Below are 56,876 nucleotides of genomic sequence, written 5' to 3'. Positions count from 1 at the left end.
GGCTGCACCGCCTGCTTCGTCACCCCGAGGCTGCGAGCGAGCTCCGTGATGCGCACGCCCTCCGGATTCTCCAGATACGGCAGGAGCCGCGCGTGGACCTCCCGCATCATGGGCCAGCCGGCCTCGCTGTTGACCGCCCGCATCCCCAGCTCGTTGAACAACTGCCCACACCGGATGAGCACGTAACCCAGGCTGCTGGCCTGAAGCCTCTTCACGTCCTCGAGCGCGTCCTTCTTCTTCATCAGTCAAGTCTACTTGACTTTATTGGTCAAGAACCATTGACTATCTCCCCATGCAAGTTCCCGCCTGGGTCGACCGAGAGGCATTTCCCTTCAACGTGCGTGAGGTGGCGGGGCTGTCGGTGGTGGACGAGGGCCAGGGTCCACCCATCGTCTTCGTGCATGGGACGCCCACCTGGTCCTTCGAGTGGCGCGCGCTCATCCGCGCCTTCTCGGCCACCCATCGCTGCATCGCGGTGGACCACCTGGGCTTCGGCCTGTCGCCCCGGCCGCTGGACGCGGACTACTCGCCCGAGGACCACGCGCGCCGCTTCGCCGCGGTCATCGAGGCGTTGAATCTGCCCCGCTTCACCCTGGTGGCCCACGACTTCGGCGGCCCCATCTCGCTCGACTTCGCGCTCGCCCATCCGGAGCGCGTCGAGCGCGTGGTGCTCATCAACACCATCGCCTGGCCCTTCGTCGACGAGCCCTCACTCGCCAGGGCCGCGCGCATGGCGGGGGGTTGGCTCTTCCGCTGGCTGTACCGGAACCTGAACCTCTCGTTCATCATCGCGAAGTCGGCCTGGGGCAAGGGCCCCCGTCCCGAGAAGACGTGGAAGCAGTACACCCTCATGTTCCCCGACCCCGACTCTCGCGAGCGCGTGCTCTGGGCCCTCGCGAAGAGCCTCAGCGCGTCCACGCCCTTCTTCCAGTCGCTCTGGGAGCGCCGCGAGCGACTCGCGAAGACGCCCATCCACTTCATCTGGGGTCTGCGCGACGCTGCCTTCCCACCCGTGGTCCTGGAGCGGTTCCGGAAGGCCTGGCCTCACGCCACCGTGGACACCCTCCCCGATGCGGGCCACTGGCCCCACGAGGAGGCCCCCGAGGCCTGCATCGACTTCCTGCAGCGCGCCCTGAAGAGTCCCTCCGACTCGGCCTGAGCGCTCAGCCTGGCGCCAGCACGAGCTCGTCGCCGTCCCGAGGCGCGAAGCACGCCTCCACGTCCGCCTCCGAGACATCGCCCAGCGTGCCCGGGTGCCAGCGCGGCTTGTTGTCCTTGTCCACCAGCACCGCGCGGATGCCCTCGCGGAAGTCCGCGCGCGCCGTCATCGACTGGCTCAGCCGGTACTCCACCGCCACCATCTCGTCGTAGTCCCGCTTGCGCCCCATCCGGAGCTGCCGCAGCGACACCTTGAGGCTGGTCGGGCACCTGTGCACCAGCGTCGCCCACGTCTGCTGGGCCCACGCCGAGCCCTCCGCCTCCAGTGCCTGCTGGATGTCCTCCACCCGCTCCGCCGCGAAGCAGCGGTCCATCGCCGCGTGCTGCGTGGCCAGCACGGACGTCCCCGCGTCCGCATGGAAGCTCGAGAGAATCCGCTCCACCACCGCGCTGGCGGGCCCCGCCCCCCACTCCGCCCTCACCAGCGCCTCCAGCACGGAGTCCAGCCGCGCCGACTCCACGTGGTGCGTCCCGTAGCCGAGCCACATCGCGTCCGCGGCCCCACACCGCGCCCCCGTCAGGCCCAGGTAGGTCCCCGACTCGCCCGGGAAGCGAGGCAGGAACCAGCCGCCCCCCACGTCCGGGAACAGGCCAATCCCCGTCTCCGGCATCGCCAGCACCAGCTTCTCGGTGACGACGCGGTGGGAGCCATGGATGGACAAGCCCAGTCCGCCCCCCATGCAGATGCCGTCCACCAGGGAGATGTACGGCTTGCCGAAGTGGTGGATGCGATGGTTCAGCGCGTACTCAGCGCGGAAGAACTCTCGCGACAAGCGCTCCGGGCCCGCCCCCCGCGGCTCCACCGTCGAGGCCGCCACGGCGCGCACGTCTCCGCCCGCGCAGAAGGCTCGCCCGCCCGCTCCCCGGACGACCACGGCCTTCACCGCCGGATCCGCCGCCCACGCCTCCAACTGGGGCAGCAGCCGCCGGCACATCTCCAGATTCAGCGCGTTCAGTGCCTTCGGGCGGTCCAACGTCACCACCCCCACCGCGCCCCGCATCTCTGTCTGCACGCCGTCGCTCATGTGAGGCCCGAATATCAGTCCTCCCAAGCAGGCGCGCACGATTCAGGGTCCTCCGACGCCCCAGGGCGCGCTATGGGTGGGAAACCATGACACCTTCCGACACGCCCCTGCGCGCCGCCGTGTTCGACATGGACGGCACCCTCGTCGACAACATGGTGTTCCACAACCAGGCCTGGGTGGCGCTCGCGCGCAAGCTCGGCCTGTCCCTCACCGCCGACGACTTCCAGACCCGCTTCGCCGGCAAGAAGAACGAAGAAATCCTCCCGGAGCTGCTCGGGCGCGCGCTCGCCCCCGACGAAATGGAGCGGCTCGCGGACGAAAAGGAGAACCACTACCGCACCCTCTACCGGCCCCACCTGCGGCTGCACCGTGGCGCAGAGGCCCTCATCTCCCGCCTGCGCGCCGCCGGCATCCCCATGGCCATCGCCACCGCGGCGCCCCAGGGCAACCGGGAGCTGGTGATTGACGGCCTGGGCCTGCGCCCCGTCTTCCACCGCATCGTCGGCGCCGAGGAGGTCTCCCGGGGCAAGCCCTTCCCGGACATCTTCCTCGCGGCCGCCCAGGGCCTGGGCGTGGACCCCTCCCAGTGCCTGGCCTTCGAGGACGCCATCCTCGGCGTCATGTCCGCGCGGGACGCCGGAATGCCCGTGGTGGGCCTCACCACCACGACGTCCGCGAGGCAGCTGCGTCAGGCCGGCGCCCTCTGGACGCTCCCGGACTTCACCACCCTTCCGCCAGAGCTGGAGTCCCGCCTCTTCGGCGTGGGGAGCTGAAGCCCGGGGCCAGGGACACCCCGCCCCCCTCGGCCGTCACGGCGCGCCAAAAGGGAGCCAGCGGCGCGGGACGTTGTGTAGTGTTGCCCGCCTCATGACGTCCGCAGCCAAACTCAAGCTTCCCTCGGGTCCATCCCGGCACGTGTATGACGTCATCGTGCTGGGCAGTCAGCTCGGCGGTGCGCTCGCGGCCGCGTTGCTCGCCAAGCGCGGCCACCGCGTCCTGCTGGTGGAGCACGACGGCATGGGCCCGGGTTACGAGCACGGCGGCTACGTGCTCCCCTATGCGCCCTTCGTCGCGCCGCCCCTCAAGGCCATGCCCGCCGTGGAGGAGTCCCTCACCGAACTGGGCCTCACCACCACCGTGCAGCGCGCGCTGCGCCCCCACTCCCCCGAACTGCAGCTCGTCCTGCCGCGCAACCGCCTGGACCTGCACTCCGACGCCGCCCGCCGCAAGGCCGAGGTGACGCGCGAGCTGGGCGAAGAGGGCGAGGCGCTCCTGGGCGCGCTGGCCGGCACCACCGCGCAGCACGAGGCGAGCGACGCCTTCTTCAAGGCCCACCCCGCCCTGCCTCCCGACGGCTTCTTCGAGGGCTGGGGCCTGAAGAAGCTCATCAAGGCCCACCCCGGGCTGGACACCCCGCCCCGGCTGGCCTCGGACGCCCCCGCCGCCGCCCTGGTGCGCGGCCTGCGCCCCTTCATCAGCCACCTGGAGAAGCCGGAGTCGCCGCTCGCCCTCACCCGGACCCTGTCCCAGGTGCTGGCGGCGCCCTCCTACTTCGCCGGCGGCCACGACGGCCTGCGCGAGATGCTCACCCGGCGGCTGGCGGAGCTGGGCGGCGACGTGCTCGGGCGCGACAGCCCCACCGGCTTCATCGTCGAGGAGCTGTCCTTCGACGGCAGCAAGTTCGCGGGCGTGAAGCTGGTGCGCTCGGACACGCTCTACCGCGCGGCCTGCATGGTGGCCGCCACCGACTCCGGCGCGCTGCGACGGCTGGTGACGGACAAGAAGCACCACCGGGGCCTGCTGGAGCACCTGGACCAGTCCAACACCAAATCCATCCTCTTCACCGTCAACTGGGTGGTGCCGGAGACGGCGCTCCCTCGGGGCCTGGGCGAGCTGACGCTCGTGGACACGCAGGACGCGGAGCTGGGCGCCATGCTGCTCCAGCTCCACCCCGCGCGCCCCTCGGCCACCGGTGGCAAGGAGAGCAAGGACGCGGAGGGCCTGCGCGTCGTGTGCGCCGGCGTCTTCATCCCCGCGTCCGCCCGGGAGCTGGGCGAGGAGCACCTGCAGGCCCTGGCCACGCGCATCGACGCGCAGCTGGACGCCGTCATGCCCTTCACCGCGCAGCACCGGCTCCTGCGCTCGGTGCCCTACCTCGACGCCAGCGGTTCGCGCGGCACGCGGCTGATGCCGCACCCGCTCTACAGCTTCGAGTCGGAAGCCGTGCTGGGCGTCACCGGTTTGAGTCAGCGAACCCCGGTGAAGAACCTGCTGCTCGCCGGCCGTGAGGTGCTTCCCGGCCTCGGATTGGAGGGCGAGCTGCTCGCCGGAGTGCGCGCCGCGCGCCTGGTTCAAGACATGTTGAAGAAGAAGGATCCGCTGAAGGGCTGATCCAAACGGCTGAAAGGCTGGATTTCCAAGCGGCTTTCTGGCAGGTTCCGCCGCTCTTTATCGGCAGGCGTCCAACGCCCCAGTTTTCAAGGAGTTAGAGGTCATGGCGTGGAAGTGTGACATCTGTGGCAAGCGTCCGCTCGTCGGCAACAACGTCAGCCACGCGAACAACAAGACCAAGAAGCGAACCCTCCCGAACCTGCAGAAGGTCCGGGCCAGCGTCGAGGGCCGCAGGGAGCGCGTTCTCGCCTGCACCCGCTGCATCAAAGCGGGCAAGGTGACAAAGGCGGCTTGAAGTAATGCGCTCGGGGGCGGGGTCCTCACGCGCTTCATCAACGAAACTCCCTCCCACCGAGCGGCTTCACCCCCGCGCGGACGACCTTGATCTACGCTCCATCGGATCGGTCGTCCGCCAGTTACATGATGAGGACGTCGTCGCCGTCCGTGCGGTTCGCTCCGCGTTGCCCGCTGTCACCCAGGCAGCGACGGCCGTAGCGAACGCGTTGCGGGCGGGCGGCAGGTTTCTCTACATCGGTGCCGGCACCAGTGGACGCCTGGGCGTGCTCGACGCCAGCGAGTGTCCTCCTACGTTCGGCAGCGCCCCTTCCCAGGTTCAAGCTCGCATCGCCGGTGGACGCCGGGCGCTGACCCGCGCCGTGGAGGGCGCCGAGGACGACGCCGACGCGGGTGCCACCGACGTGCGCGCGTTCGACGCGGGGCCGCGCGACGTCGTGTGCGGCATCTCCGCCAGCGCCTCCACGCCCTACGTCCGGGGCGCGCTGCGCGAGGCGAAGCGACGGGGCGCTCACACGGTGCTGGTGTGCTGCAACCGGCCCGGGACTCGCGCGGACGTGGACACGCTGGTGCTGGCGCGCACGGGGCCGGAGCTGGTGGCGGGCTCCACGCGGCTGAAGGCCGGCACGGCGACGAAGCTGATCCTCAACGCCATCACCACCGCGGCCTTCGTCGCGCTGGGCAAGGTGTACCGGGGCCGCATGGTGGACATGCGCCCCGTCAACGCGAAGCTGCGGGCCCGCGCCGCGCGCATGGTGGCGGAGCTGACGGAGCTGCCCGCCTCGGAGGCCTCTCGCCTCCTGGATGAGGCCGGCGGCGAGGTGAAGGTGGCGGTGGCCATGCACTTCACGGGGCTTTCGGCCCGGGGCGCCCGGAAGCGTCTTCAGGAGAACGGCTTGCGCGCGCTTGGCACCCCGGGACGTAAGGGCGCGCACGCAAGGAGCCCTCGCTCGCCCGGCCGCTGACGGCGGAGCGTGGGGGGCGAGCCTTAGACTTGGAGGCATGCGCCTCCAACCTCCTCTCTCCGACTCCCAGCGCCCACGACTGTGCGTCGGGCTGTTGTCCGGCACCAGCGCGGACGCGGTGGAGGCCGCCCTGGGCGAAGTGACGGGCACCGGCGGTGGCGCCCGGCTGCGCCTCCTGTCCCATGTCTCCACGCCCTTCCCACCGGAGCTGGTGGCGCGGATGCTGGGGCCCCAGGACGCCCGCTCGCTGAGCCAGCTCGACTTCGAACTGGCGGAGCACTTCGCCCGCGCCGCGCTCCAGGCGATTGAGCGGGCGGGACTCACGCCCGCGGACGTGAGCGCCATCGGCTCGCATGGGCAGACGATGGCGCACCTGCCTCCCGGCACCACGGACTTCCCCTCCACCCTCCAGATTGGAGAGCCCTCCGTCATCGCCGAGCGCACGGGCCTGCCTGTCGTCAGCGACTTCCGCACCCGGGACATGGCCGCCGGAGGCCACGGCGCGCCGCTGGTGCCCTACTTCGACTGGGTGGCCTTCCGGAGCGCCGACGCGCCTCGCGCCCTGCAGAACATCGGCGGCATCGCCAACGTGTCGGTCGTCAGCGCTCGCCTCGATGACACCCTCGCCTTCGACACCGGGCCCGGCAACATGGTGATGGATGGGCTGGCGCGTCGCGTCACCCAGGGCCGCCTCGCGTGTGACTGGGATGGGAGCTTGTCGCGACAGGGCCAGGTGATTCCGGAGCTGCTGACGGAGCTGCTCGCTGACACGTTCCTCGCGCAGCCTCCGCCGAAGAGCACCGGGCGCGAGCGCTATGGCGACGTCCTGGTGGACCGGCTGTGGGCCGGCTACGCGGCGCGCCCCCACGACTTGATGGCCACCGCGCTGGAGTTCACCGTGGAGAGCACCGCGCGAGCGTACGAGACGTGGGTCCTCCCACGCACTCCAGGTCTGGAGGCGATGTACGCCTCGGGGGGCGGCACCCGGAATCCCCGGCTGATGGAGCGACTGGAGACCAGGCTGGCCCCCCTTCCCGTCCGCCGGCTTGATACCCTGGGTTTCCCGGAAGGGGCGAAGGAAGCGGCCCTGTTCGCGTTGCTGGCGGCCGAATACCTCGTGGGAACCCCAGCGAATGTCCCTTCCGCAACTGGCGCGAAGCGTCGAGTCGTTCTAGGAAAGCTGACACCGTGAGCAGCGTGAACCTGATGGCCCGCGAGGTGGCCGCCAAAATCGTCTTTTACGGACCTGGCTTGTCCGGCAAGACGACCTCGCTGCGGAAAATCTACGAAACCGTCCGGCCCGCGCACCGGGGCGAGATGATGTCCATCGCCACCGAAGGCGACCGGACGCTCTTCTTCGACTTCCTCCCCGTGAAGGTGGAGCGCGTCGGCGACTGCTCGGTGCGGCTGGCGCTGTACACCGTGCCGGGCCAGGTCTTCTACAACGCGACGCGGAAGCTGGTGCTCCAGGGCGCCGACGGCGTCGTCTTCGTGGCGGACTCGCAGCCGGACGCCATGGACGCCAACCGCGAGTCGCTGGCGAACCTGGAGGAGAACCTCTACGAGCACGGCATCCGGCTGGACCGCTTCCCGCTGGTGATGCAGTGGAACAAGCGCGACTTGGAGAACGTGCTGTCCGTGGAGCAGCTCCGCCAGGAGCTCAACCCGCGCCTCGTTCCGGACTTCGAGACGGCCGCCACCAATGGACGCGGGGTGCTCGACACGCTCAAGGCCATCACCCGGCTGGTCATCAAGGACCTGCGCGCCAAGCGCATCGTCCCGCCGCCGCGTCCGGTGGCCCCCGTCGGTGGCACGCAGCCCGCGGGCCTGGAGGCGCAGCTCGCCCAGCACCTCCAGCACCGTCAGCCGCCTGCGCAGCACGCGGCCGCGCCCTCGGGCCATGGCCCCGCGGTGGCGATGATGCCGACGCCGGTGCCTCATCGTCCTTCGGGCTCGTTCCCCGCGATTGCGCCGCCGCCTCGGGTGGAGCCCGTGGTGGCCGCCCCGCCTCCGCCCATCGCCCCTGTGTCGCAGGCCGCGTCCACCAAGCTGCTGGGCGCGGTGAGCGCGCTGGCGCCGGGAGACCTGTTCGACCACGCGCGCGCGGCCGAGGCCGCGTTCATGGCGGGCAACTACTCCACCTGCGTCACCGCCTGCACGGACGCCATCCGGCGCTCGCTGGCCTTCGCGGGCGAGGGCACGCTGGCGCAGCAGGCGTTCCTGCTCCGCGTGGACGGGGCCGACCTCTTGCGCATCCAGGGCCTGGCCACCCAGCAGCACCTGCGCGTGGACGACGCGGCCTTCGCCCTCTACGTGCTGATGCAGACCTTCGTCCGCCTCAACGCGGTGGGCCTGCCCGCTTCGGAGTAGCACTGACGGCGACGCGCCCCGGAACTTCGCATGGGGCGCGAACCGGCTCGGACGCCGCCTTCAGCGCGGCGCGGTGAGCTGCAACAACCCCATGCGGTGCAGCTTCGCGAGCGTCTTGAGCGTCTCCAGCTCGCGCGCGGGGCTCGCCAGGACGATGGTGGACACGTCCCACGTGCCGCTCACGAGGCCGGCGATCTGGCGCTCCTCCGGCTTGAGCAGCGACATGCCCTGCGGGTCGTGAATCACGAGGGGAATCAGCAAGGGCGGCATGTCCGAGTAGAGCGCCGCCACGTGCTCACGCTGCACCAGCCGCGCGAACTCGCGCACGCGCCGGTCCGCGGGGTCGCTCGCCAGCAGGGACGCGCAGACGATGCCCGCCGCGTCGAACTGGCCCTCGCGCATCAGCACCGCGCCCTTCTCCAGCATCTCCGCCACCGGGTCCGCCTCCACCTGCGGCGCGCCCTCCACCTCCACCAGCTTTGCCCGGAGCAGCTCGTACACCCGCCGCGTCACCGACGAGCGGGACACGCCCATGGACAGCCGCAGACGCCCCAGGTTCTGCGGCGTCGCGCACAGCCCCAGGATGATTCGATGCATCAGCGGCTGGCTCGGGCTGGGCGGCGACAACGCGCGGACGCTGAGCGCGTCGATGGGCAGCGCCTTCTCCACGTCCGGCTGCTCATCCACCCAGCGCAGCGACTCGAACAGCAGCTCGCGGATGCTCATGTCGGACGGCACCCAGTCCTCGCCCGAGCGGTCCGCGTCCTCCGTCCAGTGGAACGTCCCGCGCTCGGCAATCGTCAGGTCCGTCATCGCCGCGAACAGCTCCTCGCGGCCCAAATCTCGAATCCACCGCGACTGGAGCCCGTGCACGTCGAACGCGGCGTCGACATCCGGCGTGCGAGACAGCTCGTCGAAGGCGGCGAGCACCTTGGCGCCCGAGGCGAGCTTCGCCAGCGCCAGGAGCCGGGCCACCCTCCCGCGCAGGCCCTCGGAGGCGGTGGCCCCGACCTGGCCGGAGAGGAGGAAGAGCTTCCGCTCCCCGGCCTCCCAGGAGAGCTGGAGCGTCCCCGTCTTGCGGGAGCTGTCCAGCCATTGAAGAAACTCGGGAAGCGGATAGCTGAAGAGGTCGCCGTGGAGGGCCATGCGTTCTGTTTCGAGGATACAGTCGCGAGCCGTGCGCGTCGCGCTCCTGTTCATCGATGGTGTGGGGATTGGCCGGAAGGACCCGGCCATCAACCCGCTCGCCCACCGTGAACACCTGCTTTCCTTCTTCCAGGACGCCCCGGGCCCCACCCTGCCGGACGGAGGACGCTGCACCCCCGTGGACACGACGTTCGGCGTGTCCGGAAGGCCCCAGTCCGCCTCGAACCAGACGGCCATCCTCACCGGAGACCCGGCCCCCGCCCTCATCGGCCAGCACGTGCTGGGCTACCCCAACGCCCCCCTGCGCGAGCTGCTCGCGAACCGCTCCATCGTCAAGCGCCTGCTCGCGGCCGGCCGCACCGCCACCTTCGCCAACGCCTACCCCGCGCCCTACCTGGATGCGCTCGGCGTCCCCCGGCGCCCCACCACCCTGCCCCCGGAGTTCGTCCCCACGCCCGAGGCCCGGCGCCGCATGAAGCCCTCCGCGTCCAAGCTGGCCTTCGCCGCCGGCCCCGTGCCCCTGCGCACGCTGGAGGACGCCCGGGCCGAAGACGGCCTCACGCCCGACATCACCGGCGCCAACGCGCGCGCCTACGGCCTGCCCGCCCCCGAGCGCACGCCCGAGGAAGCCGCCGATATCTTCTGGCGCGTGGCCTCCGGCGCGGACTTCACCTTCTTCGAGCACTACCTGGCAGACGAGGCCGGACACGCGCAGGACTTCGTCGCGGCCCACGCCGCGCTGGACACCTTCGACGCCTTCCTGCGCGCCGTGGTGGCCCACCGCCCCGCAGACGCCCGCGTCCTGGTGTGCAGCGACCACGGCAACGTCGAGGACCTGTCCACGCGAGGACACACCCTGCACCCCGTCCCCGTGCTCTACTTCGGACCGCCCGCGCCGGACGTCGACGGCTTCACCACCGTCGCGGACGTGGGGCGCGCGGTGGTGCGTTGGCTCGGGGTGGAGTGAGGCTCGTGACGAGGGGATGGATGCGAAGACAGGGGAGCCTCGGCCACGCCCTGGTCCTGCTGGTGCTCGGCTTCCTCGCAGGCTGCTCCGCGCCGCGACGGACCACCCTGGACGTCCCCACCGAGGGCATGCGGAAGCCCGGCACGCCCACCGCCAGCGGAGCGCGAATCACCCTGGAGTTCCAGGCCCGGGACTCCGACTCCGCCACCCAGGTTCGTCTCGCCGTCGAGCGCGCCCTGCCGCGCATGGCCCGCTGGGGCACCTTCGACGACTCCGTCTCCATCATCATCCACCCCAACCACGCCGCCCTGGAGCGCGCCGCCAACCGCCCGGACCATGACTTCCTGCGCGCCTGGGCCCGCTACGAACAGATTGAGCTCCAGAGCCCCCGCACGTGGACGCTCCTGGGCGCAAGCCAGGCCCAGGTGGACGAGCTGCTGCTGCACGAACTCACCCACAGCCTGATGTACCAGGTGGCCTCGGACCGACTGGGCTGGACGCGCAAGGGCATCCCCCTCTGGTTCCGCGAGGGCATGGCCTCGTACACCGCCGAGCAGGGCTACCGCGTCTCCTCGCTCGAGGACCTGGCCCGCTACTGGAGCACCCATCCCCGCGCGGATCCGCTGGCGCAGGCCGACTCGCTCTACCGACGCGAGAGCGACATCGTCTACGGCGCCGCCCACCACGCCTTCACCTTCCTGGCCCGGCGCTACGGCGAGCCCGTGGTGCGGGGCATCCTCCACGCCATGAGCCAGGGGCCCGACTTCACCGAGTCCTTCACCCAGGCCGTGGGCCTCTCCCCCGACGTCTTCCTCCAGGACTTCCGCCGCTACATCCAGTGGCGCGGCTTCAAGGGCGGCCGGCAACTTCGCCTCGAGCCCCCTCCTGAGTCCCTGGACACTCCTCCCACCTCACCCTGAGTCATCGCCACCACCTGTCGCCCGGTTGCATTATTCAAAAATGCACACTGGATGCAGGGAACAAACCGGTGGCAGAATTTCGGCCAAGCTGAAATCCACGCCACGGGTTGGGGAAAGCCGTGCGGGGACGGGAGGGGGTATTCGATGGCCGAGCAGCAGCGGAACAGCCCGGGGCTGTCCGCCGAGGCAACGGACTCGCTGACACTGCTGGAGCGACTCCAGCAGTCCGCCGAGGTCCTGGATCAACTCAGCACGACACCTGCTCCGGGGCTCCCCGAGGGCACGGTGGCGCTCTTGCGCCAGGAAGCCTCCGCGCTGCGGGCGATGCGCGGAGAGCTGGGGCTGTTGCTGAAGAGCTGGTCGCTGCTCACGGACACCTCCCAGAAGCTGCTCAACCTTCCCCCGGATGAGCTGGGCTCTGGCGTGCGGGCCGCGCTGGAAGTCCTGGGCCGGCAGATCGACGCACAGCGTGGCTACGTCAACCTGCTCTCCGACGACGGTGAGCACCTGTCGGACTCCTACGAGTGGTGCGCGCAGGGCATGCGGCCCCACGGGCTGGCGAGCCACAGTGGACGCTCCGTGGTCGGCTTCCGCTGGTCGCTGGACGAGCTGCGCGCGGGCCGCATGGTGACGGTGACGGACGCGGCCCAGCTCCCCTTGGAGGCGACCGAGGAGCGCCGCATCTGCACGCTGCTGAGCATTCGTTCGTTCATCAACGCGCCGCTGCTGCTGGCCGGAAGGTTGATCGGCTGGATGGGCTTCGACACCGTGGACCAGCCGCGCGAGTGGAAGCCGGAGGAACGGCATCTGATGCGTTTGACGGGCCACGTGCTGGTCAACGCGGTGGAGCGCAAGCGCCGGGACGCGCAGTTCCTCCAGGAGAAGGAGCGGGAGCAGCGCGCGCAATCCCTGGGCATCCTGGCGGCGGGCCTGGCGCACGAAATCAACAACCCGCTCGCGTACACGACGGGCAACCTCGAGTACCTGCGCGAGCGGCTGCCGGACCCCAGCGAGGCCGCGGACGTGGAGTGTCGTCAGGTCCTCGACGAGGCCCTGGAGGGCACGCTGCGAATCCAGCGCATCGTCGCGGACCTGAAGTCCCTCTCCGCCCCCAGCGCCGAGGCCACCGAGCCGGTGGACCTCAAGGCCGTCACGGAGAGCACGCTGCGGATGGCGGCGAATCAGCTTCGCCACCGGGCACAAGTCGTGCGGGACTACGAGACGGAGGTGCCTCGGGTCCACGGCACGGTGACGAAGCTGGGCCAGGTGCTGCTCAACCTGGTGCTCAACGCGGCCCACGCGATTCCGGAGGGCCACGCGTCCCAGCACCGCATCACCGTCGCCTTGCGCGCCGAGGCCGATGACGTGCTGCTCTCCGTCACCGACACCGGCTGCGGAATCCCTCCAGAGGTCATGCCGCGCATCTTCGACCCGCTCTTCACCACGCGGCGCGCGGGCGAGGGCATGGGCATGGGACTGGCCATCTGCCGCGACATCATCACCGCGCTGGGCGGGCGCATTGGCGTGAGCAGCAAGGTGGGCCGTGGCACCACCGTGGAGGTCATCCTGCCCCGCGCGGCGAACGACACCTTCGTCCCACCGCTGCCTCGCGTGGGTCCCCCTTCCCTGGGCCGCCGCGTGCTGGTGGTGGACGATGAGCCGCGCGTGCTGGACTTGATGCGCAGGCTCCTGCGAGGCCACGAGCTGGTCACCCTCGCCAATGGCCGTGAGGCGCTGGCGCACCTGGACCAGGACAGGGCCTTCGATGTCATCCTCTGTGACTTGATGATGCCGGAGCTGACGGGCATGGACGTGTACCACTCCGTGCGCGACACCTGGCCAGGGCTGCATGACCGCATCGTCTTCATCAGCGGCGGCGCGTTCACGCCGGAGACCAAGCGCTTCCTCCAGGAGGTCCGCAACCCGGTGCTCGCCAAGCCCTTCGAGGCGCAGCACCTGCGCGACATGGTGATGACCGTGGGCTCCGCGCGGCTCGAGTGAAGCTCGCGACTCAGGGAGGCAGCCGCGCCGCGCGGCTTGAGTGAAGGTCGCGACTCAGGGAGGAGACGGCTCGGCGAACAGCTCGACTCGACGGCTGCGCGCGAGGCACCCCGGAGTCCCATCGTCACACGGGGGCTGGTCCGCACCCTGGGTCTCCAGAATCAACCGGGTGCCCTCGACACCGAGCGCCTCGAGCCTCGCCGCCACGGACTGGGCGCGCCCCAGGCCCAGGGAGGCGTTGATGGACTCGGGCCCCAGGACATCCGCGTGGCCGCGCAGCCGGACGCGCAGGCTGGGACGCTCACGGAGACAGGCGGCCGCGAGCATCAGCGCGGTGTCGCCCTCCACGGAGAGCCGGGTGTCGAAGAAGGCGAAGAAGACGGGCTCCAGTTCGCAGGTGCCAGGAGGCTCGGCGGCAGCAGGCACGGAGGCCGTGGCCTCGCGCCGAATCGGGGAGAGGCGATGCGCCTCCGCGAGCACTTCGTCGACGACCCGCGCCGCCACGTCCTCTGGGAGCGGCCTGTTCGCCGCCGTCCCGTACTCGATTCCCACCACCGCTTCCTGGGGCTGGCCCAGCAAAAGGAAGACGGGGCGTTGCTGCCACTGCACGGTGACACCGTCGCGTTCATACGCCGTGGAGGTGATGCGCACGGTATCGCCGGGCCGCGCGTCGAGCGTGACGCGCCCTCGCATCACGAAGCGATAGCCCTCCACGTACGAGAAGACGTCCGAGCGCCCCTCGTACACCGTCGTGACGTCGAGCCAATGCAGGCCGAGCGGCAGCACATGACGAGGAGCACCCTCCTCTCCTGCGTCCGAGGTCGACGGCAGAGGACGGCCATCCAGCGTCGCCTCCACGGAGATGAGCTCCCAGTTGCCTCCAGGGCCGAGCCGGTCGTCGTGCACCCAATCCAGCCATGCCTCACCCGAGGGCACAGGCTCCGCGCTCGCGACACCGGCGACGAGGAGCACGCCGCACACGGACAGCATGCTCCGCGCGATACGGGCGCTGGCGACGCGGAGCACGCCGCACACGGACAGCACGCTCCGCGCGACGCAGGCTCTCGCAATGAGGAGCACGCCACTCAAGGCCAGCACGCTCCGCGCAATGCGGGCGCTGGCGATGAGTAGCACGCAGCACATGGCCAGCACGCTCCGCGCGACGCGGGCGCCGCACTGGAGCACCGCGCCGCTCGACGCCCTGCCACCCGGCGCCGCCGGACGGTCCATGTGCCATGCTCCCCGCATCGTTGAAGGACTACGGCTTCTCGCGAGCCGGAGACGCCTGGAGCGTCGTGGGACTGGGGAGGATGGGCGGACGGTCCTTGCCCTCCACCGCGCGCTGGAGCTCGATTTCCTGGAGCAGCGCCGCGGGCGCCACCGTGGACACGGGTACGTTGCCGCTCTCCGCGCCGCAGAAGCCGTTGAAGATGCCCCGCTTCTCACCCGTGGCCATGATGCGGTTCACCGCCGACAGCGGCGTGCCGACAATCTCCACACCGCGCACCAGCGACTCCTTCCCCGTCTTCACATCCACCCGGTACACCATGCGCGGAACCCCCTTGAAGGCCTGGTAGCCGTAGCTGGACGTGTTCGTGTTGCCACCGGTGATGTCGCGGATGATGAGCCCATAGGGCTTGTCCTGTCGCTTCGCCTCGTCGATGAGCATCTGCTTCAGCTTCGCATCGCTCACCTGCCGCGTGCTCTCCACCATGAGGTTCGCCATGCGCGCCACCGGCTTCAGGGTGCCCTGGCTGCGCCCGTGCCCGTTGGAGTTCAGGAACCCATCCACGGGACGCCGGCCCAGCAGGTAGTTTCGCAGCACGCCCTTCTCCACCAGCGTCACCTTCTGCCCCTTCACGCCCTCTTCGTCATAGAGGTAGTACCCGTTCAGCGGCTCCCCAGCCAGTGCACGTTGGGACGGGTCATCGTGGATGGACAGGAACGCCGGCAGCACCAGCTTCCCAATCTGCCCCTTGAACGTCTTCCCCTCGTTGTCCCCGTCCTGCCTGTCACCCTCCAGCCGGTGCCCCACCGTCTCGTGGAAGAGCACGCCAGACGCCTCCGGCGCGAGGATGGCCGGCCCGGAGTAAGGGTCGATGGCCGGCGCCTGCCGCAGCGCGAGCAGCTCCTCGATGACCTTCTCCGCCGCGGCGCGCACGCGCGCATCGTCCGGCAGCCCCGCCTCCGTGGGCGCGTAGAAGTCCCGCGAGTCATCCAGGAGCTGGCCATCCGGCGCCCGAGTCACCGCCGTGACATGGAGCCCGTACAGCGTCTCCTCCGTCACCAGCTTCGTGCCCTCGGTGGACACGAACAGCCGCGTCACCTTGTCCGCCGTGACGCGGACCTCGGAGTCGAAGATTTCGGGATGCGCGTTGAACCGCGCGGAGACCTCGCGCGACAGCTTCACCCAGCGCTCGCGGTTGAACGGGTTCGCCACCGGCGGCTGGACGTAGCTGCTCGCCTTCTCCTTCGTGAAGGAGGCCGGGCGCTTCGGGTCCTCCACCGAATAGACGTCCTCGCCCTTCTTCTTCAGGAACTGGAAGAGCGCGGACTTGTACTTCTCGTCGGTGATGAGCCACAGCGCGGTGCGCAGCGCCAGCGGCGAGTCATCCAGCGGGCCTTCCTTGCGCGACGTATAGCTGGTGCCCTTGGTGGAGAAGGAGAACTCCAGCCCCTCCTCGACCGAGCTGTCGAAGGCATAGTCGCCCACCCGCACGTCGACGTAGAGCCGACGCTCGCGGTAGCCGTCGTCCATGAAGACGGCGCCATAGCGCGCGGCCACGACCTCCTGCGCGTAGTCCTTGAGCTGGTAGCTCATGAAGTACGGCGGCTCGTGGCTCTGCAGCTTGAGCTGTTGTTGATTGCGCGTCAGCTCGCTCGACATGGCGTCGAGCAGCGTCAGTCGCGAGTCCTGCACGGGCGTCGCCGCCAGCAACACGGCCGAGGCCGCCAGCAGGGGGAGAACAGGTCGGGTGAGGGAATTCACGCCCCCCACTGTACCCAAACCACCCCACAAGACGAGCAGGTCCGCCGACTCCAGGTGCCCCTCCCGACACCTGGAGTCGTGAACCCCTGCCCGGAGGGTCGGCTTCCGGGCCCCTGCTCGTCGCTGACTACGCCTTCGTCACCTTCTCGCGGCCCAGCGTCACGCCCTTGGTCGCGTTGCGCGTGTCAATCACGCACGACGCATTCGCCACCACCGCCGCGTAGTCGATGTTGGTGTGGTCCGTGAGGATGATGACGACGTCGTAGTCGCCCAGCTTCTCCGGCTCCAGCGGGACGGACTTCATCTCCATGTTGAAGCCGTGGCCCTTGTGCAGCTCGGGCACGTACGGGTCGTGGTAGCTGAGCTCCGCGCCCTTCTCCGCCAGCAACGTCATGATGCGAAGAGAAGGACTCTCGCGCATGTCGTCGATGTCCTTCTTGTACGCGGCGCCCAGGCAGAGCACGCGCGCGCCCTTGAGCGTCTTGCGGACGTTGTTGAGCGCTTCCATGGTGCGCTGCACCACGTAGTACGGCATCTGCCAGTTCACCTCGCCGGCCAGCTCGATGAACTTGGTGTGGAACTCGAACTCGCGCGCCTTCCACGTCAGGTAGAACGGGTCGATGGGGATGCAGTGCCCACCGAGGCCCGGGCCCGGGTAGAACGGCTGGAAGCCGAAGGGCTTGGTGCTGGCGGCCTGGATGACCTCCCACACGTCCACGTTCATCCGGTCGCAGAGCATCTTCATCTCATTGACCATGGCGATGTTCACGCAGCGGTAGATGTTCTCCAGCAGCTTGGAGAGCTCCGCCACGCGCGTGGAGGACACCGGCACCACTTCCTGCAGCGCGCTGCCGTACAGCGCGGCCGCCACCTCGGAGCACGCCGGGGTGTAGCCGCCGACAATCTTCGGAATCGTCTTGGTGTTGAAGTTCTTGTTGCCCGGGTCCTCGCGCTCGGGGCTGAAGGCCAGGTGGAAGTCCACGCCCGCCTTGAGGCCGTTCTTCTCGAGCAGCGGCTTGAGCACCTCCTCGGTGGTACCGGGGTAGGTGGTGGACTCCAGGATGAAGAGCTGACCGCGGCGCACGTGCGGCGCGAGCGACTCACCCGTCTGGATGATGTAGCTCATGTCCGGCTCACGCGACGCCGTCAGCGGCGTGGGCACGCAGATGATGACGCAGTCCAGGTCCTTCGCCTTCGCGAAGTCGTTAGACCCCTTCAGCTTGCCGGACTTCGTGAGCTCCGCCAGCGGCGCGCTGGGGATGTGCTTGATGTAGCTCTCGCCCTTCTCAATCTTGTCGAGTTTGCGCTGGTCGACGTCGAGCCCCAGCACCGGGAAGCCCGCCTCCGCGAACGCCATACCCAAAGGAAGACCGACGTACCCCAACCCCACCACACCGACCTTCGCTTCCCGCCGACGAATACGCTCCAACAGCGGGCTGCCGACCATCACCCTCATCGTCCTCACCTCTCCTGATGCGACGTGCCGCCAAGACGGTCACGCCCCGACCAAAAACTCACCTGAAGACAACCACCCACCGCAAACTCGTCGGAGGCTTCACCTGCCCCCGAAACTCCACCGTCATCGCCGGCACCACCCGCCCGTAGCCAGGTGAGTACCGAGAGGCCACCAGTCCCAACTCCAGACCTCGCTCCAGCAGAATCCATGCGAGCGGCGCGCCAGCGGGGCCCAGCTCCACCGCGACGGGCTCGAACTCCAGCGGCTCCTCCGCCGCGCGCTGCGCCCTCGCGAGCACCTGCGCTTCCGGCGTCACACGCCGCGCCTGCTCGTCGGGAAGATGAAAGCGTCCAATGACTTCGTGCCGCCCGGTGCCGATGAAGCTGTCGCGCCCCGCCAGCGCGCGCTCGTGCCTGTCCAACCGGAACGTGCGCTCGATGCCCACCGGCGCGGGGAGCATGCGGTAACCATCGTGACGGACACGCAATCTGTCCACGCTCCCGCCAGGAAGGAAGGCCACCACGCGCGCCTTCGCACCCTCGGGCAGCGCGAACAGCCGAGCGGGGTCCAACGGCACCTGCTCCACGCCATCCACCTGCACGGTGTTGTGCGCGGCCGTGCCACGGAACGCGTTGCGCATCGCCGCGTCGCGCGTGTACGAGCCCGTGCCCGGGTCGACGATGAGCGGACGCCCCCCCAGGTGCAGCTCGAAGGAGAGCTTGTCGTTGTGGCTGTGTCCGCCCACCCCTCGCTGGCCCTGCTTGCCCGCGCTCACAGTGACGACGGCGCCCGCGCCGCGCAATACGTGGAAGCCGCCCTCTGGAAAGCTCACCGACAGCGGCGCCGGCGCGGGAGCCAGCTTCCGGTGGCGCTCCAGACCCTGACGGCCCAAGAGCCACGCCGCCTCGTCCGGCAGCTCGCCTCCGCCCAGACCCGCGTCCCCGAAGAGGGCCGCGCCCAGGCCCACCAGGTAGCCCTGCTCCAGGTCATCCCGCTCGCGCAGAGGGAACACGCGGCCGGAGTCGTTGTCGCCCACCTGCGGCGCCAGGCCCGTCTCCGAGGTCCACGCGCGCACGGCGTGGAACATGCGACGCAGCCGCGTCTCGTAGGCCGTGCCCAGCGGCACGCCCGCGCCCCGCGCCACCAGCAGCGCCAGGGTGAACAGCTCCACCGACAGGCGGTGGTAGGGAATGGAGCCCTCGAAGGACGTGCCCTCGACGTGCACCTGCGCGGCCATCTGCGCGCACAGGCCCGACACCGACAGCGCCACTTGGTGCGCGGCGCGCGGCAGCTCCGGGAAGAGCAACCCCACCACGAGCAGGCCGACGTAATTGGAGACGAGGTGGTTGTTGGGCACCGCGCCCCGGTCCTCGAGGTGGGCCTCCACCCAGGACTGGTGGTCCGCCAGCGCGCCCAGCACCGGGACGAGGAACTCCGGCCGACGCACCTCGGCCGCGTCGGAGAACATGACGAGCGCCTGCGCGAGATTGGCCGCGCGCAGCGCCACCTCCATGGCGCACGTCCAGTGGACGCCCTGCCCCAGGGGATTCGCCTGGAGGAAGTCCAGCACCTGATTGACGAAGGCGGAGACCATCCGGGCGCGCTCGCCCTGGGACTCCTCCACCCAATAGCCCTGCGCGAGCGCGATGACGCTGTCGAGCCGGCCCATCACCCAGGGGTACTTCGGATCATTCCCCTTCGAGTGGAGCGGCATCTGCTCCACGGGCGCCAGCGGATAGCGGTGGCCACTGAGCGCATCCAGCGACCAGTCCACCGGGCGTCCCTCGCCAAAGACGACGCGCGTTCCAAAGACATCCCACTCCTGACGGAGCGCGGCCTGCGCGCGGGCCCGGGCGCGCTCCCGCGCTCCAGGAATGGCCGCGAGCGCGTCCAGCACGGAGGCTCGCTGCGACATCTCACACCAGACTCGCGACACGCGATTGCCGAGGGCTCGCTCCGCCAGCTCCTCTGCGCGGGCCGCGCCGAAGGCCTGGAGCAGCAGCACCTCATCGGTGCGCTCGCGCCTTCGATATCGTGCCTGCCGCGCCACGCCCTGCACCCGCCGCATCGCACTGAGGGCCAGGGCCCCGGGAGCGAGTCTTGCGATTGCCGCGTAGTAGTCGAGAGTCCCCATTCGTCCCTTCCGCCGCCCGTCGCAGAGGCCGTTAGCAAGGGTCCGGCCAAGGGGTCCTCGCGAGGAGTTGAGCGGGTTTGGGCGATCATCCTGCCCTGCAGGACAGTAAAAAGTCGGGGGCTCGGCGGTGGCCGTGGGTAAAGGATTGCCGATACGCGGCCCTTTCTTTGCCCTCCCTGGGCAGTGTTGCGCCCTGACCGCGCCGTGCCCATACCTCAGCGCGTGCAAGCGGGTGCTTGGAGTGGGCGGAGCGTCGACCTCACCGTCGACGCAGGGGTGGAGCAGACGCTCGCGGCGGTGGCCGAGCGCGCGCTGCGTTGTGGCGCTCTCGCGGGGATGGAGTTGCTGCTCCGGGAGACGCTCCGGCTGACGGAGGCGTCCGGCGCGGCCCTCTTCGATGGGCGCACCTGCGTGGCCAGGGCGGGCACGGGCGTCGCCGGCCCCACCTCAAGAGGAGGACGACCCCTGAAGGTCTGGCCCGAGCGGACCGGACGCACGGACGGGCAGGTGCTCGCACGGCTGTCCGCCTTCGGGAGCGCGCTGCTCGCCGCCCATGCCCGCGAGTCCGCCGCCGAGGCCCGGCACGCGCGACTGTTGGCCGCACGACGCGAGCAGGAGCGCGAGGCGGTCCGCTGGGAGCAGCGCCGTTCGCTCGCGGCGCATGACTTGCGAACGCCCCTGATGGTCATCAAGGGCTACCTGGACATGATGTTGAAGGGCACCGCGGGCCCGTTGAATGCGACGGTGCAGCGCTACCTGGACCGGATGATGCGCGCCGCCCAGGACCAGCGGGCCCTCATCGACTTCCGCCTGGGACGGGGCAGCGCCACTGACTTGCGGCCCCTGCTCCACGAGGCCTTCGGTCCCGACACGCGGCTGGCCTCTCGCTGGCGTGTGGAGATGACGGTGCCGGACCGGCCGTTGCTCGTGAAGGCGAGCCCCGAACAATTGAAGGTCTGGGTGCGCGCCCTGGTGCGCGGGCTCGCGTCCATGCGCGCGACCTCCGTGACGCTTCAAGTGGAGCTGCTCGAGGCGACGGGTTGCTGGCGACTCGTCGCCTCGACGCAAGGTGGAGGTGCGCCCGGAGACCGCGCGCTCGCGCTGGTGGGAGAGCTCACGCGGCGGCTCGGAGGCACGCTGCGCTCCCCTGCTCCGGGCGAGCCACGGTGGGTCCTCCAGCTCCCCGCGGAGCTGGGGTTGCCAGGCGCGTCCAATCCCTGAGAGGCGTCAGCGCGTCGGCAGCAGCTGACTCACCCGCTAACAGGTGAGTCCTCGAACTCCCCATGGAACTTGAGCTGCCAGGAGCGACCAGCCCCTGGGCGGCGTCAGCGCGTCGGAAGGAGCTGTCGCACCAACTCCAGCAGCTTGCCGCGCTCCACCTCGCGCTTGACGAGGTAGCCATCCGCGCCCGCCTCGAGTCCCGCCGCCCGGTCCTCCGGGCTGTCGAGCGAGGTGACGAGGATGATGGGCGTGGAGTGCAGCGTCGGGTGGGATTTGATGCGCCGCGCGAGCCCCACGCCATCCAACCGAGGCATCTGCCAGTCGCTCACGACGAGCTGGCACGACGTGCGCTCCAGCACGCCCCAGGCCTCCTCGCCATCCGCCGCCGTCACCACCGGGAAACCGGCGATTTCGAGCAGCGACTTCATGGCGAAGCGCGTGGTGAGCGCGTCGTCGCACACGAGGATGCGCGGACGCCGCGCCTCTGTCCCCGTGGAGCGGGTCTCCGGCCGGGCTGTGCGCACCAGCTCCGGCGCGTTGAGCACCGGCACCACGCGCCCGTCATCCAGCACGGCCGCGCCGGCCAGGTGCCGCACGCTCTGCAGATGCTTGCCCAGCGAGCGCACGACAATCTCCTGCTGCCCCACCACCTCGTCGATGGCGAACAGCACCTTGTCGCCGCCGACCACGACGAGCGCCGCCGTCTGCACCTGCCCGGACTCAATCGCCAGGGGCAGCCGAGGCAGGCCGATGGCCTCCGCCAGGGGCAGGAAGGTGAGCTGCCCGCCGTCCACCCGAGCCACCACGCGGCCCGCCACCGTGCCCACGTCCTCGGGCGTCAGGCGCAGCACGCGCTCCACGCTGTCGGAGGGAATCGCGGACACCGTCGTGCCGGTGCGCACCAGCAGGCCCAGCGCGGACGCCAGCGTCAGCGGCAGGTCCACGGTGAAGCGCGTGCCGCGTCCTGCCCAGAACTCCACGTCGACGGAGCCCTGGAGCCGGGCCGCCATGGCCTGCACCACGTCCAGGCCCACGCCGCGTCCCGACGTCGCCGTCACCTGCTCGCGCGTGGAGAAGCCCGGCTGGAACACCAGTCGCGCGGCCTGCGCATCGGTGAGCTTGCCGGCCTCCTCTTCGGACAACAGCCCCCGGCGCACCGCCGTGGCGCGCACGCGCTCCGGTGACAGGCCGTAGCCATCGTCTTCGACAATGACGCCGATGCGCGCGCCCCGAGGCTCCACGCGCACCGTCAGGCGTCCCGTCTCCGACTTGCCCGCCGCGCGTCGCTCCTCCGGAGACTCCAGCCCGTGGTCGATGGCGTTGCGCACCAGGTGCAGCAACGGGTCTTTCAGCGCGTCGAGGATGCGCCGGTCCAACCGCACGTCCCCACCGGTCAGCTCCAGCGCCACGTCCTTGCCCAGCCGCGTGGACACCTCGCGCACGGTGCGGCGCAGCGGCTCCAGGAGCTGGGACGCGGGCACCATGCGCAAGTCGCGCAGGTCATCGCGCGCCACCTGGGCCACCAGCGCCAGCTGCTCCCCGTCGCGGTGCGCCTCGCGCGACACCTCCAGCAGGCGCTTCTGCATCGTCCGCATCAGCGCCACGCCAGAACGCAGCGACTCCAGCGCCGGCCCGCCGCCCGCCAGCGTGAGCTGCGACGACGCGCGCTCCAGGTGCCGCAGCACCTCGTGCGTCCCGTCCGACAGCGCGCGGTAGCCCTCGGAGCGCCGCGCCTGCTGCGCCCGCCCCGCCACGAGCAGCTCCACCTGGAGCGCCAGCGACTCGAGCGTCTTCACCGCCACGCGCACCGTGTGGTCCGCCGTGGTGCCGCGCGTCTCCTGCTGCGGCGCTTGCGCCTGCGCGCTCGGAGCGGCCGAGTCCGCGGGCGTGGGCGCCGGCACGGCCCTCAGCGCATCCACCGTGCGCGCCATGTTCCGCGCGCCACCTTCCTCCAGCTGGGCCCGCAGCTCCACCAGCGTGCCCGCCACGTCGGAAGCGGCCAGGCTGGCCTCGTCGCCACCCGGCTCCATGCGCGCGAAGCCCAGCGCGGCGGACTCGGACAGCGTCGCCAGCCGCGTGGCCCCGGACTCCTGCGCGGAGGCCCGCAGCGCGCGCGCCCGCTCCATCGCCTTGCGCACGACGGCGGCCCGGTCGGGGACGTCCGGCGAGCACAGCGCGCCGAGCGACGCCTCCAGGAAATCCAGCGCCTCCAGTCCCTTCGAGGACAGGCCGGAGGCCGCCGCCGTGGGCTCGGGCACGGAGACCTCGCGCCCCAGGAGCTTCAGGAGCGCGCTCAGGCCATCCACCTGCGGCGCCTCGCCCGCGTCGCCCCGGGCCATGGCGGCTTCGATGCCGGACAGGCCACGCAGCATGGACTCCACCGCCGCGCGGGGCAGGCCGGTGTCAGGCTCGATGTGGGCCAGCCCATCCTCGATGGCGTGCACCACCTGTTCAATGTCATCCAGCCCCAGGCTCGCCGCGGAGCCCTTCAGGCTGTGCACCAGTCGCTTCAGCGAAGGCAGGAGGTCCGCCTCACGCTCGCGCGAAGGGCCCTCCAATCCGAGCACCTTCGCTCCAATGGCTTGGATCTGCTCACGCGTCTCCGCGGAGAACACCGGCCAGATGCTGCGCAAGAGCTGCGGATCCATGTCGCGCCTCTATTCCCGCGCCTGGCCGGCCGGGCCTCCGAGCTGCTCCAGCTCCAGCACCGTCAGCCGGTCCGGAGTCAGGTACAGGAAGGGTCCGGGCGGGGGCTGTGACAGCTCCGACTTCGGCAACTCCTTGCGGCCTTCCACCGTCTCCGCCGCCAGGCCGAAGCTCTCCTCCCCCACCTCCACCACCACGATTTTCCCCAGGTCCGACATGCCGCCGCCCTCCAGCCCGAGCAGCTGCCGGAGGTCCAACACCGGCACCACGCGGGAGCGGCTGGCCAGCGCGCCCAGCACATGCGGCGGCGCGCCGGGCAGCGAGGAGATGCCGCGCGCCTCCAGCACATGGTCCACGTGCTCGATGCGCACCGCGTAGCGCTCGCCTCCTACCTGGAAGGCGAGCACCGACAGCACCTCGTGGTGTTCCTCGTGACGAGACTCGGCCAGGGCGCGCGCGCGGGCACCGAGCACCTCCCGGCGCTTCTCCGCGCTCACTCCAGGCGCATGGGCGACGTCGAGCTGGGGCTTGGAGCCCGAGGAAGCGTTGTTCACCTTGACCTCGTCACTCGGCATTCGGGCATCACCGGGTCTTCGCGGGCAGCTTCAACATGTCGCTCACCTTCGAGCGCAGGTCATCCACCGACACCGGCTTGTTGAGGAAGGCGTTGGCCCCCACCAGCTTGCCCTTCTGGCGACTCGCGTCGTCCTTCAGGGAGGTGAGCATCATGAAGGGGATGTTGTGCAGGTTGCTGTCCGCGCGCACCGCCGCGCACAGGGCGAACCCGTCCATCAGCGGCATCTGCACGTCGGAGATGATGAGGTCTGGCTTGAGCTCTCGCGCCTTGCTCAAACCCTCCACGCCATTGGGCGCGTCGATGAACTCCAATCCCCATCCCATCAGGTAGACCTGGAGCAAGTTGGTGATGGTCTTCGTGTCCTCGACGATGAGGACCTTCAAGGCCTGTCGTGTCGTCGCCACGTTTGCGTTCATAGCTGGTACCTACCCACCAGGTCCGAGAAGCGCTTCGAGAGATTGGTCAGGTTTCCAGCCACCTGTTCGATGCGTCGCGTCCCTACGACGGAGTCTCCCATGGCGGACGTCAGCTCGCCCATCGCCGCGGCGATTTGCTCCACGCCAATCGTCTGCTGCCGGGTGTTGCCGGCGATCTGCCGGGCCGCGCCGGAGGACTCGCGAATGACTTCGGACAGTCCGAGGATGGCCGAGCCCGCGCCACGCGCCAGCTCCATCGCCGCCTGCGCGCGCCGGCTGCCTTCCTCCGTCGCGCTGACCGCCGCCCGCGTTCCCTTCTGCACTTCGTTGAGCAGGCCGCGCACCTGCTCCGCCGCCAGCCGCGACTGCTCGGCCAGGGTGCGCATCTCCGTGGCCACCACCGCGAAGCCGCGCCCGTGCTCACCCGCCTTGGCCGCTTCGATGGAGGCGTTGAGCGCCAGTAGATTCGACTGCTCGGCCACGTCCTTCACCGTGCTGATGATGTCGCCAATCTGAAGGGTCCGCTCGTTCAGGTCGGTGATGGACAATGCAATCGCCTTCACCTGCTCACCCAGCTTCTCCATGCCGGCCACGCTCTCCGAGACGACCTTCTGGCCCTCGGAGCTGAGCGTCTCCGACTTCTGCGTCTGGGAGATGACGGCGTCCGCGTAGGCGGTCGCCTGCTTGGACGTCTGGGCAATCTCGGCCACGGTGGTGCTCGTCTCGCTGATGGCGGACGCCTGCTGGTGCGCCATGGCGGACTGCTGCGTGGACGTGGTCAACACGCCCACCGCTTCCTTCTCCATCTCCGCCGCCGCGCCGCGCAGGTCCTCCAGCAGGTGCGCCAGGCCCTCCGACATGGCCGCGAAGCTGCGGGACACCTCGCCAATCTCGTCCGAGGCCACGGTGTCGAACTGCTGACGCAGGTTGCCGCCGGCGATTCCCGACGCCGCGCGCGCCAGCCGCTCCAGCGGGACGACGAGCAGCCCCGACATGAACCAGGAGGCCAACAGGCACGCGGCCAGGATGAAGATGCCGAGCACCACGGTGAAGCGGGTGGTGCCCTTCAGCGCGTTGGTGAGCGCCTCCTCATGGAGCGCCACCTGCACGGTGCCCACGCGGCGATTGGCCCCCGGCGACAGCACCGGCACCGTGGACTCCAGCACCGACTCGTCGTTGATGACCAGCCGGCGCTCCACCGCGTCGTCGCCGTCGGCGGACGGCTGGTCCGCGCCCGCGAAGCGCTCCGCGGCCACCTCCGCCAGCAGCTCGCCCTTCGCGTCGCGCACCAGCACGTAGGCCACGTCTGGCACGTGCCTCAGCACGCCGTGCGCCGTGGACTGGATGCGGCTTGCGTCCTGACTGGCCACCAGCATGGGCGCCAGCGTGCGTGACAGCTCCGAGCTGACCGAGCGCGAGCGCCGCGACAGGTCCTCCCGCTGCGCGCCGCTCATCTGCACCCAGAAGGCGAGGATGAGGATGCTGGCCACCAGCACGCCCGTCACACCCGTGACGGCGACAATCTTGAAGCGCAGACTGAGGCGTCCCACCGCGAGTCGTGCCGGCAGTGTCAGCTTCGTCTCTTTGACGTCCACTTTGCCTCCCACCGGTGAGGATTGCGCGTCATCAGCGCGCACCCTGCCATCCGGCCTGCGTTCTTGGAGCCAGGGCCTGCCTCAGGCCTCCGGCGGTCATCGTCTCCACTCCGCGCAACGGCTGCTCGTCGTCCAGCCCGTCCAGTGCGCGCAGCGCATTCTGCCGTGCGCGCTCCGCGTCCTCGGGCCGGTCCATGCGCCCGTAGAGGGCCACCAGCGTCGCGTGTCCCAGCGCCAGCCTCGGCTCCAGGTACAGCGCCTTGCGCACCGCCTCCACCGCCCCGTTCAGCTCTCCGCGCTCCTCCGCCACCATGGCCAGCAGCAGATACGCCTCCGGCACCAGCGCCTTCGCGGCCTCGCGCGCCAGCGTCTCCGCCTCCGCGTACTGCCCGGCCCGCACCGCGTCCAGCGCCCGCGCCATCGGGTCCTTGAGGGTGGGAACCGGAGGCGTCACCGTCCGCTCCGCGACGACGGGCTTCGGCGGAGGCTCCGGCGAGGGAGGCGGCCGGGGCGGCAGCGCCTTGGCGGCGGCACGCAGCGCCGTGGCCGCGTCGCGAACGGCGCGCGGAGTCGGCGGCGCGGGGCGCGTCCAGCCCGGGGGCGGAACCCGCAGGGCCACGCTGCCCTCGGCGTCCACCGCCTCCAGGCCCAGCCCGTTGGTGAGCGGCACCTCCGCGGGCGAGACGAAGAGCAGGCCACCCGGCGCGAGCACGGAGACGAAGCTCTCCAGCACCTGCCGCACCAGGTCCTGCGGGAAGTAGATGAGGACGTTGCGGCAGAAGATGGCGCTCGGAGCGCTCACGGGCGGCGGCTCCATGGCCAGGTTGTGCCGGCGGAACTCCACCATGCGCCGCACCTGGGGCACCACGGACAAGTGCTCGCCCCGGGGCTCCAGGAAGCGCTTCTCCAGCTCCGGCTCGATGTGCCGCAGGGACCAGGGCCCGTAGACTCCGTCCCGCGCGCGCTCCAGCGCCCGGCCCGACACGTCCGTGGCCAGCACGCGGAAGTGGCCCTCGGGCACGCCCGCCGCGAGCAGCGCCATGGCGATGCTGTAGGGCTCCTCACCGCTGGCGCAGCCCGCGCTCCACACCTGGAAGAAGGGCCCGGCCTGGGGCGGCGCCAGCCTGGCGAGCGAGCGGAGGTGCTCGGGGTGGCGGAAGAAGTACGTCTCGCCGATGACGGCGTGCTCGATGAAGGTCTCCACCACCTGCGCGTCCCGCCGCAACAGCGCGCTCAGGAACGCGGCGGGCGACAGGTTCCGCGTCTCGGCGGAGCGCGCCAGCGCCGTCTCCAGCGAGCGTCGCAGGCTGTGCGCGAGCGTCAGGCCGCAGGCGGCCCGGAGGACCTCCTCGACCTTCACGAGCGTCGCGTCATCGAGGACGGCGTCGCTCACGTCCCCTCCGACCCCACCAGCACCGCGGAGATGCGCAGCAGCGGGCGAATCCCCTCCGGCGTCCGGCACAGGCCCGCCATCAGCCCGGTGCCATCCCACGGCAAGGCCACGTCGCCGTCCGGAGTGCCCTCCACCAGCACCGGCGCCTCGACGAGGTCGCGCACGCGGTCCACCAGCACGGCCACGGGCCGGGCGCCCTTGCAGATGACCAGGTGCGCATCCAGCGCCGGCTCGCGCTTGACGCCAAGGAGCGCGGCCAGGTCCACGGCGACGGCGGGGTTTCCCCTGTAGATGAAGGTCCCCGCGACATGCGGCGGGGCTCCGGGCAGCGGCTCCAGCTCCACCAGTCGCACCACCTCCTGGACGGCGTCCGCCACCAGCAGCGCGCTGGTGCCCGCGGCATCCAGGGTGAGATAGAGGCCCGGCAGTCGCAGCTCTCCCGACAGGGAGACCAGCTCCTGGCGCAGCCGCGCCTGCTCGACCTCCAGCGCGCCGAGCCGCTCCTGAACGGAGGTTCGACGAAGCTGGGCTTCAATGACGGGGGAGTTGGGGGTGTCTGCCATGGGGGGCGGCCCCGCCCGCTTCTGCCCTGGCGCGCGGGTGGACTCACGCTAATCCGGGCAGTGAAGGAGCGTCAATGCGGGGTGAAATGGACCGTCCCACATCCGACGGCCCCGGTGTGTGCTGTCAGCCACCCTGGTGAGTCATGGATCATCCAGGCCGGGAGTGCGTCCGGAAGTGGAGATATGGTTTGATGCGTACCCGGCACACTCCTGGAGAATCCATGTTGCTTGTTGTCAGGGGGTACGAATGATCAAGGGCGACTCGTCGAACCCCGAGACGCCTGCCGCGACGGGCGCGGATCCACTCATCGGCCGCACCCTGAACGGTCGCTTCAGCATCCTGGATCCCCTGGGTGTTGGCGGCATGGGCAAGGTCTACCGAGCGGTGCAGGCCCCCCTGGAGCGAGTCGTCGCGCTCAAGGTCCTCAACCCCAGCTACTCCAGCACCCGGGACCCCGGCTTCCAGAAGCGCTTCCTGCGCGAGGCCTCCCTCACCTCCAAGCTGCGCCATCCCAACACCGTCACCGTCATCGACTACGGGCAGACGGACGATGGCATCTTCTACATCGCCATGGAGTACCTGGACGGCCGCACGCTGGCCCAGGTGCTCGGGCAGGTGGGACCACTGTCCTGGTCCCGCGCCATCGCCATCACCCAGCAGATCTGCCGCTCGCTGCGCGAGGCGCACAGCCTGGGCATCATCCACCGGGACCTCAAGCCCGCGAACATCATGCTGCTCAACGAGCAGGACCAGGACCTGGTGAAGGTCCTGGACTTCGGGCTCGTGAAGTCGGTGGCCGCGCCGCAGGAGGGGCAGATCTCCCCGGAGATCACCCAGAACGGAACATTCCTCGGTTCGCCGCAGTACATGGCGCCGGAGCAGGCGCGCAACGCGACGGACGCGCGCAGCGACGTGTACTCGCTGGGCATCGTCCTCTTCCAGATGCTGATGGGACGCCCGCCGTTCATCGCGCGGGACCACATCGAGCTCATCTTCGCCCATTACAAGGAAGCCCCGCCCACCTTCCAGCAGCTCCGCCCGGACATCGCGGTGCCGCCGGAAATCGAGGCGGTGGTGCGCCGCTGCCTGGAGAAGGACCCGGCGCGGCGCTTCCAGACGATGGACGAGCTGTTGGAGGGCCTGCGCGAGGCGAGCATGTCCGCGGGCGGCAACAGCGGCATCTTCAAGCGCCCGGGTGGCGCGACGACGACGGGCCCCTACCCGTCCCCGCTGTTCTCCAGCGCCGGCAGTTCGGGCACGGACTCCGGTGACACGCTCGCGGTGGACATCAGCGTGGAGGTGCCCGTCGCCGTCCAGCGCGCACGTCAGCGCACGCTGGCCATCGGCGGCCTGGGCGGCCTCGCGGTGGCGGGACTCGTCGCCGCGGGCGCCATCTTCCTCATGAGCAACAAGGACCCCGCGAAGGCTCCGGACACGAAGCCGGAGGCCGTGGCGCAGGCCCCTGTGCAGGCTCAGCCCGCGGCGCCCGCGCAGGAGGCGGTCATCCCCGCCGGCGCGCAGAAGGTCCGCTTCAAGTTGATGAGCCAGCCCAGCGGCGCGCGCGTCTTCTACCGGGGCAAGGAGCGCGGCACGACGCCCTTCACCCTGGAGCTGCCGGCGGGCCAGGACGGCTCCATCACCGTGGAGCTGACCTTCGCGATGGAGGGCTACCAGATGGAGACCGTCGTCACGGGCGGCTCCGGCGAGGTGGTGCTGTCGCAGAAGCTCCAGAAGCGCCGGGGCGGCTCGCGCGGCGGCGGTGGCATCGAGGTGGCGTCCGCCGCTTCGGCCACGGACGAGGTCGAGGTGGCCGAGCCCGTGGCGACGCCGGGCGGAATGTCCGCGCCGGTGATGCTCTCCCCCACGCAGGCGATTGCCGCGGAGCCGGTGGTTCCTCCGACGGCGGGCGCGGTGGGCGCGGCGGCGGCGACGCAGGCCAAGGGCGTGTCCGGTGGGCTGGCGGTGCCGGTGCTCCCCACCGCGGCGCTCGCCTCCGCGCGCGGCGACGTGCTGCCCTACAACGAGGACATGTCCCGTCCGGAGATGATCGACCAGAGCAAGGACCTCGTCTACACGCGCGAGGCGATGGCGGCGAAGGCCGAGGGCGTGATGATTGTCCGCTGCACCATCACCACCAAGGGCCGCGTGGAGAAGTGCCGCGTCATCAAGTCCGTCACGTACATGGAGAAGCCGGTGCTGGATTCGCTCCAGTCGCGCACCTACAAGCCCATCATGTACCAGGGCCATCCGGTGAACGTGGACTACACCTTCAGCATGCGGCTGGTGGCGCCGCGCCGCTGACGTCACACCGCTTCCGCCGGGCCGTCGGGCGTCTTTCGCTCAGGGCCCGGTGGAAGGCACCACCGGAGGCGCGGGCGGCACGGACAGGACGCCCCCTCCGGACGGAACACCCCAGCTCACCACCGGCCAGCCTCGCTTGCGCGCCTCGCGCTTCAGTCGGTGGTCGGGGTGCACTGCCACCGGCCGCCCCACCGCCTCCATCACCGACAGGTCCGAGTACGAGTCCGTGTAGAAGGCGCACGCCGACAAGGCCACGCCCACCTCGCGCGCGTAGCCCCGCGCGTACGTGAGCTTGCCCTCGCCGAAGCAGATGGGCCCCAGCGGACGGCCCGTGTGCAGGCCCTGGGCGTCCACCTCGAAGCGGTTGCACAGCACGGCGTCCAGGCGCAGCTCGCGCGCCACCCAGTCCGACAGGTAGCCCGACGACGACGTCAGGAGCGCCAGCCTGTCACCGGCGCGGCGGTGCTCTTCCACCGCGACGAGCGCGCCCGGGCGATAGAGCGAGCGCACCGTCTGCTCGTAGAAGTTCGCGGTGCGCTGCTGGATGGGGCTTGCCCGGGAGCCCGCGAGCAACGCGACGGCGCGCTCCAGCGCGTCCTGCATGGACACGAAGCCCAGGTGGTAGCGGGCAATCCACAGGCTCGCGCGCAGGGCCTGCCACCGGTTGATGTGCCCCAGCTCCAGCTCGCGGCGGACCCAGAGCGAGCCGGAGTTGGCGGCGATCAACGTCTTGTCGAGGTCGAAGAAGGCGACAGCCACGTTCTTCGTTCTAGGTCCGCTCACGCGTGGACGCAGCGCCGTCCCGACGTCCGCCCGTCCGCCGCCTCCCTCTCAGCAGGGCCAGGGCGGCAAGCCAGGCCCCCGTGACACCAGCGCCAGGGGCCGCGGTGCAGCCGGTTCCCCGCCCGTCCGCCAGGAGCACGATGCCCGCTTCAGCACGCATGAGGCACTGATTGGGCGGAAGGCCCTCGGGGTAGATGGAGCAGAAGCCCTCGGCGGAGCCCGGGTCGATGATGCGCTTGCGCGTCTCCCCCGGCGGCGCGGAGGGCTCCATGGTGGCGCCCGAGATGGGCACATGGTCCAACCCCACGACGTGGCCAATCTCATGCGTCATGGTGTTCTGCAGGTCGATGGCCACGCAGTGGGTGGCCGGGGGGCCGCTGCAGGGCGGCGAGTCCACCGTGGTGAAGAGGAAGCCCACGCTGCCTCCGGGCTGGGACGCATTCAACTCGATGTCCGAGTCCAGCACCCGGCCGTCGGTGAAGCTGAACGTGGAGGTGGTGAGGCCGATGGTGCCGTCTCCGTGCTCCCAGCAGGTGTACTGGTTGCCGCACGTCTCCGCGTCCCAGCACGGGTCGTCCGCCGCGACGACGTCGTTACAGGACGTCTCGCGGAACGTGACGATGTTGTAGTTGGCGTAGCGGTTCTCCTGGTCGTAGCCCACGGCCACGGGGAGGCTCCAGTCCTCGCCTCGCTTGAAGACGTAGTCGCTGCACGTCTTCGACACCTGCCGCCAGGACTCGAACGACGCTTCAATCGCGGCGACCTCGGTGTCGCCCGGCGTGCGCGCGCTGCCGTCCGCGTCCAGGTGATAGACGTACTCGCGCACCGGCCACAGCAGACACAGGGGCCGGCCCGGCACGACGGTGCGACGGTAGGAGAACTCCTGCGCCAGGACAGGCGAGGAGACGAGGAGCGCGAGGCCGAGCATCCACGGCGCCTTCATGAGCGGGCCTCCCGCGCGCGACGCCGCCGCCACAGCACCCAGGCCATCAGCGCGGGGCCGAGCGACGAGGCGCCCGTCGCGGAGCAGCCCCCACCCTTGGGTCCCAGCTCCTCGTTCACCACCGGATGCAGGCACGCCTGGCTGGGAGCGCCCCTGGCGTAGACGGAGCACACGAAGTCACGCGAGCCGGAGTCGATGATGCGCTTGGACACCTCACCGGTCTGGGCGCTCGGGTTCATGGTGGAGCCCGCGGCGCGCGTGTGGTCCAGCCCGACGAAGTGGCCAATCTCGTGCGTGGCGGTGTTCTGCACGTCGGTGGAGACACAGTTCGTCGTCACGGGCGGGAAGCACGTGGGCCCGTTCGACGTGGTGAAGGCGTACTGGCTCGCGTTGAAGGAGATATCCGAGTCGTAGATGATGCCCGAGCGCTTGTCGTACGTCGTCAGGGTGATGGCGAGGGTGCCCTGGTCGTCATCCCAGCAGTCGTATTGATTGGCGCACGTCTCCTCCTTCCAGCACGCGTCCGAGCCCGCCACCACCGCGCTGCAGACCTTCGTGCGGAAGAGCACCACGTTGTGGTTGTCCCCGTTGCGCACGTAGCCCACGTTCCGCTCCGCGATGCGCGGCCCCTCCTGCAGGTTGAGGTTGCCGCAGGCGGCGAAGATGTCCTCCCAGTTCTGGAAGGAGACGCGGACGGCGTCGAACTCCGTGTCGCCCTGGGTGTCCGGATTGCCGAGCGTGCTCTGGCTCCAGGTGATGCTCGGCACCGTCCAGTACAGGCACTGGGTGGCGTCATCGCCCGGCGTCACGCGGCTGCGGACATACGGGTCGAACTGTCCCAGCGCGAGGACCGCGAGCAGGGTCGCCACGGGCGTCACGGTGTCGGCTCCGTGAGCGCGGCGCGGATGGCCGCCTTGAGCTCCGCGAGAGTCCTCGGCTTCTCCACGGCGGTGGTCGGCTGGCGCGTGACGGGGTCCAGCAGCAGCGCCTCGGTGGGCTCGGGCACGGCCATGGCGGGCTTGCCGGCCGCGTCACGCTGGACCTGGTACTTGCCCTGGGCCTCGCCGGAGAGACGGAAGGCCTGGGTGCCGCGCTTGCGCAGGAAGATGACCACCTCCTCGCCTGTCTTGAATGAGGCGAGCCCGTGCACCACCTGTCCGATATCGCCCACCTGGCCACCCGGCTGCGTCACGAGCACCGTGTTGCCCGGCTGTCCCTTGAGCGGCTCCTTCACCTCGACTTCGACGTCGGTGACGATGCGCCGGCCATCACCGCTCCACCGGCTCTCCACGCGACGCACGACGCCGTGAATGACGGTGTCCGAGTCCCGGGAGAGCTGCGACAGATCCACCCGGAGCTGCGTGGTGGCGGCCGCGGGCAAGGCACCCAGCAGGGCCACCGTCACCATCCCCATGCGAAATAGCTGACGAATCGACATACGATTTCTCTCCTCGGCGCGCACCATACCTCAGCGTGCCCATCCGCGTTGACCCTCTATCCCCGCCCTGCTAATCCGCGCGCCCGTATGCCCACTGCCCCACGCGTCCGCTTCGCTCCCTCGCCCACCGGCTACCTCCACATTGGCGGTGCCCGTACGGCGCTGATGAACTACCTCCAGGCCCGGAGGTTCGGCGGCACGTTCATCGTTCGCATGGAGGACACCGACCGCGTGCGCTCCACCGCCGAATCGGTGCAGGCCATCCTCGACGGCCTGGTCTGGCTGGGCATCGACTGGGACGAGGGCCCCGGCAAGGAGGGCCCGCACGCGCCCTACTTCCAGACCCAGCGCCTGGACACCTATCGCGAGCACTCCCAGAAGCTGCTCTCCGAGGGCAAGGCCTACCGCTGCTATTGCACGAAGCAGGACCTGGAGGCCCAGCGCGAGTCGGCGGAGAAGTCCGGCGCCTTCTACAAGTACCCGGGCACGTGCCGTGAGTTGAAGGGTCCTCCCGCGGGTCGTCGCGAGGAGGAGGCGGTCATCCGTTTCAAGATGCCCTCCACCGAGGGCACCGTGTCGTTCGACGACAAGGCGCTGGGGGTCATCACCAAGCCGTACTCGGACCTGGACGACTGGGTCATGCTGCGCGCGGACGGCATCCCCCTCTACAACTTCGGCTGCGTCATCGATGACCACCTGATGGAGATCACCCTGGTGGCGCGCGGGCAGGAGCACGTCAACTCCACCTTCCCGCAGCTGATGCTCTACCAGGCGCTGGGGTGGCAGCCGCCCGACTTCGCGCACCTGCCGCTCATCCTGGGGCCGGACCGAGAGAAGCTCTCCAAGCGCAAGCACCCGGAGGCGGACGTGATGCTGCACAAGCGCACGGGCATCATGCCGGAGGCGCTGAGCAACTTCGTCATCCGGCTGGGCTGGAGCCACGGCAACGACGAGGTCATCACCCGCGAGCAGATGGAGGAGTGGTTCGACTTCTCCCACGTCGGGACGACGTCCGGCGTGTGGAACCCGGAGAAGCTGCTGTGGCTGAATCAGCAGTGGATGAAGCTCCTGCCGGAGGCCACCGTCGCCGAGCGGCTGGTGCCCTTCCTGGAGGCCAAGGGCTTCCAGGCGAAGGGGGACTCGCGGCTGGTGCCGCTGGTGCATGCGCTCAAGGAGCGCGCTCGCACGCTGGAGGAGATGGCGACGACGGCGGCGCTCTACTTCGGTTCGGGCGTCACGCTCGACGAGAAGGCGGCGGCCAAGCACCTCGTCGGTGACTCGCTCGTGCTGCTGCGCAAGGTGCGCGACGCGGCCGCCGCGCTGCCCGAGTGGACGGTGGAGGCGCTGGACGGCGTGGTGAAGTCCGTCAGCGAGTCCTCGAGCGTGGGCATGGGCAAGGTGGCGCAGCCGGTGCGGGTGGCCATCACCGGCAACACGACGAGCCCCGGCATCGGCGAGACGCTGCTGCTCGCGGGGCGGGAAGAAGCCCTGCGGCGCATGGACGCCGCGCTCGCGCGAGGCGGGTGACGTCAGCCCGACGAAGCGGTGGACGTCCGCCGCTTCGGCACCTATCTTCACGACCCATGATGCGTGCGCTTGACACCATGAAACGGCATTTCTATAAGGCGCGCCCGCTCGGTGCGGCGCTGTGTGCGCTCTGGGCGGTGGGGGCGGGGGCCGAGGTGGTCAGCGGCGCGCAGCTTCCGGACGGTGCCCAGAAGGTGGGCGAGAACCGTTACCGGGTGCCGAAGGATTTTGACTCGACGCTGGACTACTACCGCTCGGTCTACTCGACGAGCAACTATCCACGACGGCAGATCGTCAACCAGCCGGGCGTGAAAGCGGTCCACATCACCAACCCCTCGGGGAAGAACTTCGCGGGGCTGAATATTTACGAGGCGAACGAGGAAGTTCGCATCTACATCGTCCCCACGCAGCAGGCGGTCAAACCGGCGAAAAAGCCGGAGACGAAACCGGGGAAGAAGAAGTAGAAGTCGCAGCAGAAGCCGTCCACCGAAGTTGTTGCAGTCGCTGGGCGGTGTTGGTAGTAGAGGCAGCCGCAGTGATTGGGGAATCGTCTAACGGCAGGACAGCAGACTCTGACTCTGCTTATCTAGGTTCGAATCCTAGTTCCCCAGCTCGCAGCACCGCAGTCCGCAGCACCTCGGAAGCTCGAAATCAGAAGGTTGACGAGAGCCAAACGAGAATGTAGGAAGCAGCAGCAGAAACACGGTGGTTGCAGCGAAATGTCGGCCCTGTCGTCTAGCGGTTAGGACGGAGCCCTCTCACGGCTCAAACTCGGGTTCGAATCCCGGCAGGGTCACTCAGACGCCGCCTTCTGAAAGGAAGGCGGCGTTTTGTATTTCCGGGGCACGGTGACGGCATGCGGACGCTGAAGGAGCTGCTCGACACCGCCTCACCCGCCTGGCCGTTGGTGCAGGAGTGGCTCGCCTCCGCGAGCAACCCCGTCGAGGTGCTTCCTCGGGACGAAGACGCCGCGGGCCAGGTCCTCCACCAGCTTCAAGTGACGACCCGCTCCCCCTTGGGTGCGGTGGCCTATGAAACAGGTGGCCTGCTCGTCGACCAAGGCTGGCTCCGAATCCTGGGCAGCGGTGGTGCGCGCATGCGCGGCAGCCTGTCGTCCTGGAATGCCCTGGGCCCACATCAAGCGGTGGCTTCGACGCAGGGGATGCTGCTCGTGGCACACGACGCTCTCGGCGGCTTCTTCGCGCTCGACGGCGGGGCGCTCGGCGAGGGACGTGGCGGCGCGTTCTACTTCGCGCCCGACTCGCTCAAGTGGGAAGACCTGGGTCGTGGCTACTCGGACCTGCTGGCGTTCTTCCTGGGAGGAGACCTCTCCGGGTTCTACGGCGACCACCGAGGGGCCGGTTGGAGCGAGGACATCTCACGACTCTCTCCAGATGAAGGCTTCTCCATGCACCCACCGCTCTGGACAGCGGAGGGCAAGGACCTCGCCCGCGTGTCGCGGCGCCCGGTTCCCATGACGGAGCTGCTGAACATCCAGCTCGAGTTCGCGCGTCAGCTCGACGGCACCAGGCCCTGAAGCAGGGACTGGTCCCCTTCCCTTCCGAGCCGTCTCAAGCCTTCGACGTGGGGATGCTCTGCCGGAAGGCGGAGAGCGCGGCGGTGAGCCGGTCCTGTGCCCGCTGTACGCCTCGGCGCAGGAGCAGCATCCGCACCTTTTCCGGCAGCGCGCTCGCGCCCTGCGTACTGCCAAAGCCCACCAGGTCCATGCGCAGGGTGATGGCCTCCAGCAGGTCGCCCAGGTCCGCCTGGGGACTGGCCAAGAGGAGCACGTCCGGGGGCCGACGCTGGAGCCGCTCCGCGAGCGTGCGCCACTGCGGGTCTCCCGTCTCCACCACCACCACGTCCACGCTCTCCAGCTCCGGCGCGTACGGCGGAAGCTCCCGCACCTCGAAGCCCGCCTCCTTCAACACGGAGAGCGCCTCCTCGCTGCCCACCACCGCCACCCGCCCGTCCAGCACCGTGCGCGAGGACTCCTCGTAGGCCCGCAGCTCCACCTCCAGCGCCTCGTGCGCCGGCTCCGGAGCGTCATGCCCCGCGGCCAGCAACGTCGCCGCCTCGCGCGCCACTTCGCGGGCCTGCTCCCGCACCTGCGTCCCCGCGCTGCGCCGCTCCAGCGCCGCCCGCACCTTGGCGCGCAACACCCGCAAGTCGTCGAAGGGCTTGAGGATGTAGTCACTGGCGCCCGCGGCGAAGGCGGCGATGACGGACTCGCTGCTCGCGTAGGCCGTAATCATCAGCGCCTCCAGCGTCGGCTGGAGGTTGCGCGCCTCGGAGACCAGCTCCACCCCGCCCATGCCAGGCAGGTTCTTGTCCGTCACCAGCACGTCGACCCGCTGCTCGCTGAGAATCGGCAGCGCTTCCTCCGCGCTCGCCGCCACCAGCACCACCAGGTCCGACTCGCGCTCCAGCAACCGCGCGCAGATGTCCAGGACGACGGGCTCGTCGTCCACCACCAACACCGTCGAGGCGAGCGTTCCCCCCTCCCCACCGCCGCCCTCACCGGTCTCGAACGGGAGATCCATGACTTGGGAGATTCGCACAGCTTCACGCGGACTTCGAGGCTCGCATGCGGGGGCCGCTATGCTGCCGTCCGTGGCGAGCTTCGAAGACGCGTTGATGGAGAACCGGGTGCCCCCACTCCTGGGAGACGTGCGCCTGCGTTACGACGGCGGTCGACTGCTGGGCGAATCCCTCCCTCCGCGTTGGGAGCGGAGAATGCTGCCGGGATTGTGTGTGGGTGTCGCCGTGGGCTGCGCGGTGGGCGCCGCCGTCATGGTGGGCCACGAGAAGGGCGCCTTCCCCACCGCATCGGGAATCCTGGCCCTCGTCGCCGCCGCACTGGTGGGACTCGCCCTGCGCATCGAGTCCCGGCTGGGGCGCCGTCGCTTCGTGATGCACTTCCGCTCGGAGAGCCTGCGCCTGGAGCGCCTGGCCTGGACGCCGGGTGCCACCCGCTCGGAGCTGGTGCCCTTCGACGTGGTGCGAGCGGTGCACCTCGTCGAGCGTCCCGGCCCTCGCTACGCGCTCGTCGTGGAGTACGCCCCGGAGGGCGCTCAGCCCCAGCGCGCCGTGCTGGTGGAGGACGTGCGCCCCTCGGAGGGCGAGTCACTCCACCGCGTGTGGCGCATGCTCAGCAACGCCTTCGGCCTCAGGGGAGCGGGGCTCGCCGGAGGGTGATTTCGATGTCCGTGCCCTCGCCCGGCGTGGACGACAGCCGCAGGTTGCCGCCCGCCTGCGTCACCAGCTCGCGGCAGATGGACAACCCCAGGCCCGTGCCGATGCCCACCGGCTTCGTGGTGAACAGCGGCTGGAAGACACGCTCCTGGAGGTCCATGGGGATGCCGCAGCCGTTGTCCGCCACGGTGAGCACCACGTCTTCACTTCGCACGGACCAGCGGACCTCGATGCGCCCCTGCCGCCCGGTGCCACTCATGGCCTGCGCCGCGTTGACCACGAGGTTGAGCAGCACCTGGCACAACTTCACCGGACCGAAGGCGACGCGCACGGGCTCGCCGTTGCTCGTCAGCCGCGCCCTGTCGCGAACCTCTGCGCGCGCCAGCTTCACCGCGAAGGAGACCACTTCGGCCACGTCCGCCGTGCCCTCCATGTCCTCGCCGCGCGCCTGCGCGCGCAGCCCCAGCGCCACCTGCCGCAGGTGCTCGGCGCCGTCCGCCAGGTCCTTGATGAGCGCCGGCAGATCCTCCACCGTCTCCGCGACTTCGGGACTCGGGTCTCCTGGCAGGTGCTTGGACACGTACTGGATGACGCTGGTGAGGTCCCGCTGCAGCGACGCCACGTTCTGCGAGAGGTAGCCCACCGGGCCCATCAGCTCGTGGGCGATGCCCGCCGTCACCTGCCCCAGCGTGGCCAGACGCTCCGACTTCATCATCCGCCCTTCCACCTCGCGGATGCGCAGCTCCAGCCGGGCAATCTTGAGCGCGTCGTCCAGCGCCGCCTGCAGCTCCGAGCGGTCCCACGGCTTGACGAAGTAGCGCGTCACCTGGCCGCGGTTCACCGCGTCGATGACGGCCTGCATGTCCGCGTACGCCGTGACGAGCATGCGCTTGGCGTCGGGCGCAATCGAGCGGGCGCGCTCCAACAGCTCCACGCCCGTCATCCCCGGCATGCGCTGGTCGGAGAGGATGACGCCAATCTCACCCTTGCGCTGCTCCAGCAGCGTCAGCGCCTCGCTGGGGGACGCGCTGCGGAAGATGCGGAAGCGTTGGCCGAAGTTCGCGTCGAAGACCCGCAGGTTCAGGGCGTCGTCGTCGACGTACAGCACCGCGGGTAGTTCAGACGGGTTCATGACGCTCCTCCTGGCCGGCTATTCCACGACGAGGCCAGGCTGGTGACGCCTAGGATAGCGCCTCCTCCGACTCCCTTTCTTGTGGGTGCCGACGGAACCGTCCCCCCGGGACGCAATGCCTCCCCAACTCTAGAGCAACCAGACAGGTTTGACCCCCAGGAAAATCCAGACGGCAGCACGGTTCCCCGGCAGGGGCACGGACGTGCCGCCGGCGTCACGAGCGCGTCGGGTGAGGGCCCGGCGCGTCGCGATGATGGAGGTTTTCAGCGGGGAGGTGTGAGGGTGGAGGCGCGGGGCTCCGAGAGTGTCTCCGCGCGGTCGGCATCCTGCTCCAGGGCCACGGCCACCGCGTCCACGGAGGGGAAGCTGCCCCTGGGCAGCACGCCCAGCAGTGAGAGCACCGTGGGCGAAGCCTCATTCTCCCGGGCCACCCAGGTGAGCTCTTCAGCGGTGAGGGGGAACACCGCGCCGAGCAGGGCCTGGTGCAGCGACTGCGCGAGTGGCAGCGGCTGACCGACCCGTGACTCCAACTCCGACACACCCTCGACAAGCCGTTCGCGTGTCATGTCGTCGTTCATTTGGACCAAGTTAAGCAGCGAACCGATGTGGCTGCCGGCCTTTTTTTCGTGCTCGCTCAGCAAGCGAGGGAACGGGCCTTGCCGAGGGGTGACGGGGTGGACGCCTATCGCCGTGCGTCACACCGTTAGCAACGGGACTCCACGCGGGTCTCCAGCTCCAGGAGGGCAGCGCCATGGCGCACCAGGACAAGCCGGACGACGTGCCGCGCAAAGCGGACAGCGACAGTGACTACGAGGAACACATTGAACACGTGGAGGCCACCCGCCCCGAGCCTTGGCCCGGCATGAGGGGACGCTCGGTGGACGAGGAGCGCGACCTGCCCACGGGCACGAGCCGCGAGCAGCAGGCGGGCGTGACGTGCGAGCAGCGGCGTCTGGAAGAGGAGTCGCGCCGCGAGGAGCCGACGCGCAAGTGACACCGTGGCCCGCTCCCATCCGCTCCGGATGACGGAGCACGACGAGGAGCGGGCCACGAGAACGGCCTAGAACAGCAGCCGCGTCGGGTGCTCGAGCAGGCCGCGCAGCTCCCGCAGGAACTCCGCGCCAATGGCCCCGTCGATGATGCGGTGGTCGCACGACAGCGTCGCCGTCATCATCTTGCGGATCACCATCTGCCCGTCCCGCGCCACCACCTTGTCCGCCACCGCGCCCACCGCGAGGATGGAGGCCTGCGGCGGGTTGATGATGGCGACGAACTGGTCGATGCCGTACATGCCCAGGTTGCTCACGGTGATGGAGCCGCCCGTGTACTCCTCGGGCTTGAGGGCCCGCTTGCGAGCGCGCTCCGCCAGCTCACGCACCTCCGTGGAGATGGCCTGGAGTCCCTTCGTGTCCGCGTCGCGGATGACGGGCGTGATGAGCCCCTGCTCCAAGGCCACGGCGATACCCACGTCCACCGAGCCGTGGTGGACCACCTGGTCCCCCTGGAGCGAGACGTTGATCTTCGGGTAGCGGCGCACGGCCATCGCCACGGCCTTCACGATGAGGTCGTTGACGGAGACCTTGAGCTCCATCGCCTTCGCCTCTTCGCGCACCTTCACCGCGGCATCCATCTCCACCTCGAGGGTGAGATAGAAGTGCGGCACGCCGGGCTTCACCTCCGTCATCCGCTGCGCAATGACCTTGCGCATGGAGGACAGCGGCTCGGTGCGGGCCACCGTCGCGGCGGACGGAGCCTTCCGAGTCACGGGCGCCGTGGGAGCGGGGGCCGGAGCCTTCACCCCACGGGCCAGGGCCTCCTCGATGTCGCGCTTCACCACGCGACCCGACGGACCCGAGCCCTGCACCTGGGCGATGTCCAGGCCCTTGTCCTTGGCGATCTTCTTCGCCAGCGGGCTGGCGCGAATGCGTCGCCCCCCGGATGCCACCGGTGCGGACGCGACAGGCGCGGCCTGTGCCGGAGGCTTGGGCGCGGCGGCGGCGGGAGCTGCCTCCACGGGCTTCGGCGCGGCGGCCGGAGCCGGAGCGGCGGCGGCCTTGCCACCCTTCGGCGTGAGGTACGCGATGGGCGAGCCGACGGGGGCCGACTGGTTCTCCCCGACGACGATCTCCGCCAGCGTCCCATCGTCGTAGGCCTCGATTTCGAGGTTGGACTTGTCCGTCTCCAGCTCGGCGAGCGCCTCACCGGAGGAGACCTTGTCCCCTACCTTCTTCAACCACTTGACGATCTTCCCCTCCGTCATCGTCGGGGACAGGCTCGGCAGCTGGATGGCGATGCGGTCTCCGCCTCCGCTCGACGCGGGAGCGGCGGCCGGAGCAGGCGCGACGGCCGGGGCCTTGGGGGCCTCGACCTTCGCGGCGGGAGCAGCGGGCGCGGGCGCGGCGGCCTTGGGCGCCGGAGCACCACTCGCCGCCACCTTCTCGCCCTGCGCGCCGATGTAGGCGATGGGGGCGCCGACGGGCGCCGACTGGTTCTCGTCGACGAGAATCTGAAGAAGGTAGCCGTCGTCGTAGGCCTCGATTTCGAGGTTGGACTTGTCCGTCTCCAGTTCGGCGATGGCCTCACCGGAGGTGACCTTGTCCCCCACCTTCTTCAGCCACTTGACGATCTTCCCCTCCGTCATCGTCGGGGACAGGCTCGGCATCTGAATGGGCGTGGCCATACGGGTCAGGCTCCCTGGCGGTACAGCACCTTCTTCACGGCCGCGATGATCTTGGGCGCGTCCGGCTGGGTCGCGTTCTCCAGGTTCGCCGCATAGGACATGTTCACATCGAGCCCCGTCACGCGCTCCACCGGCGCGTCCAGCTCGTCGAACGCCTTGGACTGGATGATGTCCACCACGGAGGCGCCGATACCCGCCAGCGCCCAGCCCTCCTCGACGATGACGGCGCGGTTCGTCTTGCGCACGCTCGCCAGGATTGCCTCCTCATCCAGGGGCCGCAGCGTGCGCAGGTCCAGGACCTCCACGCTGATGCCCTCCTTCGCCAACTCCTCGGCCGCCTGCATGCAGAAGTAGTACATGCGGCTCCAGGTGATGACGGTGACGTCCGTCCCCTCCCGCTTCACGTCCGCCTTGCCCAGCGGCACGACGTGCTCACCCTCGGGCACCTCGCCCTTGAGCGCGTAGAGCCGCTCGCCCTCGAACATGATGACGGGGTTCTCGTCGCGGATGGCCGACTTGAGCATCCCCTTGGCGTCCGCAGGCGTCGCGGGCGCAATCACCTTCAGGCCCGGGAAGTGCGCGTAGTTGGCCTCCAGCGACTGGCTGTGCTGGCTGGACAACCGGCCACCGGCGCCGCCCGGTCCACGAAAGACGATGGGGCAGCGCAGCTGACCGCCGGACATGTGGCGCAGCTTGGCCGCGTTGTTGACGATCTGGTCCATCGCCAGAATCGCGAAGTTCCAGGTCATCATCTCCACCACGGGACGCAGGCCCACCATGGCCGCGCCCACGCTCATGCCGCCGAAGCCCAGCTCGGAGATGGGCGCGTCGATGATGCGCGCGCTCCCGAACTTGTCCAGCAGCCCCTGCGACACCTTGAAGGCGCCGTTGTAGCGACCCACTTCCTCGCCAATCAGGAAGACGTTGGCGTCGCGCTCCATCTCCTCGGCGAGCGCCTGGTTCAGGGCCTCGCGGTACATCAACTCGGGCATCGTCGGCTCCGACTCGAAATCAAAAAGGTTGGTTGGTCAGGGGGGGCCTTGCGACTCAGTTCGTCAGGCCCGCCTTCTTGTCCGCCGCCTCGGCCTGCGCGCGCGGCTCCAGGTCCCACGTCACCTTCAGCTCCTGGCCGCTCGGGTACGAAGGCCAGTTCTCCACCTTCACGCCCAGCACCCGCTCACGGGGACGCACGTCCGGCTCGCCCGGCTCGACGATGGTGTCGCGCCACAGCTCGTCCAGGCTCGGCTCCGGGGACTCGTCCGCGAACTTCACCGCGGCGTCCACCTGCGCCTTCACCTCTTCTTCGATTCGCTCGAAGTCCGCGTCCGCGCCCAGGCCATTCTTGATGGCGTACTCGCGCAGCTTGGGGATGGGGTCGCCCTTGCGCTCCTCCTCCACCTCCTGCTTGGAGCGGTAGGTCGCCGGGTCCGCCATGGAGTGGCCGCGGAAGCGGTACGTGTTCGCCTCCAGCAGCACGGGGCCCTTGCCCGCGCGGCACCACGCGGCCGCGTCCTTCACGGCCTCGTACATCTTCAGCACGTCCATGCCGTCCACCGGCTCGCCGCGCATGTCGTAGGCGGCGGCGCGCTTGTAGATCTCCGGCACCGCCGAGGTGCGGGAGATGGCCGTGCCCATGCCGTAGCGGTTGTTCTCGCAGATGTAGATGACCGGCAGCTTCCACTTCGACGCCATGTTGAACGTCTCGTGGAGCGCGCCCTGGTTGGCCGCGGCGTCGCCGAAGTAGCAGACCGTCACGCGGTCCTCGTTGCGATAGCGGCTGGCGAAGGCCATGCCGGCCGCCAGCGGAATCTGCCCGCCGACGATGCCGTAGCCCCCGTAGAACTGGTGCTCGATGTCGAAGATGTGCATCGAGCCGCCCTTGCCCTTGCTGTAGCCGGTGCCCCGGCCGAACAGCTCCGCCATCACCATGCCCGCGTCGCTGCCGCGCGCCAGGGGCTGGCCGTGGTCGCGGTACGCGCTGAGCATGTAGTCATCCTTGCGCATGGCCTCGATGGGGCCCACCGCCACCGCTTCCTGGCCAATGTACAGATGGCAGAAGCCGGCGATCTTCCCCAGCGTGTACTGCTGGCCCGCGCGCTCCTCGAAACGGCGGATGAGGTACATCTTCCGGTACATCGTCAACAGCAAGTCTTTCGAGTACGGGCTGGCCACCGCGGGTGCCTCCATGCTGTCCGCCCCTCCTCACCCGGGGCGGTAAACGCCGAGCGCCTCATAGCGCGCGGCAGGGGGACTTCAAAGCCTTTCAAACCCCTCGGGGCCGCTCCTGTCTTCCAGGCGCGGTGCGTCAGGAGCCGAGGGTGAAATGAGGGACGCTGATGATGCCGTCCAACAGCGTCACCGGTCGACCGGAATGATCCGTGGCCAGGTGAATCACGGTGGCCTCGGGGAAGCGCACCCGGTAGTCGTTGGCGTGGGTGGGCTCGTTGTCGAAGGCGGCCACCACGGTGCCCAGCCGACCCAGCCTCGCGTGCGCGTCGCGCTTGAACGCGTCGTCGTCCTCGCGCAGCGTGGGCTTCATCAAGAGCAGCACCCGCGCATCGTCCGGCAGCGCCATGCCGTGGCGCCGCATGCAGGCGACGGAGCCCTCGCGCATGCCCTCGTGGCGCCCTGTGACGTAGACGAGCCTTGCCCCCGTCGCCACCACCGCGTGGGTGAAGGCCGCCGCGCCGTCGATGGCCTCGTCCACCTCGCAGTACTCGCTGGTGAAGAAGCGCTCGCCCCAGAACCTGCGGGCCTCCGGAAAGTGGGCCTGCACCTGGGCCTCCTCCAGGCCACAGGCACGCATCGCGTCACGCATGTCCCAGCCGGAGGTCCAGTGGTCGGGCCCGCAGGCGGCGAGGCTCGGCACGGCCTGGGCCTCGCCGTATTCCCGAAGGATGCGGGCCTGCCGGTGCCGGTTGTCGAGCAGGGTGGAGTCCAGGTCGAACGCCAGCACCGCCCGCTCGCCGAGGGAGCGAGCCCGGGCCAGGATGGCGTTCAGGCTGTCGCGCCAGTCGTCGCGGATGCGCTTCTTGAAGTCTTCGTGGGCCATGGGCGCGGCGAAGACTACCCGCGCCCGCGTCCCAGCGCCGCCGAAACCGCCTGGGTCAGGCGGCCGACTGCCAGGGCATGGGGCCAGTGGGCGCGCCCGGAGTGGTGTCCGCGAAGCGCAGCATGCGCTGGATGCCGTTGCGGTCCAGCACCAGCCGAACCAGCTGCGTGCTCTCCTGGCGCCGGTCCGTCTCCTCCTCCTCCACCGTGAAGCGGAACACCACGTCCACCGGGTAGCGCTTGGCGCCCCGGATGTGCCCCACCGACAGGTCCGCCAGGTCCACGTACTCCAGCGCCAGCTCCGGCTCGTCCATGTCCCGCAGGAAGCGCTCCACGTTGAGCCGCAGGATGTCCGTGACGCCCGACAGGCCCCGGTCCGAGCGCGGCAACAGGCGCGCGTCCAGGACGATGTGCTTGCGGTAGCGGATGACCGTCTCCGTCAGCTCGCCCTGGGACACGGTGAGGAAGTCGTCCTGGTGCCGCAGCGCCAGCACCGAGTCCGGCACCTTGGGCCCGTAGTCCACCCGCTCCTCGCAGGTGCCGATGGTGCGCCCCGTCACCGGGTCCACCAGGTCCGCGGTGCGGTCCGACAGGTGCGTGGCGGCAACCCGGCTCGACAGCCGCCGCAGGCCCTCCTTGATGCGGTCCTTCATCATGTAGCCGACCACGGCGATGAGGAAGAAGTTGAGGCTCACCTGCGTGAAGCGGATCTGCGCCCACAGCGCCACCGCCGTGGCGAACGCCATCGCGATGCCCGCGGCCAGCGCGAACAACACCTCTTCCCACCCCTGCCGCTTCTGCCTGCGGCGCGAGGACAGGAAGAGCACGTTCATGCAGAACTTCTTCAGCATGCCCAGCCGCTGGATGTACTCCTCGTTGTCGCCCGTGGGACTCAAGACGCTGCGCAGCCGGTGCTCCTTGCGGTAGGACTCCTCGCGCAGCACCGCCTCCATCAGCCCCTTGCGCAGCCCCAGCCACGGCTCTCCGCGCGGCAGCGACTTCATGTCCGCCACCGAGCGCCGGAAGCCGTTCTCCACCAGCAGACTGACGTACTCGTCCACCAGCCGCAGCGACGCGCGCGAGCGCTCCTGCAGGCGCAGCTCCCCCACGGAGCGCAGCCACTGACGGAAGCGCGCCATCACCTGCGTCACTCCCGCCTGCATCGCCACGACCTCCGACTCCAGCGTCGCGCACGCGTCGGTGGGCAGCGCCACCGGCCCCTCGCAGCGGGACTCCACCCCCGTGGCGAAGCGGCGCAGCGCCCCGCGCAGCACGCACGACAGGAGCTTGGCCTGGTAGACGACGTCCCGCTCCGAGCCCAGCCCCGTGCGCAGCCACGCCTCCAGCCGCACCAGCGGCGAGGTGTCCGACGAGAGCAGCTCCTCCACCGCCATCACCGGCGTCTTGAAGCGCACGTAGTTGTGGATGTCCGCGTAGAAGTCCGCGCGGGGGTACGTCTCCTGATCGATGTTCAGGCTGCCGGGGAGGAACAGATGCGCCTCCACGAGGTAGCGCGTCTCGTCCACGCCCGAGGGCTGGTACTCGAGCTTGATCTCGAACTGCTTCCGGTCGTGAACCTCGAAGCGGCTATGGAGCGGTGCGGGTGCCTGGGACACACCAGCACTCTACGTTACAACCCTGTCACGGGGGAGTGACGCCCCCGTGACGTCCAGCGGGCCACAGGGGACTCAGCCCCCGGTACCAGTCTTGGGAGCCGCAACTGTCTGGGTGACGGCGGAAGCGCCCGACACGGGGGCCGCCTTGGGCTGGGGTCGGGCGTTCCAGACCCGGGTGGCCAGGAGGAGGCCCGCGAAGGACAGGGGCAGCATGGCCAGGGGCCAGTTGCCCCAGTGGTGGGGATCCTTGGCCACATCCCCCGACGGGAGGATGCGCCCGAGCAGCAGCGACTGGAGCGCCGTGCCCGCATAGACGGCGCCGTCGATGATGCCCACCGCGAGGCCCGCGTTCTTCTTGCCGCCGAAGTCCATGCTGGCCGTGCCGGACAGCATGCCGTGCACGCCGATGACACACAGGGACATGAAGATGACCGTCCACCCCAGCGCGGGGCTGCCCAGCAGGAACAACGTGGCCACCGCGCCCACGCTCATGCCCGCGTAGAGCACCGCGGAGACAGGGCCCCGGCGCGAGTCGAACACGCGGTCGCTGATGACGCCCGCGAACATGCCGCCGGTGATGCCCGCCACGCACAGCAGCATGCCCCAGTTGGCCGCGACGAAACCGTCGGAGATGCCCGTCGCCTTCGCGAACTTGGGGTACCACTGCATGATGGCGTTGCGCATGAAGCCGCTGCAGAACTCCACCATCAGGATGATGATGATGGCGCGGTTGCTCATCATCTTCTTGAAGACGGGCCAGACGCCCAGGCCCGCGTGGGCCTCGCCGCTGGACGCGTCGGCGGTGTCGAAGTCCGGGTGGCCCGTGTGGCTGGGCGTGTCGCGGATGACGAAGAAGTCCACGACGACGAAGGCCGCGAGGATGGCGGCGGGCACGAAGAACACCCAGTACGTGGGCGCCGCCTTGGCGATGAAGCGGCTCCAGTCATAGGCGAAGTACACGCCCAGGGAGATGAGGATGCCGAAGACGCCGCCCAATTGGCCGCGCTCGCGCACGTGGAACCAGGACGCGTTCACCTTGACGATGGAGACCGCGCCGAAGCTCTGGAAGTACATGTTGATGGCGTAGAGGACGGACAGCGTCCCCACGATTCCGCCCGGCGGCTGCCAGCCGTCCGTCAGCACCTTGTAGACGACGATGCCCATCAGCACGTTCGCCACGGACGAGCCCGCGGCGGACATCAGGATGGTCTTCCGCCCGCCGAGCCGGTCCGTCAACGGCCCGTTGAGCAGGAAGGCGCAGCCGTACACGAGCGTGCCCCAGAAGAAGATGGTGCCGAAGTCCGCGTTGGACGTGTGGCCCTTCATCGCGCTGGTGGCTTCGTTGAGGTTGTAGCGCCCCATGTAGAGGAACGCGTACGTCATCCCCAGCGGGAACCAGTTGAAGAAGCGGCGTCGGCGGAACGCGTCCGTGTGGCCCAGCTCCACCTTGGGCAGGCGGGCCAGCACGAGCGAGATGGCCCCCAGCAGGATGAGAATGGGCAACAGGTTGGCCAGCCACGGGGGCAGCGACGACATGCAGCGACCTCGTCAGTGGAGTGCGGAGACGCCGCGCACCCTACCCTGGCGCGCGGCCCGCGAGAAACCCCACTGACGCGGGCTCAGCCCAGTCGGGCGAGCAGCCTCGTCAGCGACACCTCCGTCTTCGCATCCGGGATGTCCCCGCGCCGGCACGCGTCGAGGACCTCGGACAACGGCCTCCAATGCAGGAGCGTCCCCTCTTCTAGAGGCGACCCGTCTCCCTCCGGCTCCTCCTGTTTCACGTCCGTGACGTCCACCGCCGAGGGAAACACCTTCTCGGAGAGGATGCCGGGCGCCAGGAAGAACGAGCCGCCCAGCAGCTGGATGTCCTCGGGGCGCACTGCATAACCCGCCTCTTCGCGCACCTCTTCGGCCGCGCGTCGCCGCAGACCCTCCTCGCCCTTGTCCTCCGGCTCCAGCAGCCCGGCGACAATCTCCTCCACCCTCAAGTAGCCCGCACCGGGATCCGGCACCGTCATCGCGTCGCGCTGATCCTTCCTGAAATACGCCGCGGGCCTGAGGTTCATCCGCGTCAACACCTCGAGTCCCGCCGCACCGCGTCGGTAGACGAGCACCGACACCGCGTCCAGCCGGGGCCTGTCCACCACGTCCACTCGGTAGACGGGCGAGGAAGAGCCGTCCGCGCGCCGGTTGCGGCAGCGCAGTCTCTTCACTCGGAGGAAACCCTCGTCGCAGCGCGCCGTGGCCGAGAAATCCTCGATGATCTCGATGTCAGTCACACTGGAATGGCTCTGCCGCATGTCTGCCTGCTCTCCTGGAGTTCGACCGTCAAGGTGTGCGAGTAGGAATGCCATGGCGGCGTCGCTTGCCCGCCCGTGTCCGATACCGTACCTTGCGCGCGCTTTACTCCCGACGTTCTACCGAAACACGGATTCTTCCTGATGCGTCGCCTCCTGCTCGGCCTTTTCTGTGCCTTGGCCACCGCCTCTTGCATGCCAGTGGTGGAAGGCCAGGACTACCACCTCGAGGGGCAGGAGGTGCGGCTGACGCTCCTTCATACCTCGGACATCCACTCCCGGCTCATCCCGTACGACTTCGCTCCGTTGAAGACGGACCAGGACCTGGGCCTCGTGCCCGAGGCAGGCCCGTTCGGCGGCGCCACCCGCATGGCCGCCGTGCTCAAGCGTGAGCGCGCGAGGGGTGAGCGGGTGATGCACCTGGACTCGGGCGACTGCTTCCAGGGCGCGCCGATCTTCAACATCAACAACGGCGAAGCGGAGTTCCGCTTCCTGTCGCAGGCACGTCTGGATGCCGCGGTGGTGGGCAACCACGAGTTCGACGCGGGCGCGCTGAACTTCACGCAGCAGGCCAAGCAGAACGCCACCTTCCCGCTGCTCGCCGCCAACTACAACTGGAACGACTGGCGGCAGAACGGCAGCAACGAGACGGCGCTGGAGACCTCGCCGTACACCATCCGCAACATCAAGGGCCTGCGGGTGGGCATCGTCGGCATGGCCAACATCTCCTCGCTCAACTCCATCGTCGAGGGTGGCAACAGCCTGCAGGTCACCCCGCTGGAGCAGAACGAGGTCGTCCGCGCCTATGTCGCGCTCTTGCGTCCGGTGACGGACCTCATCGTCCTCGTCAGCCACCTGGGCCTCACCGAGGACCAGGACGTCGTCCAGGGCTACGAGGCCTATTACGAGTATGGCCGCGCCCGCAGCTTCATCCGCCGCCAGGACAACCCCTGGCAGGTGCTGGAGTGGTTCGGTCCCGAGGGCGAGGAGAAGTCGGTCGTCCGCGTGATGATCCCCGGCGTCTCCGGCGTCGACGTCATCATGGGCGGCCACCTGCACGTGGTGCTCAACCCGCCGCAGCTGCTGGCGGACCCGAGCGGTCGCAAGGTGGTGCTCGCGCACTCCGGCGCCTTCTCCAAGTACGTGGGCCGGCTGGAGCTGGTCGTGAAGATGCCGGACGTGCTCGGCTCGGGTGAGGGCGGCGAGGTCGTCAGCCAGGACTACCGCGTGTTCCCCATCGACGGGCTCTGGTGCGACGACGCCATGCGCCGCTACCGCTACGACCCCAACATCTTCTGGGAGGACGGCCAGTTCATCCAGACCCCCGCGGTGCGCGCGGCCATCGACGCCTGCCGCGAGCAGGAGGACCGACAGACGACGCACCTGCTCCAGCCCTACATCGTCGGGATGGACCTGAAGCTGCAGCTCACCAACATCTTCGCGTACGCGCCCACGGACGTGACGCGCCGGAACAACTCCACGGGTGGCGACTCGCCGCTGGGCAACATCGCCGCGGACTCGATGCGCAAGCGTCGCCGCGTGGACGCGCAGATGGCGCTCACCAACTCGCTGGGCATCCGCGACAACCTCTACTCCGGCGTCGTGTCCCAGGAGTCGATGTTCAACGTGTTCCCGTTCGAGAACACCATCAACATCATGTACCTGTCGGGCAAGGAGATGCAGGAGATGTTCGACTTCGTGGCCGAGCGCTCCTCCGAGCGTGGCTGCGTGAGTCAGGCCCAGATCTCCGGCGCCAGCTTCACCATGGACTGCGCCCAGGTGCAGATCAACGACCTGCGCGTCGCGTGTGACATCTCGCTGGCCGGCGCGGACTGCCCCCCGGACAACCGCGAGGGCCACGCGCCCTGGCAGTGCATCCAGGACACGAGCACCTCGGCTACGACGGGCCGCTGCTACGCCCACCCCGGCACGAACATCATCGTGGGTGACGAGCCCCTCAACCCGTTCGGCACCTACCGCGTGGCGGTGAACGACTACATCGCCAAGGGTGGCTCGGGCTTCAACGTGCTCAAGCGCAACACCACGCGCCAGGAGACGGGCATCTCGCTGCGCGACTCGCTCATCGGCTACATGCAGGACTTCTGCACCTGCGACGACATCAACGCGGGCTACGAGACGCGCGGCAACAAGGAAGGCGCCCAGCGCTGCGGCTCCTTCATCAATGGCAGGTGGGTCCTCAACGAGCGCCTGGTGGCCTCGTGCCGGGAGATGCAGGACTACGAAAACGAGCTGTCCACCAAGGTGGGGAGCTGCTCCTGCGACGACCTGCTGCGCAATGGCTACAACCCGTCGAGCTGCGGCGTCGCCACCGTCACCAACCCCGACCAGGCACGCGCGGCCTGCATCGCCGCGAAGCAGGTGGGCTCGTGCACCTGCGGAGAGCTCGCGGCCCGCGGCTACAACCCGACGGGCTGCAACGTCCCCGAAATCGACGATGCAGCAAAGGCCCAGGCCGCCTGCGCGGTCTCCCCGGGCCCGTTCACCGGCCGGTGTGATTGCCGCGAAGTCCTCAGTGGCTCCAACCCCGTGTGCGGAACGGTGACGCAGCAGCTGCGCAACTTCTGCACGAACCCGACGGCGATGCCTATCGCCGACGCCGTGGAAGACGGCCGCATTGGCCGGAGGGTGAAGTAATGAAGAAGCTCATGCTGCTGTCGGCGTTGGCCCTGGCCGGCTGTTACACCGAGGAGTCGCCCCAGCCGAAGGGCCTGGCGTCCTTCGAGGTCACGGTGAAGGGCTTCTACGTCGCGGACTCCAATCCGCGCGCGTCGCTGCCCGTGGTGGCAAGCTGCGTCGCCCAGCACGGTGGCAACCAGGCCGCGGTGCCCATGGAGCTTCGTGGCACCCCGAACTGCCGCCTGGCCATGCCCCGGGGCCCGGTGGATATCGACTTCGACATCCAGGCGGTGGACGTGAAGGGCCAGCCGATGGATTCGTTCAACGGCCCCGTCTCCTTCCGCACCGTCCCGGGCAACCTCACCGGCCCCTATCGCTACCGCTGGGTGCAGCTCACCAACGGCAAGGGGACGGGCACCGTGCGCAGCGCGCAGCTCTACGGTGAAGCCCACGTGTGGGTGGAGGACGAGCCCGTCCAGGTCGACTACGCCGAGGGCCAGGTCGTCGCCGGCGAGCTGCCGGAGGAGCCCGCCGTGCGCAGCTTCTCCACCGGCCTGTCGCGCGCCATGCACTTCGAGGAGCCCACCATCTCCACGGTGCAGGTGCCGCAGAACAGCGACCAGCTCACCGCCTACAACGGCACGTTCATGCGCATTGGCGTCGCGCCCGAGGCGGGCTCGCCGCTCATCCAGAACTGCGAGCCGGACGACCCGAACTACAACCAGCCGGTGACGTTGCTGGTGACGGGCACGGACCCGGGCGGCTTCTTCGTGACGGACCTGACGGCGTGCCGCGTGCGCGAGGGCAGCATCCCTGGCGCCAACACGCAGACGGCGGAGCCCACGGGCTTCTTCCCCGGCCGCTTCAACTCCATCTACATCTACAACTACTCCTTCCCGGAAGGCCTGGACCCTGGCGACCTGCTCTGGTCCATCGCGGGCTCGGTGCAGGAGTTCACCGCGACGACGCAGCTGACGTTCCCCTCGTGGAGCATCCGCGAGAAGGTCCGCCTGCTGCCCCAGTCCGAGTGGAACAAGTACCTGGACCTGGCGCCGCCGACGGAGATCAACGGCCGGCTGTGCGGCTTCAGCGGCTCGCCCTACATCACGGACGTGATGTGCGGCTACAGCTACGGCAACTACAAGATGGAGGGCCTGGAGTCCTCGCTGGTGAAGATCCGCCGCGTGAAGTTCCCCCAGGTCTTCCGCAGCTGCGACGCCAACGGCAACAACACCGTCCCCTTCTTCTGTCCCGACCCGCGCGCCAACGTCTTCGGCGCCTGCGGCACGGATGACCCCAATGACCCGGACGTCCCGGAGCGCGTGTGCAACGTGGACTGCACGCTGGGCCTGGGCCAGTACCGCGGGCAGATCTGCGCGGAGAAGACGACGTACGACAACTTCGGTCAGTTCGTGGTGGAGATGAACCCCATGGGCGCGGCCGAGGCGGGCCTCGACAACTCCGTGAATGGCCGGCTGCATGCGCTCAACGCGCTGCCGCCCGTGTCTCCCGCCACCGAGGCGTGGACGCGCTCCACCAACACCTACCCCACGGGCGCAACGCTGAACATCTGGTGCGACAAGGCCGTGAATGTCCGGTTCGGTGGCGCCAGCGTGCCGGGTGTGCCGAGCAACGTCGCCCTGGCCGCGGCCACGCGCCTGGAGCACACGCTCAACGAGAACCAGTCCTATGTCTGGGTCTCCGTGCAGAACGCGGCGAACGGCTCGGCGGCCTGCAAGGTGAGCCAGCACCCGCGTGCTCGCATCAACCTGGTGACCAAGGATGCCGTGCCGGACCTGGTGGTCAACTGCAGCGAGACGGATGCCGACGCGGACCGCGCCGAGCAGTGCCGCTTCCTGCATGGGGCGACCTTCGACATCGTGGGCCATCTGCGCCACGTCAGCGCGGCTCGGCCTCGCTGGATTGTGCTTCCCCGAGATCAAGACGACCTCTGCTGCTACCCAGGCCCGGGCATGGAGTGCCCGCGTCCCATCGAACCTTGCGTGAATCCGTAGGCTTTTGACGAAACTCGCGCCCCGGGTCACCGGGGTGCAGGGAGGAGCGAACCCAAGCGGGCGCTCCGTGGAGAGGGACATTGAAAACGCTGCAGAAGCTGGCCTTGACCGGCCTTATCTCCCTGAGTGCGCCCGCCTGGGCCAGTGACTTCGTGGACACGCGTCTGTCGTTCGTCTTCGCGGACGACAACGTGCTCGCGGGCTCGGGTGAGACCACTCCCAACAGCCCCAACGCACGGTTTGGCGCGGGCAATCAGAACACCCAGTTCTACGACAACTTCAACACGCGCTTCTCCGGCTTCGAGTCGCTGTCGAACATCGTGCTCTACAAGCGGGCACCGGCGTTCTTCGAGGGACTGACGACGGAGGCGGCCCTGACGCTGCTGGTGCTGGAGCGCCCCAGCGGTCAGGTCGCCATCCAGGACAACTCCAGCTACATCCGGCTCAACTACCAGCCGCCGGGCTGGGGTGAGAAGGAAGGCATCTCGCTGGTCGGCTTCCCGGTGTCCGCGGACCGCTTCCGTCTGGGCTATGCGTACCGCATCTCCTGGGGCGGCAGCGGCGTGTTCACCACCCGCTCGGCCACCAACGGCGTCCCGGGTGCCAAGCTGCAGATCACCCGCGACCGCTGGTACGCGTACGTGGGCGGCAAGACGGCGCTGGTGCAGAACGAGCTCATCCTCGAGGAAGAGACGCTCTACGGCGTGATGGCCGGCGCGGGCGTGGACATCCTGGAGACGCTGCGCGTCGAGGCGGGCGGCGGCTACTTCCAGAAGGGCCTCGTCCCGGGTCTCGCGACGCTGGGTGTGGAGGCGCCGGTGAACGCCGCGGGCGTGTCCGCGCAGGTCGTCTACCACGTGGGTGTGCCCGTCGGCACGAGCGTGGACTTCCGGCTCTACAAGAACGACCCGGAGATCTACGAGCGCTTCTTCGCCCCGGAGAAGTACCCGGGTGGCCTGTCCTACTCCGTGTCGCTGGAAGGCAGCTACCTGTCCCAGACGCTGGAGAAGCCCGACCAGTTCGGCGCGACGGAGCCCCAGGGCGCCACGGCGCTGGCGCTGCAGGCCCGCGCGAAGCTGGGCTTCCTGCGCCTGAGCCTGCTCGGCCTGTACCGCAGCCTCTCGTACATCCAGTTCGACGTGCCGGGCTTCCCTCCGTTCCAGGACTTCCCCGAGGGCACGGAGCTGAACCCGGAGATGTTCCTGGCGTTGGGCGCGGACTACCACCTGCCGGAGCTGCACTTCACGCCGGGCTTCATCTTCGGCATCCAGCGTCCCGCGTCGTTCCGCAGCCCGACGTCGGTGCTGGGTGGCAACAACCCGCCGCCGAACCTGGTGGGGACGCGCACCGTCGTGGTGCGTGATGTGAACCAGCTGAGCATCCTGCCGGAGACGTGCGGTGGCTCGGGCGCGTGCGGCGCGGAGCCCATCTACTCCGCCAAGGCGACGTTCCGCTGGGACTTGTCCGACTCCGTCGCGGCGGTCGGCGAGGTCTACTACACGTACGACACCAACCGGACCACCTTCCGGGATGACATCACCGGCGTGGCGCAGCCCACGTTCGAGAAGCCGCACGCGCTGGGCTTCAACACGCTGCTGCAGGCGCGCTTCTAACCCTCACACGGTTGAGCAGACATCGCGGCCCGGTTCCCTTCCCTGGGGACCGGGCCGTTGCCGTTACAAGGGGTGCGAAGAAGAGGGAGACCCGTTGCTGACCATCAGGCTCACGCGAGTTCGACTGACACCGCGCTCAGCCGATAGAACGCCCCTCCCTCAACAACTTGGATGGAGCCTCGACCGCGCAGCCCATCCAGTTCGGTTTGCACTTCGTCGTGAGTTCGAACACCGACGACGGCCGGATTGTCATCGGAGAATCGATGAAGCCTCCAGGCGTCAAAGCCATCGATCCTCCCATCTGGCATCCAATCAAAATCGACCTGTCGTGCCCCGTCGGATATCCAGCACCCATTCCCATGGAATCGATATTCCAACCCACTGTCGGTAGTACCTGCTCTCGGGATGGTCTTCTCGCGTCGCCCTGAAAGGAGTTCTGAGACGCCAAACGACTCAGTGAGCCGCTGGGAAAGGTGCTGAACCATCTGAAGGTACTGGTGGATCAACTCAATTACCCACGGCCCTCGGTTCATGAGCCCTCAGTAGGGGAGCAACTTTCCCTTGTCGCGCAGCGAATTGAACCGAACATGGGCGGCATCGCCCACGACTTCGTCAATCGTTTTCCACGAACTCGGATGGGCGGGTTCCCGGTCGCCGTCTCGAAGGCGTCACCCGGTTCGAGCCTCTGGGCTTCGGCCCGGTCCCCTCTCTCCGCGGGGGGCCGGACCGTTTTCGTTGGAGCGCTCGCTCCCCTGGGGGCCGTTGAAGACATCCACCCGCTGACGGCGGCGAGGCCCTACTTCGCCCTTGCCCTGGCCTCCTTCACGGCACTGTTCAGGAAACGGAACAGGTCGAACGCAATCCCCTCCGGTCCGAAGGCAGGAACTTCGACGACAAGGCCCGAATGCAGAATCACCGGAAGGGCGAGCGAGAGCGGCTCCTTGGAGGGGAGGTGCACCCGCTCAATCTCCTCGAAGCGTACCTGCGTGCTCTCCGCGCCTGACACCACCGCGAGCCCTTCTTCCGTCAGGACGATGGCGCCATCCCTGACGTGCAGGCGGTTCTCGTAGACACCGAACGCCGTGGCGGCGAGGGGCATCTCCTCACTCCACCAGGATGGCCGTCTGCCATGGGCAAACGCGTAGTAATTGGCCACCCCGACCTGGGTGCCATCGCTTCGTGTTCGCAAACGGAAGTTGCGCCCCGCATGCATTTCTATCGTAGCCACTCTAGTACTACTTGATCAGATGCGGGACGGCCCGAGAGGAGGAGCGCGAGCTCCGAGTCTGCGGAGGCACAGCGGGCAATGGCCGATGCGGCGCAGCAGCAGGTGCTGAAGGCGACGTCGAACCTGGGGCAG

Annotated in this window: 49 protein-coding genes and 2 tRNA genes (1 of these 51 running past the window's edge); 22 read left to right on the top strand and 29 right to left on the bottom strand. The window is 69.3% G+C overall.

Annotation, left to right across the window (positions count from 1 at the left end; all coding sequences use genetic code 11):
• Window positions 1-242: the 5' portion of a MarR family winged helix-turn-helix transcriptional regulator gene (locus LZ199_RS00250; RefSeq protein ID WP_253991599.1), read on the bottom strand. Its footprint begins 232 nt before the window's first position; the window shows 242 of its 474 coding nt (coding positions 1-242); the start codon lies at window positions 240-242; the stop codon falls past the left edge of the window.
• A gap of 50 nt (window positions 243-292) precedes the next feature.
• On the opposite strand from LZ199_RS00250, the gene LZ199_RS00245 reads away from it, so the two are divergent.
• Entirely contained in the window at window positions 293-1,159 is an 867-nt protein-coding gene (locus tag LZ199_RS00245; RefSeq protein WP_253991598.1) for an alpha/beta fold hydrolase, read from the top strand.
• Window positions 1,160-1,163: 4 nt separating this feature from the next.
• Here LZ199_RS00245 and LZ199_RS00240 read toward each other — a convergent pair whose 3' ends face one another.
• Window positions 1,164-2,243 (bottom strand): enoyl-CoA hydratase/isomerase family protein, encoded by a 1,080-nt coding sequence (locus tag LZ199_RS00240; RefSeq protein ID WP_253991597.1) that lies wholly within the window; start codon window positions 2,241-2,243, stop codon window positions 1,164-1,166.
• 86 nt (window positions 2,244-2,329) lie between these two features.
• On the opposite strand from LZ199_RS00240, the gene LZ199_RS00235 reads away from it, so the two are divergent.
• The 6 genes from LZ199_RS00235 (at window position 2,330) to LZ199_RS00210 (ending at window position 8,263) form a co-directional block, all read left to right on the top strand.
• Window positions 2,330-3,016 (top strand): HAD family hydrolase, encoded by a 687-nt coding sequence (locus LZ199_RS00235; protein WP_253991596.1) that lies wholly within the window; start codon window positions 2,330-2,332, stop codon window positions 3,014-3,016.
• 94 nt (window positions 3,017-3,110) lie between these two features.
• Window positions 3,111-4,634, top strand: coding sequence for an NAD(P)-binding protein (locus LZ199_RS00230; protein WP_253991595.1), 1,524 nt, complete (start codon window positions 3,111-3,113; stop codon window positions 4,632-4,634).
• 103 nt (window positions 4,635-4,737) lie between these two features.
• The gene (rpmB, locus tag LZ199_RS00225; protein WP_253991594.1) at window positions 4,738-4,929 is read left to right on the top strand and encodes a 50S ribosomal protein L28; all 192 of its coding nucleotides are present in this window, start codon (window positions 4,738-4,740) and stop codon (window positions 4,927-4,929) included.
• A gap of 4 nt (window positions 4,930-4,933) precedes the next feature.
• Window positions 4,934-5,893 (top strand): N-acetylmuramic acid 6-phosphate etherase, encoded by a 960-nt coding sequence (locus LZ199_RS00220; protein ID WP_253991593.1) that lies wholly within the window; start codon window positions 4,934-4,936, stop codon window positions 5,891-5,893.
• A gap of 37 nt (window positions 5,894-5,930) precedes the next feature.
• Window positions 5,931-7,085, top strand: a complete 1,155-nt coding sequence (locus LZ199_RS00215) for an anhydro-N-acetylmuramic acid kinase (RefSeq protein WP_253991592.1) — start codon at window positions 5,931-5,933, stop codon at window positions 7,083-7,085.
• Window positions 7,082-8,263 (top strand): GTP-binding protein, encoded by a 1,182-nt coding sequence (locus LZ199_RS00210; protein ID WP_253991591.1) that lies wholly within the window; start codon window positions 7,082-7,084, stop codon window positions 8,261-8,263. The genes LZ199_RS00215 and LZ199_RS00210 overlap by 4 nt, the downstream gene beginning before the upstream one ends.
• A gap of 60 nt (window positions 8,264-8,323) precedes the next feature.
• Here LZ199_RS00210 and LZ199_RS00205 read toward each other — a convergent pair whose 3' ends face one another.
• Window positions 8,324-9,409: a DUF4388 domain-containing protein gene (locus LZ199_RS00205; RefSeq protein WP_163868437.1), complete on the bottom strand. Its 1,086-nt coding sequence runs from the start codon at window positions 9,407-9,409 to the stop codon at window positions 8,324-8,326.
• A gap of 31 nt (window positions 9,410-9,440) precedes the next feature.
• On the opposite strand from LZ199_RS00205, the gene LZ199_RS00200 reads away from it, so the two are divergent.
• The 3 genes from LZ199_RS00200 (at window position 9,441) to LZ199_RS00190 (ending at window position 13,297) form a co-directional block, all read left to right on the top strand.
• On the top strand, window positions 9,441-10,376 hold the full coding sequence (locus tag LZ199_RS00200) for an alkaline phosphatase family protein (RefSeq protein ID WP_253991590.1): 936 nt from the start codon (window positions 9,441-9,443) through the stop codon (window positions 10,374-10,376).
• Between the two features lie 20 nt (window positions 10,377-10,396).
• Window positions 10,397-11,296 carry a hypothetical protein gene (locus tag LZ199_RS00195; RefSeq protein ID WP_253991589.1) on the top strand — a complete coding sequence of 300 codons (900 nt, stop codon included), beginning with the start codon at window positions 10,397-10,399 and terminating at the stop codon, window positions 11,294-11,296.
• Window positions 11,297-11,440: 144 nt separating this feature from the next.
• Window positions 11,441-13,297: a hybrid sensor histidine kinase/response regulator gene (locus LZ199_RS00190; RefSeq protein WP_253991588.1), complete on the top strand. Its 1,857-nt coding sequence runs from the start codon at window positions 11,441-11,443 to the stop codon at window positions 13,295-13,297.
• 54 nt (window positions 13,298-13,351) lie between these two features.
• Here LZ199_RS00190 and LZ199_RS00185 read toward each other — a convergent pair whose 3' ends face one another.
• The 4 genes from LZ199_RS00185 to LZ199_RS00170 form a co-directional block, all read right to left on the bottom strand.
• Window positions 13,352-14,527, bottom strand: coding sequence for an OmpA family protein (locus tag LZ199_RS00185; protein WP_253991587.1), 1,176 nt, complete (start codon window positions 14,525-14,527; stop codon window positions 13,352-13,354).
• Window positions 14,528-14,555: 28 nt separating this feature from the next.
• Window positions 14,556-16,286, bottom strand: a complete 1,731-nt coding sequence (locus LZ199_RS00180) for a TldD/PmbA family protein (protein ID WP_253991586.1) — start codon at window positions 16,284-16,286, stop codon at window positions 14,556-14,558.
• Window positions 16,287-16,413: 127 nt separating this feature from the next.
• Window positions 16,414-17,733, bottom strand: a complete 1,320-nt coding sequence (locus LZ199_RS00175) for a nucleotide sugar dehydrogenase (protein ID WP_323389091.1) — start codon at window positions 17,731-17,733, stop codon at window positions 16,414-16,416.
• Between the two features lie 67 nt (window positions 17,734-17,800).
• On the bottom strand, window positions 17,801-19,876 hold the full coding sequence (locus tag LZ199_RS00170) for an alginate lyase family protein (protein WP_253991585.1): 2,076 nt from the start codon (window positions 19,874-19,876) through the stop codon (window positions 17,801-17,803).
• Between the two features lie 276 nt (window positions 19,877-20,152).
• Between LZ199_RS00170 and LZ199_RS00165 the strand changes: the two genes are divergently transcribed.
• Window positions 20,153-21,097, top strand: coding sequence for a histidine kinase dimerization/phospho-acceptor domain-containing protein (locus tag LZ199_RS00165; RefSeq protein WP_253991584.1), 945 nt, complete (start codon window positions 20,153-20,155; stop codon window positions 21,095-21,097).
• A 104-nt stretch (window positions 21,098-21,201) separates the two neighbouring features.
• Here LZ199_RS00165 and LZ199_RS00160 read toward each other — a convergent pair whose 3' ends face one another.
• The 6 genes from LZ199_RS00160 to LZ199_RS00135 are packed head-to-tail and all read right to left on the bottom strand — an operon-like array spanning window position 21,202 to window position 28,287.
• The gene (locus LZ199_RS00160) at window positions 21,202-23,745 is read right to left on the bottom strand and encodes a hybrid sensor histidine kinase/response regulator (protein ID WP_253991583.1); all 2,544 of its coding nucleotides are present in this window, start codon (window positions 23,743-23,745) and stop codon (window positions 21,202-21,204) included.
• 9 nt (window positions 23,746-23,754) lie between these two features.
• Complete coding sequence (locus LZ199_RS00155) at window positions 23,755-24,318, bottom strand: chemotaxis protein CheW (protein WP_253991582.1); 564 nt, start codon at window positions 24,316-24,318, stop codon at window positions 23,755-23,757.
• A 7-nt stretch (window positions 24,319-24,325) separates the two neighbouring features.
• On the bottom strand, window positions 24,326-24,736 hold the full coding sequence (locus LZ199_RS00150; protein WP_163868430.1) for a response regulator: 411 nt from the start codon (window positions 24,734-24,736) through the stop codon (window positions 24,326-24,328).
• The gene (locus LZ199_RS00145; protein WP_253991581.1) at window positions 24,733-26,331 is read right to left on the bottom strand and encodes a methyl-accepting chemotaxis protein; all 1,599 of its coding nucleotides are present in this window, start codon (window positions 26,329-26,331) and stop codon (window positions 24,733-24,735) included. Before LZ199_RS00145 ends, LZ199_RS00150 begins: the two co-directional genes overlap by 4 nt.
• Window positions 26,332-26,362: 31 nt before the next feature.
• Window positions 26,363-27,724 (bottom strand): CheR family methyltransferase, encoded by a 1,362-nt coding sequence (locus LZ199_RS00140; RefSeq protein WP_253991580.1) that lies wholly within the window; start codon window positions 27,722-27,724, stop codon window positions 26,363-26,365.
• The gene (locus LZ199_RS00135) at window positions 27,721-28,287 is read right to left on the bottom strand and encodes a chemotaxis protein CheW (protein WP_253991579.1); all 567 of its coding nucleotides are present in this window, start codon (window positions 28,285-28,287) and stop codon (window positions 27,721-27,723) included. Before LZ199_RS00135 ends, LZ199_RS00140 begins: the two co-directional genes overlap by 4 nt.
• Before the next feature lie 247 nt (window positions 28,288-28,534).
• On the opposite strand from LZ199_RS00135, the gene LZ199_RS00130 reads away from it, so the two are divergent.
• Window positions 28,535-30,589 carry a TonB family protein gene (locus LZ199_RS00130; RefSeq protein ID WP_253991578.1) on the top strand — a complete coding sequence of 685 codons (2,055 nt, stop codon included), beginning with the start codon at window positions 28,535-28,537 and terminating at the stop codon, window positions 30,587-30,589.
• Between the two features lie 39 nt (window positions 30,590-30,628).
• On the opposite strand, the gene LZ199_RS00125 is transcribed toward LZ199_RS00130, so the two are convergent.
• Genes LZ199_RS00125 through LZ199_RS00110 form a run of 4 tightly spaced genes read right to left on the bottom strand, consistent with a single transcriptional unit; the run spans window position 30,629 to window position 33,753 of the window.
• Window positions 30,629-31,348 (bottom strand): HAD family hydrolase, encoded by a 720-nt coding sequence (locus LZ199_RS00125; protein ID WP_253991577.1) that lies wholly within the window; start codon window positions 31,346-31,348, stop codon window positions 30,629-30,631.
• 10 nt (window positions 31,349-31,358) lie between these two features.
• Window positions 31,359-32,315, bottom strand: a complete 957-nt coding sequence (locus tag LZ199_RS00120) for a myxosortase-dependent metalloprotease, MXAN_2677/MXAN_2678 family (RefSeq protein WP_253991576.1) — start codon at window positions 32,313-32,315, stop codon at window positions 31,359-31,361.
• On the bottom strand, window positions 32,312-33,193 hold the full coding sequence (locus LZ199_RS00115) for a myxosortase-dependent metalloprotease, MXAN_2677/MXAN_2678 family (RefSeq protein WP_253991575.1): 882 nt from the start codon (window positions 33,191-33,193) through the stop codon (window positions 32,312-32,314). Before LZ199_RS00115 ends, LZ199_RS00120 begins: the two co-directional genes overlap by 4 nt.
• On the bottom strand, window positions 33,190-33,753 hold the full coding sequence (locus LZ199_RS00110) for a hypothetical protein (RefSeq protein WP_253991574.1): 564 nt from the start codon (window positions 33,751-33,753) through the stop codon (window positions 33,190-33,192). The genes LZ199_RS00115 and LZ199_RS00110 overlap by 4 nt, the downstream gene beginning before the upstream one ends.
• Before the next feature lie 87 nt (window positions 33,754-33,840).
• Between LZ199_RS00110 and gltX the strand changes: the two genes are divergently transcribed.
• The 5 genes from gltX to LZ199_RS00085 all read left to right on the top strand — a co-directional run bounded on the left by gltX (window position 33,841) and on the right by LZ199_RS00085 (window position 36,817).
• Window positions 33,841-35,280: a glutamate--tRNA ligase gene (gene gltX / locus LZ199_RS00105; RefSeq protein ID WP_253991573.1), complete on the top strand. Its 1,440-nt coding sequence runs from the start codon at window positions 33,841-33,843 to the stop codon at window positions 35,278-35,280.
• Window positions 35,281-35,336: 56 nt separating this feature from the next.
• Window positions 35,337-35,744, top strand: a complete 408-nt coding sequence (locus tag LZ199_RS00100) for a hypothetical protein (RefSeq protein WP_253991572.1) — start codon at window positions 35,337-35,339, stop codon at window positions 35,742-35,744.
• A gap of 76 nt (window positions 35,745-35,820) precedes the next feature.
• Window positions 35,821-35,891, top strand: a tRNA-Gln gene (locus LZ199_RS00095).
• 113 nt (window positions 35,892-36,004) lie between these two features.
• A tRNA-Glu gene (locus LZ199_RS00090) sits at window positions 36,005-36,076 on the top strand.
• Between the two features lie 60 nt (window positions 36,077-36,136).
• Window positions 36,137-36,817, top strand: coding sequence for a DUF2625 family protein (locus LZ199_RS00085; protein ID WP_253991571.1), 681 nt, complete (start codon window positions 36,137-36,139; stop codon window positions 36,815-36,817).
• Between the two features lie 34 nt (window positions 36,818-36,851).
• Here LZ199_RS00085 and LZ199_RS00080 read toward each other — a convergent pair whose 3' ends face one another.
• Window positions 36,852-37,823, bottom strand: a complete 972-nt coding sequence (locus LZ199_RS00080) for a response regulator (protein WP_253991570.1) — start codon at window positions 37,821-37,823, stop codon at window positions 36,852-36,854.
• A 58-nt stretch (window positions 37,824-37,881) separates the two neighbouring features.
• On the opposite strand from LZ199_RS00080, the gene LZ199_RS00075 reads away from it, so the two are divergent.
• Window positions 37,882-38,478 (top strand): hypothetical protein, encoded by a 597-nt coding sequence (locus tag LZ199_RS00075; RefSeq protein WP_253991569.1) that lies wholly within the window; start codon window positions 37,882-37,884, stop codon window positions 38,476-38,478.
• On the opposite strand, the gene LZ199_RS00070 is transcribed toward LZ199_RS00075, so the two are convergent.
• Both LZ199_RS00070 and LZ199_RS00065 read right to left on the bottom strand, forming a co-directional pair.
• Window positions 38,450-39,607: a sensor histidine kinase gene (locus tag LZ199_RS00070; protein WP_253991568.1), complete on the bottom strand. Its 1,158-nt coding sequence runs from the start codon at window positions 39,605-39,607 to the stop codon at window positions 38,450-38,452. The genes LZ199_RS00075 and LZ199_RS00070 overlap by 29 nt on opposite strands.
• 263 nt (window positions 39,608-39,870) lie before the next feature.
• Window positions 39,871-40,173 carry a DUF2795 domain-containing protein gene (locus LZ199_RS00065; protein WP_253991567.1) on the bottom strand — a complete coding sequence of 101 codons (303 nt, stop codon included), beginning with the start codon at window positions 40,171-40,173 and terminating at the stop codon, window positions 39,871-39,873.
• Between the two features lie 185 nt (window positions 40,174-40,358).
• Between LZ199_RS00065 and LZ199_RS00060 the strand changes: the two genes are divergently transcribed.
• A complete protein-coding gene (locus LZ199_RS00060) occupies window positions 40,359-40,601 on the top strand; it encodes a hypothetical protein (RefSeq protein ID WP_253991566.1) in 243 nt (80 codons plus the stop codon).
• A gap of 66 nt (window positions 40,602-40,667) precedes the next feature.
• On the opposite strand, the gene LZ199_RS00055 is transcribed toward LZ199_RS00060, so the two are convergent.
• From LZ199_RS00055 to LZ199_RS00025, 7 genes are all read right to left on the bottom strand, one after another.
• Window positions 40,668-42,287: a pyruvate dehydrogenase complex dihydrolipoamide acetyltransferase gene (locus LZ199_RS00055; RefSeq protein ID WP_253991565.1), complete on the bottom strand. Its 1,620-nt coding sequence runs from the start codon at window positions 42,285-42,287 to the stop codon at window positions 40,668-40,670.
• Between the two features lie 5 nt (window positions 42,288-42,292).
• Entirely contained in the window at window positions 42,293-43,279 is a 987-nt protein-coding gene (locus tag LZ199_RS00050; RefSeq protein WP_163868413.1) for a pyruvate dehydrogenase complex E1 component subunit beta, read from the bottom strand.
• Between the two features lie 55 nt (window positions 43,280-43,334).
• Entirely contained in the window at window positions 43,335-44,459 is a 1,125-nt protein-coding gene (pdhA, locus tag LZ199_RS00045) for a pyruvate dehydrogenase (acetyl-transferring) E1 component subunit alpha (RefSeq protein ID WP_253992049.1), read from the bottom strand.
• A gap of 133 nt (window positions 44,460-44,592) precedes the next feature.
• Window positions 44,593-45,339 carry an HAD family hydrolase gene (locus LZ199_RS00040; protein ID WP_253991564.1) on the bottom strand — a complete coding sequence of 249 codons (747 nt, stop codon included), beginning with the start codon at window positions 45,337-45,339 and terminating at the stop codon, window positions 44,593-44,595.
• 55 nt (window positions 45,340-45,394) lie between these two features.
• Window positions 45,395-46,954, bottom strand: a complete 1,560-nt coding sequence (locus LZ199_RS00035; protein WP_253991563.1) for a hypothetical protein — start codon at window positions 46,952-46,954, stop codon at window positions 45,395-45,397.
• A 72-nt stretch (window positions 46,955-47,026) separates the two neighbouring features.
• On the bottom strand, window positions 47,027-48,490 hold the full coding sequence (locus LZ199_RS00030) for an MFS transporter (RefSeq protein ID WP_253991562.1): 1,464 nt from the start codon (window positions 48,488-48,490) through the stop codon (window positions 47,027-47,029).
• Between the two features lie 83 nt (window positions 48,491-48,573).
• The gene (locus LZ199_RS00025; RefSeq protein ID WP_253991561.1) at window positions 48,574-49,254 is read right to left on the bottom strand and encodes an NUDIX hydrolase; all 681 of its coding nucleotides are present in this window, start codon (window positions 49,252-49,254) and stop codon (window positions 48,574-48,576) included.
• Window positions 49,255-49,395: 141 nt separating this feature from the next.
• On the opposite strand from LZ199_RS00025, the gene LZ199_RS00020 reads away from it, so the two are divergent.
• From LZ199_RS00020 to LZ199_RS00010, 3 genes are all read left to right on the top strand, one after another.
• Window positions 49,396-51,906, top strand: coding sequence for a bifunctional metallophosphatase/5'-nucleotidase (locus tag LZ199_RS00020; protein ID WP_407667151.1), 2,511 nt, complete (start codon window positions 49,396-49,398; stop codon window positions 51,904-51,906).
• Complete coding sequence (locus tag LZ199_RS00015) at window positions 51,906-53,903, top strand: hypothetical protein (protein WP_253991559.1); 1,998 nt, start codon at window positions 51,906-51,908, stop codon at window positions 53,901-53,903. The genes LZ199_RS00020 and LZ199_RS00015 overlap by 1 nt, the downstream gene beginning before the upstream one ends.
• A gap of 80 nt (window positions 53,904-53,983) precedes the next feature.
• A complete protein-coding gene (locus tag LZ199_RS00010) occupies window positions 53,984-55,516 on the top strand; it encodes a hypothetical protein (RefSeq protein ID WP_253991558.1) in 1,533 nt (510 codons plus the stop codon).
• Between the two features lie 110 nt (window positions 55,517-55,626).
• Here the strand turns inward: LZ199_RS00010 and LZ199_RS46905 are convergent, their stop codons facing one another.
• Together LZ199_RS46905 and LZ199_RS00005 are read right to left on the bottom strand one after the other, a co-directional pair.
• A complete protein-coding gene (locus tag LZ199_RS46905) occupies window positions 55,627-56,049 on the bottom strand; it encodes a DUF6896 domain-containing protein (protein WP_407667150.1) in 423 nt (140 codons plus the stop codon).
• A gap of 263 nt (window positions 56,050-56,312) precedes the next feature.
• Window positions 56,313-56,615, bottom strand: coding sequence for a hypothetical protein (locus LZ199_RS00005; protein ID WP_253991557.1), 303 nt, complete (start codon window positions 56,613-56,615; stop codon window positions 56,313-56,315).
• Window positions 56,616-56,876 lie beyond the last annotated feature (261 nt).

The sequence above is a fragment of the Myxococcus qinghaiensis genome (genome assembly GCF_024198215.1).
Lineage (GTDB): Bacteria > Myxococcota > Myxococcia > Myxococcales > Myxococcaceae > Myxococcus > Myxococcus qinghaiensis.
Note: the sequence above shows the minus strand (reverse complement) of the source record. Positions and strands in the feature narration are given on the sequence as shown.

Bases quoted from the DNA above. Each gene is read 5' to 3' on its own strand.
- LZ199_RS00245 (WP_253991598.1), top strand. From the start codon at position 293: ATGCAAGTTCCCGCCTGGGTCGACCGAGAGGCATTTCCCTTCAACGTG.
- LZ199_RS00240 (WP_253991597.1), bottom strand. From the start codon at position 2,243: ATGAGCGACGGCGTGCAGACAGAGATGCGGGGCGCGGTGGGGGTGGTG.
- LZ199_RS00235 (WP_253991596.1), top strand. From the start codon at position 2,330: ATGACACCTTCCGACACGCCCCTGCGCGCCGCCGTGTTCGACATGGAC.
- LZ199_RS00230 (WP_253991595.1), top strand. From the start codon at position 3,111: ATGACGTCCGCAGCCAAACTCAAGCTTCCCTCGGGTCCATCCCGGCAC.
- rpmB (WP_253991594.1), top strand. From the start codon at position 4,738: ATGGCGTGGAAGTGTGACATCTGTGGCAAGCGTCCGCTCGTCGGCAAC.
- LZ199_RS00220 (WP_253991593.1), top strand. From the start codon at position 4,934: ATGCGCTCGGGGGCGGGGTCCTCACGCGCTTCATCAACGAAACTCCCT.
- LZ199_RS00215 (WP_253991592.1), top strand. From the start codon at position 5,931: ATGCGCCTCCAACCTCCTCTCTCCGACTCCCAGCGCCCACGACTGTGC.
- LZ199_RS00205 (WP_163868437.1), bottom strand. From the start codon at position 9,409: ATGGCCCTCCACGGCGACCTCTTCAGCTATCCGCTTCCCGAGTTTCTT.
- LZ199_RS00195 (WP_253991589.1), top strand. From the start codon at position 10,397: ATGCGAAGACAGGGGAGCCTCGGCCACGCCCTGGTCCTGCTGGTGCTC.
- LZ199_RS00190 (WP_253991588.1), top strand. From the start codon at position 11,441: ATGGCCGAGCAGCAGCGGAACAGCCCGGGGCTGTCCGCCGAGGCAACG.
- LZ199_RS00185 (WP_253991587.1), bottom strand. From the start codon at position 14,527: ATGGACCGTCCGGCGGCGCCGGGTGGCAGGGCGTCGAGCGGCGCGGTG.
- LZ199_RS00175 (WP_323389091.1), bottom strand. From the start codon at position 17,733: ATGGTCGGCAGCCCGCTGTTGGAGCGTATTCGTCGGCGGGAAGCGAAG.
- LZ199_RS00170 (WP_253991585.1), bottom strand. From the start codon at position 19,876: ATGGGGACTCTCGACTACTACGCGGCAATCGCAAGACTCGCTCCCGGG.
- LZ199_RS00160 (WP_253991583.1), bottom strand. From the start codon at position 23,745: ATGGATCCGCAGCTCTTGCGCAGCATCTGGCCGGTGTTCTCCGCGGAG.
- LZ199_RS00155 (WP_253991582.1), bottom strand. From the start codon at position 24,318: ATGCCGAGTGACGAGGTCAAGGTGAACAACGCTTCCTCGGGCTCCAAG.
- LZ199_RS00150 (WP_163868430.1), bottom strand. From the start codon at position 24,736: ATGAACGCAAACGTGGCGACGACACGACAGGCCTTGAAGGTCCTCATC.
- LZ199_RS00135 (WP_253991579.1), bottom strand. From the start codon at position 28,287: ATGGCAGACACCCCCAACTCCCCCGTCATTGAAGCCCAGCTTCGTCGA.
- LZ199_RS00130 (WP_253991578.1), top strand. From the start codon at position 28,535: ATGATCAAGGGCGACTCGTCGAACCCCGAGACGCCTGCCGCGACGGGC.
- LZ199_RS00120 (WP_253991576.1), bottom strand. From the start codon at position 32,315: ATGAAGGCGCCGTGGATGCTCGGCCTCGCGCTCCTCGTCTCCTCGCCT.
- LZ199_RS00110 (WP_253991574.1), bottom strand. From the start codon at position 33,753: ATGTCGATTCGTCAGCTATTTCGCATGGGGATGGTGACGGTGGCCCTG.
- gltX (WP_253991573.1), top strand. From the start codon at position 33,841: ATGCCCACTGCCCCACGCGTCCGCTTCGCTCCCTCGCCCACCGGCTAC.
- LZ199_RS00100 (WP_253991572.1), top strand. From the start codon at position 35,337: ATGATGCGTGCGCTTGACACCATGAAACGGCATTTCTATAAGGCGCGC.
- LZ199_RS00085 (WP_253991571.1), top strand. From the start codon at position 36,137: ATGCGGACGCTGAAGGAGCTGCTCGACACCGCCTCACCCGCCTGGCCG.
- LZ199_RS00080 (WP_253991570.1), bottom strand. From the start codon at position 37,823: ATGGATCTCCCGTTCGAGACCGGTGAGGGCGGCGGTGGGGAGGGGGGA.
- LZ199_RS00075 (WP_253991569.1), top strand. From the start codon at position 37,882: ATGCTGCCGTCCGTGGCGAGCTTCGAAGACGCGTTGATGGAGAACCGG.
- LZ199_RS00070 (WP_253991568.1), bottom strand. From the start codon at position 39,607: ATGAACCCGTCTGAACTACCCGCGGTGCTGTACGTCGACGACGACGCC.
- LZ199_RS00065 (WP_253991567.1), bottom strand. From the start codon at position 40,173: ATGACACGCGAACGGCTTGTCGAGGGTGTGTCGGAGTTGGAGTCACGG.
- LZ199_RS00060 (WP_253991566.1), top strand. From the start codon at position 40,359: ATGGCGCACCAGGACAAGCCGGACGACGTGCCGCGCAAAGCGGACAGC.
- LZ199_RS00055 (WP_253991565.1), bottom strand. From the start codon at position 42,287: ATGGCCACGCCCATTCAGATGCCGAGCCTGTCCCCGACGATGACGGAG.
- LZ199_RS00050 (WP_163868413.1), bottom strand. From the start codon at position 43,279: ATGCCCGAGTTGATGTACCGCGAGGCCCTGAACCAGGCGCTCGCCGAG.
- LZ199_RS00040 (WP_253991564.1), bottom strand. From the start codon at position 45,339: ATGGCCCACGAAGACTTCAAGAAGCGCATCCGCGACGACTGGCGCGAC.
- LZ199_RS00030 (WP_253991562.1), bottom strand. From the start codon at position 48,490: ATGTCGTCGCTGCCCCCGTGGCTGGCCAACCTGTTGCCCATTCTCATC.
- LZ199_RS00025 (WP_253991561.1), bottom strand. From the start codon at position 49,254: ATGCGGCAGAGCCATTCCAGTGTGACTGACATCGAGATCATCGAGGAT.
- LZ199_RS00020 (WP_407667151.1), top strand. From the start codon at position 49,396: ATGCGTCGCCTCCTGCTCGGCCTTTTCTGTGCCTTGGCCACCGCCTCT.
- LZ199_RS00015 (WP_253991559.1), top strand. From the start codon at position 51,906: ATGAAGAAGCTCATGCTGCTGTCGGCGTTGGCCCTGGCCGGCTGTTAC.
- LZ199_RS46905 (WP_407667150.1), bottom strand. From the start codon at position 56,049: ATGAACCGAGGGCCGTGGGTAATTGAGTTGATCCACCAGTACCTTCAG.
- LZ199_RS00005 (WP_253991557.1), bottom strand. From the start codon at position 56,615: ATGCCCCTCGCCGCCACGGCGTTCGGTGTCTACGAGAACCGCCTGCAC.